The organism is Advenella incenata, assembly GCF_004217095.1.
GTDB classification, from domain to species: Bacteria; Pseudomonadota; Gammaproteobacteria; order Burkholderiales; family Burkholderiaceae_B; genus Advenella; species Advenella incenata.
In genome coordinates this window covers 344,961-402,631 of sequence record NZ_SHKO01000002.1, presented here as the reverse complement: position 1 = coordinate 402,631, position 57,671 = coordinate 344,961, and the positions used below count along the sequence as shown (strand labels likewise).

Annotated in this window: 44 protein-coding genes (1 of these 44 only partly in view); 9 read left to right on the top strand and 35 right to left on the bottom strand. The window is 47.9% G+C overall.

The window, feature by feature from the left end:
- Nucleotides 1-99: 99 nt before the first annotated feature.
- The 5 genes from EV681_RS13065 to EV681_RS13045 form a co-directional block, all read right to left on the bottom strand.
- On the bottom strand, nt 100-2,685 hold the full coding sequence (locus EV681_RS13065; protein WP_130304235.1) for a glycosyltransferase family protein: 2,586 nt from the start codon (nt 2,683-2,685) through the stop codon (nt 100-102).
- A gap of 12 nt (nt 2,686-2,697) precedes the next feature.
- Nucleotides 2,698-3,867, bottom strand: a complete 1,170-nt coding sequence (locus EV681_RS13060; protein WP_130304234.1) for a glycosyltransferase — start codon at nt 3,865-3,867, stop codon at nt 2,698-2,700.
- A gap of 360 nt (nt 3,868-4,227) precedes the next feature.
- A complete protein-coding gene (locus EV681_RS13055) occupies nt 4,228-6,141 on the bottom strand; it encodes a heparinase II/III family protein (RefSeq protein WP_130304233.1) in 1,914 nt (637 codons plus the stop codon).
- Nucleotides 6,119-7,723 (bottom strand): hypothetical protein, encoded by a 1,605-nt coding sequence (locus EV681_RS13050; protein ID WP_130304232.1) that lies wholly within the window; start codon nt 7,721-7,723, stop codon nt 6,119-6,121. Before EV681_RS13050 ends, EV681_RS13055 begins: the two co-directional genes overlap by 23 nt.
- A 10-nt stretch (nt 7,724-7,733) precedes the next feature.
- A complete protein-coding gene (locus EV681_RS13045; protein ID WP_130304231.1) occupies nt 7,734-8,933 on the bottom strand; it encodes a hypothetical protein in 1,200 nt (399 codons plus the stop codon).
- Nucleotides 8,934-9,463: 530 nt separating this feature from the next.
- Here EV681_RS13045 and EV681_RS13040 point away from each other — a divergent pair.
- Both EV681_RS13040 and EV681_RS13035 read left to right on the top strand, forming a co-directional pair.
- On the top strand, nt 9,464-10,450 hold the full coding sequence (locus tag EV681_RS13040; RefSeq protein ID WP_130304230.1) for a hypothetical protein: 987 nt from the start codon (nt 9,464-9,466) through the stop codon (nt 10,448-10,450).
- Nucleotides 10,450-10,905 (top strand): hypothetical protein, encoded by a 456-nt coding sequence (locus EV681_RS13035; RefSeq protein ID WP_130304229.1) that lies wholly within the window; start codon nt 10,450-10,452, stop codon nt 10,903-10,905. The genes EV681_RS13040 and EV681_RS13035 overlap by 1 nt, the downstream gene beginning before the upstream one ends.
- Before the next feature lie 162 nt (nt 10,906-11,067).
- Here EV681_RS13035 and EV681_RS13030 read toward each other — a convergent pair whose 3' ends face one another.
- The 10 genes from EV681_RS13030 to EV681_RS12985 all read right to left on the bottom strand — a co-directional run bounded on the left by EV681_RS13030 (nt 11,068) and on the right by EV681_RS12985 (nt 26,301).
- Nucleotides 11,068-12,234, bottom strand: coding sequence for an SGNH/GDSL hydrolase family protein (locus tag EV681_RS13030; protein WP_130304228.1), 1,167 nt, complete (start codon nt 12,232-12,234; stop codon nt 11,068-11,070).
- 249 nt (nt 12,235-12,483) lie between these two features.
- Entirely contained in the window at nt 12,484-13,524 is a 1,041-nt protein-coding gene (locus tag EV681_RS13025) for a glycosyltransferase (RefSeq protein ID WP_130304227.1), read from the bottom strand.
- On the bottom strand, nt 13,508-14,608 hold the full coding sequence (locus EV681_RS13020; protein WP_130304226.1) for a glycosyltransferase family protein: 1,101 nt from the start codon (nt 14,606-14,608) through the stop codon (nt 13,508-13,510). The genes EV681_RS13025 and EV681_RS13020 overlap by 17 nt, the downstream gene beginning before the upstream one ends.
- A gap of 101 nt (nt 14,609-14,709) precedes the next feature.
- Entirely contained in the window at nt 14,710-19,869 is a 5,160-nt protein-coding gene (locus EV681_RS13015) for a glycosyltransferase (protein ID WP_130304225.1), read from the bottom strand.
- A gap of 204 nt (nt 19,870-20,073) precedes the next feature.
- Nucleotides 20,074-21,351: a UDP-N-acetyl-D-mannosamine dehydrogenase gene (gene wecC, locus EV681_RS13010; RefSeq protein ID WP_130304224.1), complete on the bottom strand. Its 1,278-nt coding sequence runs from the start codon at nt 21,349-21,351 to the stop codon at nt 20,074-20,076.
- A 29-nt stretch (nt 21,352-21,380) separates the two neighbouring features.
- Nucleotides 21,381-22,502: a non-hydrolyzing UDP-N-acetylglucosamine 2-epimerase gene (wecB, locus tag EV681_RS13005; RefSeq protein WP_130304223.1), complete on the bottom strand. Its 1,122-nt coding sequence runs from the start codon at nt 22,500-22,502 to the stop codon at nt 21,381-21,383.
- Nucleotides 22,503-22,584: 82 nt separating this feature from the next.
- The gene (locus EV681_RS13000; protein ID WP_130304222.1) at nt 22,585-23,244 is read right to left on the bottom strand and encodes an ABC transporter ATP-binding protein; all 660 of its coding nucleotides are present in this window, start codon (nt 23,242-23,244) and stop codon (nt 22,585-22,587) included.
- Nucleotides 23,241-24,032, bottom strand: a complete 792-nt coding sequence (locus tag EV681_RS12995) for an ABC transporter permease (RefSeq protein WP_130304221.1) — start codon at nt 24,030-24,032, stop codon at nt 23,241-23,243. The genes EV681_RS13000 and EV681_RS12995 overlap by 4 nt, the downstream gene beginning before the upstream one ends.
- Nucleotides 24,033-24,046: 14 nt before the next feature.
- On the bottom strand, nt 24,047-25,183 hold the full coding sequence (locus tag EV681_RS12990) for a polysaccharide biosynthesis/export family protein (protein ID WP_242612247.1): 1,137 nt from the start codon (nt 25,181-25,183) through the stop codon (nt 24,047-24,049).
- Between the two features lie 44 nt (nt 25,184-25,227).
- Nucleotides 25,228-26,301: a KpsE/RkpR family capsule polysaccharide export protein gene (locus tag EV681_RS12985; RefSeq protein ID WP_242612246.1), complete on the bottom strand. Its 1,074-nt coding sequence runs from the start codon at nt 26,299-26,301 to the stop codon at nt 25,228-25,230.
- Nucleotides 26,302-26,619: 318 nt separating this feature from the next.
- Between EV681_RS12985 and EV681_RS12980 the strand changes: the two genes are divergently transcribed.
- Entirely contained in the window at nt 26,620-27,897 is a 1,278-nt protein-coding gene (locus tag EV681_RS12980) for a capsule biosynthesis protein (protein WP_130304218.1), read from the top strand.
- A 48-nt stretch (nt 27,898-27,945) separates the two neighbouring features.
- Here EV681_RS12980 and EV681_RS12975 read toward each other — a convergent pair whose 3' ends face one another.
- Nucleotides 27,946-29,091, bottom strand: a complete 1,146-nt coding sequence (locus EV681_RS12975) for an alpha/beta fold hydrolase (protein WP_130304217.1) — start codon at nt 29,089-29,091, stop codon at nt 27,946-27,948.
- A 375-nt stretch (nt 29,092-29,466) separates the two neighbouring features.
- On the opposite strand from EV681_RS12975, the gene EV681_RS12970 reads away from it, so the two are divergent.
- A complete protein-coding gene (locus EV681_RS12970) occupies nt 29,467-30,342 on the top strand; it encodes a hypothetical protein (RefSeq protein WP_130304216.1) in 876 nt (291 codons plus the stop codon).
- Nucleotides 30,343-30,699: 357 nt separating this feature from the next.
- On the top strand, nt 30,700-32,661 hold the full coding sequence (locus EV681_RS12965) for an FUSC family protein (protein ID WP_130304215.1): 1,962 nt from the start codon (nt 30,700-30,702) through the stop codon (nt 32,659-32,661).
- Nucleotides 32,662-32,665: 4 nt separating this feature from the next.
- On the opposite strand, the gene EV681_RS12960 is transcribed toward EV681_RS12965, so the two are convergent.
- The 9 genes from EV681_RS12960 to EV681_RS12920 all read right to left on the bottom strand — a co-directional run bounded on the left by EV681_RS12960 (nt 32,666) and on the right by EV681_RS12920 (nt 43,240).
- Nucleotides 32,666-34,048 carry a GntP family permease gene (locus EV681_RS12960; RefSeq protein ID WP_207227068.1) on the bottom strand — a complete coding sequence of 461 codons (1,383 nt, stop codon included), beginning with the start codon at nt 34,046-34,048 and terminating at the stop codon, nt 32,666-32,668.
- A 504-nt stretch (nt 34,049-34,552) separates the two neighbouring features.
- Complete coding sequence (locus EV681_RS12955) at nt 34,553-36,271, bottom strand: tannase/feruloyl esterase family alpha/beta hydrolase (RefSeq protein ID WP_207227067.1); 1,719 nt, start codon at nt 36,269-36,271, stop codon at nt 34,553-34,555.
- Between the two features lie 301 nt (nt 36,272-36,572).
- Nucleotides 36,573-37,634, bottom strand: coding sequence for an ABC transporter substrate-binding protein (locus tag EV681_RS12950; RefSeq protein WP_130304213.1), 1,062 nt, complete (start codon nt 37,632-37,634; stop codon nt 36,573-36,575).
- 34 nt (nt 37,635-37,668) lie between these two features.
- Nucleotides 37,669-38,793, bottom strand: coding sequence for an NAD(P)/FAD-dependent oxidoreductase (locus tag EV681_RS12945; protein ID WP_130304212.1), 1,125 nt, complete (start codon nt 38,791-38,793; stop codon nt 37,669-37,671).
- A complete protein-coding gene (locus EV681_RS12940) occupies nt 38,781-40,166 on the bottom strand; it encodes an FAD/NAD(P)-dependent oxidoreductase (protein ID WP_130304211.1) in 1,386 nt (461 codons plus the stop codon). The genes EV681_RS12945 and EV681_RS12940 overlap by 13 nt, the downstream gene beginning before the upstream one ends.
- Entirely contained in the window at nt 40,163-40,453 is a 291-nt protein-coding gene (locus tag EV681_RS12935) for a (2Fe-2S)-binding protein (RefSeq protein ID WP_128393088.1), read from the bottom strand. The genes EV681_RS12940 and EV681_RS12935 overlap by 4 nt, the downstream gene beginning before the upstream one ends.
- Before the next feature lie 37 nt (nt 40,454-40,490).
- On the bottom strand, nt 40,491-41,282 hold the full coding sequence (locus tag EV681_RS12930) for an ABC transporter permease (RefSeq protein WP_130304210.1): 792 nt from the start codon (nt 41,280-41,282) through the stop codon (nt 40,491-40,493).
- Nucleotides 41,283-41,285: 3 nt separating this feature from the next.
- Nucleotides 41,286-42,158 carry an ABC transporter permease gene (locus EV681_RS12925; protein WP_207227066.1) on the bottom strand — a complete coding sequence of 291 codons (873 nt, stop codon included), beginning with the start codon at nt 42,156-42,158 and terminating at the stop codon, nt 41,286-41,288.
- Between the two features lie 2 nt (nt 42,159-42,160).
- Nucleotides 42,161-43,240, bottom strand: coding sequence for an ABC transporter ATP-binding protein (locus tag EV681_RS12920; RefSeq protein ID WP_130304209.1), 1,080 nt, complete (start codon nt 43,238-43,240; stop codon nt 42,161-42,163).
- 285 nt (nt 43,241-43,525) lie between these two features.
- Between EV681_RS12920 and EV681_RS12915 the strand changes: the two genes are divergently transcribed.
- Entirely contained in the window at nt 43,526-44,344 is an 819-nt protein-coding gene (locus EV681_RS12915) for an IclR family transcriptional regulator (RefSeq protein ID WP_130304208.1), read from the top strand.
- A 78-nt stretch (nt 44,345-44,422) separates the two neighbouring features.
- On the opposite strand, the gene EV681_RS12910 is transcribed toward EV681_RS12915, so the two are convergent.
- From EV681_RS12910 to EV681_RS12900, 3 genes are all read right to left on the bottom strand, one after another.
- The gene (locus EV681_RS12910; RefSeq protein ID WP_130304207.1) at nt 44,423-45,730 is read right to left on the bottom strand and encodes an NAD(P)/FAD-dependent oxidoreductase; all 1,308 of its coding nucleotides are present in this window, start codon (nt 45,728-45,730) and stop codon (nt 44,423-44,425) included.
- 257 nt (nt 45,731-45,987) lie between these two features.
- On the bottom strand, nt 45,988-46,449 hold the full coding sequence (locus EV681_RS12905; RefSeq protein WP_130304206.1) for a GyrI-like domain-containing protein: 462 nt from the start codon (nt 46,447-46,449) through the stop codon (nt 45,988-45,990).
- A gap of 54 nt (nt 46,450-46,503) precedes the next feature.
- A complete protein-coding gene (locus tag EV681_RS12900; protein WP_130304205.1) occupies nt 46,504-46,692 on the bottom strand; it encodes a YqaE/Pmp3 family membrane protein in 189 nt (62 codons plus the stop codon).
- A 243-nt stretch (nt 46,693-46,935) separates the two neighbouring features.
- Here EV681_RS12900 and EV681_RS12895 point away from each other — a divergent pair, with 243 nt between their 5' ends.
- The 3 genes from EV681_RS12895 to EV681_RS12885 all read left to right on the top strand — a co-directional run bounded on the left by EV681_RS12895 (nt 46,936) and on the right by EV681_RS12885 (nt 50,825).
- On the top strand, nt 46,936-47,475 hold the full coding sequence (locus tag EV681_RS12895; protein WP_128393096.1) for a DUF924 family protein: 540 nt from the start codon (nt 46,936-46,938) through the stop codon (nt 47,473-47,475).
- 445 nt (nt 47,476-47,920) lie between these two features.
- Nucleotides 47,921-49,270, top strand: coding sequence for an HlyD/EmrA/EmrK family protein (locus EV681_RS12890; protein WP_128393097.1), 1,350 nt, complete (start codon nt 47,921-47,923; stop codon nt 49,268-49,270).
- A complete protein-coding gene (locus tag EV681_RS12885) occupies nt 49,263-50,825 on the top strand; it encodes a DHA2 family efflux MFS transporter permease subunit (protein WP_128393098.1) in 1,563 nt (520 codons plus the stop codon). Before EV681_RS12890 ends, EV681_RS12885 begins: the two co-directional genes overlap by 8 nt.
- A 46-nt stretch (nt 50,826-50,871) precedes the next feature.
- Here the strand turns inward: EV681_RS12885 and EV681_RS12880 are convergent, their stop codons facing one another.
- From EV681_RS12880 to tssB, 7 genes are all read right to left on the bottom strand, one after another.
- Nucleotides 50,872-51,522 (bottom strand): DUF3540 domain-containing protein, encoded by a 651-nt coding sequence (locus tag EV681_RS12880; RefSeq protein WP_130304204.1) that lies wholly within the window; start codon nt 51,520-51,522, stop codon nt 50,872-50,874.
- A 39-nt stretch (nt 51,523-51,561) separates the two neighbouring features.
- Nucleotides 51,562-53,487: a type VI secretion system baseplate subunit TssF gene (gene tssF / locus EV681_RS12875; RefSeq protein WP_128393100.1), complete on the bottom strand. Its 1,926-nt coding sequence runs from the start codon at nt 53,485-53,487 to the stop codon at nt 51,562-51,564.
- Nucleotides 53,487-54,041 (bottom strand): type VI secretion system baseplate subunit TssE, encoded by a 555-nt coding sequence (tssE, locus tag EV681_RS12870; protein ID WP_128393101.1) that lies wholly within the window; start codon nt 54,039-54,041, stop codon nt 53,487-53,489. Before tssE ends, tssF begins: the two co-directional genes overlap by 1 nt.
- 63 nt (nt 54,042-54,104) lie before the next feature.
- Nucleotides 54,105-54,926 carry a type VI secretion system accessory protein TagJ gene (locus EV681_RS12865; protein ID WP_130304203.1) on the bottom strand — a complete coding sequence of 274 codons (822 nt, stop codon included), beginning with the start codon at nt 54,924-54,926 and terminating at the stop codon, nt 54,105-54,107.
- Between the two features lie 113 nt (nt 54,927-55,039).
- Nucleotides 55,040-55,525 carry an Hcp family type VI secretion system effector gene (locus tag EV681_RS12860; RefSeq protein ID WP_128393103.1) on the bottom strand — a complete coding sequence of 162 codons (486 nt, stop codon included), beginning with the start codon at nt 55,523-55,525 and terminating at the stop codon, nt 55,040-55,042.
- Between the two features lie 184 nt (nt 55,526-55,709).
- Entirely contained in the window at nt 55,710-57,206 is a 1,497-nt protein-coding gene (gene tssC, locus EV681_RS12855; protein ID WP_130304202.1) for a type VI secretion system contractile sheath large subunit, read from the bottom strand.
- Nucleotides 57,207-57,219: 13 nt separating this feature from the next.
- Nucleotides 57,220-57,671: the 3' portion of a type VI secretion system contractile sheath small subunit gene (tssB, locus tag EV681_RS12850; protein ID WP_128393105.1), read on the bottom strand. The gene runs 115 nt beyond the window's last position; only the last 452 of its 567 coding nucleotides appear in the window; its start codon lies beyond the right edge, outside the window — the gene reads right to left on this strand; the stop codon is at nt 57,220-57,222.

Sequence of the window (57,671 nt, the reverse complement as noted above, 5' to 3'; positions counted from 1 at the left end):
ACCATGTTCTTAAACGGTACAAACTTTTAGTGTAAAGTTGCTTAGGATCGCGAAACTTTCCGATCAGAATTGTTAGCTACGAGTTCTCCCCGACTCCAGTTACAATGCACAGGCAGAGTTTGCCGCGCCCGCCCCCTGTCGTTTTGGCAGTTCGATGAACAAATAGTTATAAGCTTGAAGATATACTTCTTGGTACTCATTCCGTTGGGAGTCAGGAGGCGAGACAGTGGAGCCATTTAATTCAAGAGCCGGAATTACAAAAATTTTCTCAGAGTCAATCTCATTCGATGATAAACAACGCTTCAGTCCCTCAGATTTAGTAATGATCACATCTGCCGCTGCAGCACAAACAAATTGTCGGGTTACGATAGCATCGGCTATCTTGGAGCCGTCATTTTGCTCTGACGCACCATCAGAGATGTAGGTATCTAAAAACTCTAGCACAAGAGGAACCGAGAGACTCCGAGCGACTGCTAGAGCAACGGTTACAGTGCAGTAGTCCTCACCACGAATAACGCAATGGATAACAGTCGGCCTCTCAATTTTCAAAATTTCCCTACAAAGCAACACCGAAAAATCAATCTGATTAACTTTCGTGATGGTGACAAGATCCGTAGATGAAATGCAGTTGAGGAGATAATGCTTAAAGCCGTTAGAACTACGCACTTCCCAAGGATCACCCGTCTCGCCTCTTCCAGGGAAGCCCAATGGCGTTATCACAAGTCCTTTTTTTTGAGATAATACGCGGCTAGGATAGCGCGCAGATAAATAGCTAAACGGGTCTAATGTGGAGCTATCTAATATACCTCCACCGATGAGGAGCGCTATCGTTAAATTATCTGAGTATTCACGGACCAAGTTCTTTTCTTGATAGGTGAAGTTTTCTCGTGCGGATACAAAAGAGTTCCGGAGCAAGTTGACTTCAGACGAAATAAGCCGCGCTTGGTAACGCAGCGCAGCAGGGCTTACGTCGTTCAAAATATGCGATGCCACATTATTAGCGGCTCCGAGATCCCCTAGTTCATAATATTTATTCATAGCGAATCCAAGCATTGATGGATCCTGAGGGAACTCAGCCACTAAGCCCTTGAGAAGGGCTTTAACAGCGTATTCTGGCATATTTTTGTTATGTTCAATCAGACGATAGGAATCAGACACAAGGCGAGGAACAATAAGTTGGTCAAAAGCCGAAATTTTCGCCGAAATTTTTATTTGGGAATCATTGGCTTGAATATTGACATTAATGGTCAAGCGTACAGCTTTTCGCGGCGGGGTAAGTTGAGCAATGAATCTAGTGGTTTTGTCTTTTGTCTTGTTAATGTTGTCTAAGCATAAGAATAATCTACAAGTGCTTTCATTAAATTGACTAATCTGTCCGAAAATTACTTTTTGATCTTCAAACGATACGGGTACGAGTCCGCCGTTACTGTCGTAGAAGGATAAGCTGGCTTCTCCGCAAGAATGCTCAGACGAATTGGTTCCCGATCGAATCGACAACACCAACAATGAACTCCAAAGTTCATTGAGTTCTAAATTTAACGATTGACTTCCTACCGACCTTGCTAATACATACCTATGTGAGGATTTGTCCGTGTTTCTTCGCAGATCCACATCCGAATGTAAATAAAGTACTGAATTGTTTGATACTCTGAAATGCAATTGAACGTACTTTGCCGAAGCTGGCACGAAAAAATTAACCGCATGGGAATTTATCTTATTATCGGTGCTAGATAAGTATTGAAATGATCCACTCACACCAGAGGGACTAGCGTTGATGACCGGCTGTCTACGTTCACACAAGAATCGGCACTCGAAGCCTGTCGCGTTGTCTTTACTATGCGCGATATACGTCAATAGCAGTTTGCAAATTTTTACTTGTTCCTTGTTATACGGAAGCGGAAGTTCGATCATCTCACTATCATGTATGCGACGCCAGCTTACGTCATTGACTGCTCTTTTATATGACAAATACACTTCTAATTTCGGACTTCCAACACAGTCTATAGTACTCCCACCTTTTATCGGATGAACTCTAATTTGTACAAAACGAGTCCGTGCTGGTGCATAAAGACAAATCTCAAAAATATTGGATAAGAAGGTTCGGTGAATATACTTAAAATATCCGTACCTTCGTGAAAATGCAAAGCCTGAATATGGGCCAGCGATTTCACACTCATCCTCGTCTAGATAGCTAACAGATAGCAGCACGGTATCTTTATCCAAGACCTTTTCCGTGAACCGTAAAGTCAACTTCGTTGGTAGTTGCTCCGCAATCGGTAATTTCGACTCCAAAATAGGTAGGTGACCACTAACGCATTGGATGTCCGTTATCTTCTCGATTTCGTCGAGGCGCGCTTCGCCTTCAAGAATAACGAGCCGAACCTTCTCTGCAAGAGGTGGGGCTACGATTGCTCTTTTCGCCCAGTCTCCGCATTTTGAGGTTGCAGTGGAAGCAATATAAATGAATTGGCCATACACCGCAGATGAAAAAGTGCCTTCATAATTACTTCTGATTAATTCTGATTTTTCATCAAAAAAAAGAATGCGACACAAAAGCCCACGCTGACTTGAAATTGCTTTTTTTGAAATAGCGGTCACGCGAATCCTAAGCCTGTCGCCTTGACAGACAGAAAATTCTTTACTTGCTAAAGGATTATCCAAACGCTGTTGAGCTCTAGTATTCATAAGCATATTCTCTTAGACAGAATTTTCTCCATCAGTCTTCAGTACATAAGTCGTGATTGCATCGAAAAACTTTTTTGAAACAACATTCGGATTATGAAGTTTTAATATTTCTGAAAATTTCACAGATGAAATTTTGTAATTAATCGATCTCCTAAGTGAATCTACCAATTGATCACCCGGCTTACCGGTATATAACAACGTAGTATCTGCTGCGTAAGTTTGAGTTATCCCTGGTGAATATGGCGCTACCAACTCTTTCATAAAAGTAGCCGCTAATAACGAGATTCCAGAGTTAAGTGTCTTTGAATAGGGAGCGACCACCACGTCGGCAGCGTTAAACAAGACTTGTATATCCCTATCCTCAAGCGCATTCGGGATAAGATTTATGTTCGAACCGGCTCCAATCGACTCAATGATCTCATTCATATAATTGGCGTCAGCAGGTTTTCCTGAAATTATCAATCGCAGCGAACGATCTCGGTTTTCGCGCTCAAGAATCTTAAAAGCTTCGATTAGTTCCACAATACCTTTGTATCTTTGAATGGAACCAAATGCGAGAAATACGAATTCTTTAAAATTTAGGTCCAAATATTGACGAGCGGTAGCAAGATCTACAATATTTGGATACCAACCTTCATAAGAAGGATGTGGCACGTGAAATGTTTTATGTTCCGGCACATAATATATGTCGTTCGCGAGCTCCACCGAATCCTTGGATAACACATGAATGGCATTAGAATGCCGAATGGTCACTTCGCGCAAACTAATTTCTGCGTCAGTAAAAGAATGATCATGTGGTAGCAAATTATGCATAGTCCATAGTAGTTTATGCCCACGAGAGCGCCATTCCACCAACAACTTTTCAAATTCGCGCACACAAAATTCAGCATGTTCGCTGCTCTTACAATTTTTCAGAACGGAAGCAAGCCAATGCAAATGTATTACCGAACGATTCTTCCAGTTAACAATACCTAAATCATGAAATTTTGCCGTAGGCACAATTGCGTACCCAGCCTCTGTCGCGCTGCAATATAGCAGTTTTTGGAAAGGATTAAGAATCGACACTGGAGAATAGGACAGAACATACGGCAGATTGAGATCCTTCATCCCTTGGGCACACACCGTACCTATAAAAAGATCAGCAGGACTTCGTGCGCCGTTTAGTAGATCTTGATTTTTCATTATTGAAGAAATGCCAGAGACAAACCATGTTTGATATATTGCTCAGTTCCTTAATGAAGGAAGCCTAAGCAGAAAACTTCGGTTGATATAATATCGTGTTTTACCGGGCTCAATTAATTCGGTCGGGCTACTACTTCAATCATTACACATTAGACGCCCCGCGTTAGGCCTACGGCGTACTACTTTGTATCGGATTTGGTCCTTGCAAATCCTGACGGAACAAAGACTAACATATCTAACCCCCTCTATTAACCAGACTGCTTCCTCAGCAAAGTACCCTTAAATTTGAAAGGACCATCTAAGTTCATAAATGATTAGGCCGATCTTTGTGAATTTCATTTTCCCTTTTATATATTTCTTCTATATTCGTCCCAATGTAGAGGCTCTATCATCGAATAAATTATCGTTGAAGAACCGTGATGCCTTGAGATGGATTTTAGTTTGAATTTCGGTTAAATCAGGTGCGAATCGCATAACAAGCGCATTAATTGGCTTTTTTTTCTTATACGCCCTACTACTCCAACCCAGAATTGGATTTTCCGAACCGCTATATATTTCGTATTGCAAAAGCCTCGAGTCAGGCTCGATTGAAGCGATAATTTTATTGTCAAACAAAGCAACCAAACGCGAATTAATTTCTTGCAAAGATATATCAATGCCAAAATGAAGCCTGACCTCAATATCGCCCACACCCTCACATTTATGAATAATGTGATCCACAATATTTAAATATTCGTCGGGTTTGAAACTTAGTATCCGTTTATGTTCGAAAAGCACATCTTTCTTTTTAGTTTCCCCGGAAAGATAATAAGTTCCATTATCGAAGTTGCATTCAAAAATATGAGAATCACCCAAATTGGTATCCGTCGGCATAAATACTTTGTTCGTAAACCCAACGGTGTTGTGCGCACGATCACTAACAAAATATTTCCTCCATTTGTCGTTCTCATAACTATACTTTCCCGAATCAGAAATCAGTTCAATGCCTTTATGTATAAAGACAAAGCTTAATTTATCTGAATGAGCATGAGAATATGAAGCAGACGTCGCGTGAAAGATGAGCGCAGCATTGTCATCCGTCGGAGTATCTGGGTGAGTTCTAACAATCGCGTACCCAGAGCCGAGGTAGGCTTTTGAAATATAACAGATATCATCTTGCACAAAGTCACAAGAGATTTTTGATTTTAACAGCATTCCTTTGTCATCGGAATCGCCGATGAGATAAAAATAACCGCTTGGGCTCGTTAACCAAGCTGAAATTTCGTCCTTTTTGTCTTGAATAGCAGTTATTCTAGCTTGGGTTTGTGCAAATAGCTGTGTCGGTATTTGGCAAATCAAATCTGCAGTATATTTATGATAAAAAGGAGAATTTTCTGAACTAACATTTTCTTCAGTAAAGTTCAAATCAATCAACTTAGACAATTGATACTCACAAAAATCTATTTTTTCCTGAGATGTTTCATTCCGAGACCAATATAGCAATCGGAGGCCTAATATTTGCCATACTCCATGATTATTATATTTTAAATTTTTTTCGTTTTCCAAGTATTCAATATGACGGTTAATGATATCACCAAGAATTCGACTATCTCTTGTGGAAAGCTCAATTTTTTCTTCATTTAACACGTATAAAAATAAAGCCAAATGCATCGCTCGTGTTCCGACTGCCATATCATACCAAGCAAAAGAATTTTTCCCATTACTTATTTCTAAAGACTGATTCCAATCTAGAAAAAAAGTATAAAGCTCCTTGAGATATTTATACTTTTTCGATGAGAAATAAACCTTCCAAATAGGTGCTAAAAATTTCCAAGAGCTTAAGGCGAACTCAATATTTCTGTCGTTACGAGGCCCATAGTTCATTGGGACAAGAAGCGGAATAGGAGCAGCTCCGACTCTCGGAATATATCCTAGTCGTTTCTGAGATTCATAATCTCCAAAAATCACTCGCCTGAAATATATCAACTGTTTGTAGCGACCGATGGCAACAGCTTGAGGAATCTTCCACCTGATCGCGGGCGTGACTGATATACGATTCGAGTTTGCTCTCGATTTTTCTGATCGCTTCACATTGCGGTGGAAACAAAGCACATGATATTGCCCTGCCTTATCCGGCAAAGGGAATTGTATATGCCGATGACTAGAATACCAAAACTCGTTGACCTTCTCATTATGAAGCATCAGATAAAATGCATATTCATCTCCATCATTGCTAATGGGATTATCCACAATAGCGTCTAACACTAAATCGTTATTTATTAACCTGACTTCCATGCTTAATCCATTTCCCTGTGATTTTCTTGTACTTCGACGTATGCGTATTTATCTTAGACCCGCTTTTTGCTTCCACTCGATCCAGGTTTTCGAGATCCACCGACATATCAATTAAAAAATCAGCGGTGCCTATTACGGGCATTTTCGGTTTATTTCTAATTTTCTTCGAAAGATACGCAAATTGCAATTGACTTGCAACATATCCCCCCCGATCCTTAGGTCGCAAAGCAACTACCGCGGCGGTCCCCCCTTCAATCTTGCATCGTTCCATCCTTATGTTAGTAAAAAGTACAGTGTCCGCCTCGAACGAAACAACAGAACTATTTGATGTTTCAGTATTAGTTAAAACAGCATCCGAAATCAATATATTTTCTAAACGAGGTGCAAAATCCTTTTCATTTCCTGTATATATCCGCAAAGCATGTTTTACGCAATCCAGCACCTGAGAATTACCAATGTTAATGTTGCTGGAACTTAATACGGATATTCCATACTGTCCTGAAAACGAATTTTTATCCCTTTTAATTCTCAGTCTATCCACATTGACCTGATCGCATAATGCGATAAACAGCGATGAAAAATTCGCCCCCTTGTCGCGACAGTCATAAATATCTATGCTGGTCAAATTTATATTAGTATGGAGTGTTTTTTTTGGGTTAAACCCCCTTATTTTTATTCCACATCCCCCTCCAGATTGATATCCGACACCTGGGCGATATACTTTAATTCCAGTAAATGTTACAGCATCGATCTGGTATGCTCCACCCAAACGAATACCATGTTCACCAGAATCAGAAATCCGCCAATTAGAAAACCGTAGATCTCGAGCACTCTTGTGGCCAATCACACTTTCTACCAGCAACCCATTATCTCCGGGAGAACCTTTTGAGTTCCGTGATAAGCCTTGCAAAGTTGCATTATCAAACTGACAATTAACACAATCCCGGACATAGACACCACGACGATAATTAAGTATGTCGATCTTCTTGATACTCGAATCCTTCAACAACACGCAGGCGACCGGATAGTCCCAATTTTTAATCAAAACCTCCGCTACAACAATATTTGAACATGTTGCATTTTCGGTACCAACGGTGAGGGCCACGTACTTAGATTTTGATTTACTGCCAGTGATTTCTGAATTCACAGAAACTCTATTTATCGAAATTGAGGAGCCTTGAAGATGGATGCCACGCTGGTTTGTATTGTTTTTTACTAATAACGTAATGTCGTCTATACGAACATCGCTATTTATTTCAATGGCGTATTCATCATTATTTGTGGGAATTTTTTTAAACACCGAACCCTGAGTTTCCACGTTGATTCCCTGGGGAATAATCAATGGCCCTTTAATCGCAAATATTTTTTTAGGATTCAGGCGCACTGTTTCCCCTGCGTTAGCCTTGGAAAAAAGGTAATTTAGTGCTTCCGTGTCATCAGTAGTTCCATCGCCGGCTGGATCAACTATAGTTGCCGCCAAATTGTGAGAACTATTCTGTTTCGAAAGTACTTGGGGCGGAGCCACGTATTCGAAAAGGATCAAAGCGAGTGATCGAGTTATAAATCTTCGTCTGCCGTCCATATTCCTCAACTCAATGGTTCTTTAGCAATATTGATACACGTTTTCTATTCACATCAAATCCATTTGCTTCCCAATAGGAAGCATTTTCCTCCAGCTCATTAATTAAACCAATAATCAACTCTTTTGGGGGAGCCACGTGACCATCACCCCAGTTTGGACTAACTAAAGTGTACAAATTGCTTTCATATAAACCCACCCCTTTTAGATCACACTCATCGGATACGCCGAGCGATCTTAGAAAATACATTAGATGCTCCTCGTAATGCCAATCATTCCGATTTTGCAAATAAAAGGTTTTGGGTAAAAACTTGAGCCTCTTAAAGAGAGGCACTATATTATGTTCAATACCACAAGCTTGCAGTGCAGAGTCCAGAGGCACTTCCAAATTATTATGATTAAAAGCTGCCTTCAAATAATCGCGTACTAAATGCGCGTGAAAACGAGCGATGTCCACCTGAGGATTTACCGAGATACCAATACAATTAATCAATCTATTTGAATAGAATAGCGTCGCAAACCCTCCCCCCGAAGATCCAAAGAGTATCGTGCGACAGGCCCCGATCGCGTAAACAATATGGTTCACGAATCTTGGTAAATCAACTTGTAATCTTAAATTCTTATTTCCAGCATACCAAGCTAGCGTCAAAGTTGGATCAGAATGCAAGCTCGGATCACTGACCAGAATCGAACTCGATTTCATTTTTCGTGACAGCCCAAGGCCGGTAAATATTGGCTCGTTTCCTCCGTCACGCTTTGCTGCAGCGGCAAGTGACACAAAGCATGTATCAGTTTTTTTATTCACCACTTTAAAAGCTAGAGTAGCTGTTTCTCGAGTAACGTAATGCGTACCACTTTCGAAAATCTCTGTAGCGAAAAATTGCTCTTCATTGGAATAGAAAAAAATACCATCCGCTTTCGTATAATCAGAGAAATTTTCTACATGAACAACCTCTGATACCACTCTTTGCTGCCCAGATCTCGCGCTTTCCTTTCTAAAACAAATAATGTAATAGTGTCCTTTCAGCGCCGGAAGTACAAATGTATGAGATATTTTGCACGAATACCAACTGACGGCAACTTTTACTGGTGGTAAGGAGCCTCCCTTTCGCATTAAGTAAAAAGCATACTCATCGTTTTCTGAACCGCTCTCATCATGGACATTTGCCGTAAAATTTGCGGATCCCCGCTTATAATCAATGCTTATTTTCATAAAAAATTGAACGACTTCTCAAAAGTAAATTTAATATAATAAATTTTACATATTTATTCTTGATTTTCCAGAGAAGATCCAAGAAAAAAATGATCGTAACGTTGCTGCCTAGTTAATTTATAGCCCGGATATAAATGAAATAACAAATGCAATTTAACATTTTTATTGCGCCATTGGTTCAAGCTCGAGTTTGAACCAACTATTCGAATTCTACCGTTTATTGCATTGACTTGTTCAAAGAAACGGTGAAATTGTCCCTATTCTCAATATCTGAATTAGTCAACAGTTACCTATAATAAGCTTAGTTTATGAATATAATTAACCTTTTAAACGCGCCAAATATAGACACGGCCAAGCGTAAATATATTCTTGACACTAATTCTCGTATTTCACGAGCTGTAGTCGCTAAAGTGTAAAGGTTCTAGCCCGTGACACGAGCCATATGCCTAAGAGTGTAGAATACGATGTTTATATTGACACACGCGTTTCGCATTAGATGGAATTGAGAAATATTTGGGTAACTGCAGCTTATGACTAACAACAAATGGAACACTACTTCTTCAATATATAATTCACTCAGCGATTTTTGCATTACTCCCGCTCAATCATCGCTCGTCAGTTTTCCGGATCAGAAAGGACAGTATGACTTTCTATTAAAAATAATGGATAACAGGCCATTAATAGTTTTTTTTAACGCTGCATTTACCGGCGCACAAAAACAGAACGGGACGAATCAGAATCCAACTGCCGACTCCTCTGCTTCCAATTCAATACGTAAAGGACTTCGACTACCTTCTTTCAGTGGCTACAATTTGTTGGAGCAAGTAGATGCATCTTATGTTTGCATCAACGATCCCAGTCTTTACCTCTCCGATAAGCTGAACCTCGCATGGTACTTAGGTGCTAACGATATACACGCGCAGACGGTAATTGTTCAGGTGTTGAAAAAAATCATAGATCAACTGAAGCCCAGTCGGCTAATTTTCGTAGGAGGGTCCGGTGGCGGTTATGCCGCAATGTATTACTCCTCTTTTTTCTCGGAATCATTAGCTCTACCTTGGAATCCACAAACTGACATTTTTAAGTTCATTCCTGATTCGGTGACGACTTACCTTCGACATGCTTGGAATTTCGACGGTAGCATCGAGGAAGGGAAAGATTATTTGCAAGGAATAATAGAGACTGATTTGTTCTCAAGGTACACCAAAGAAAATCCGTCCTCTTCTAATTATTTAATTTATCTTCAGAACGCATCTGATCACCACCATATTGATGCGCATTTAAAACCATTCCTCAGCAACTTAGGAATTAGCCAACCTACGGAATTGACGAGGGTGGGGGGAGATTTTAGCCCGAGAAGACATCTAAAAATCATGAATACAGGTAGCGGCCATGCCGCGCCCTCTTTCGCTTCGCTAGTAGAAACACTCAACAATCTTGCAACCACTGATTTGACCTGGCATGAAATGTTTGCTTCAAATAAGATTAACGAGATTATCTCAATAAGAGGAAGATAATGCGAAATTTTTTTATTATTCTCGGCATAGCCTTCGCTCTTTATGTATTTTTAATCGCACGAATTAGTATTCGTAGAAAAATATCTGAGCGCCAAACCGACCCACAGCCGACGCGTTCAGCAGACTTCCATTTAGAGAAAAACAACTTATCTGATTGCCCAATAGATCCTTTACCAGTCATTAACGCACGAACGCTCGATGATAATGGGGAAACGTTGCTAAAATGGAGAAGCCCGCCTGTAAACGGAGTAGACACTGTCAATATATACGGGCGAGTGAGTGATGATCCCATAAACGCAGTCTTACTCGCAACAGTTAGCGCAGAAAGCAATACTGAAGGATTCTATTACCATAATAGACGTGGCAAACCGTGCTGGTACTGGATTAGCGTAGTGTATTCAGACGGTCAAGAATCTGAAAAATTGTTTGCTGGCTCTCAGGGAATGGTAAGATAGTTCAAGCGAGCTTTCTTATCTATACAAACAGCTTAATCGTACTACTATAGATAGGAGTCCCCGGCCGTGGCAGCTTACTTCACAGTTTGCTTACATTGACGTAGCATAAGTCGAGAATCGATGCATGGCGGCGCTAAGCCTTAATGCCCTCTTACAGACAATTCAACTATGAAAGAATAAAGTAAGCTGTACGTCGGATATTTTTATATCCGACCGTCTTTTCCACAAGCCAATCCCAACTCTCAATTCTCTACAAGAGTGCGGAATGGAAAACTGTTGTGCCCCACTTAACGCAAGACCCGCCCCTGTTTGCAGATAGCTAAAGAATCCGACCGTATCCGAATATTTCAACCCGACTTCGGCTCTATCGCATTCGATTCCACCAAAGTCCACACAAAATAAAGCATTATTTTCGATTACATCTGAACCACATTCAACTTGATATTCGATGATCGCATGAGAGAATCCGGCCATATTCTCGGGCATTATCATCGAGCTGGACCACAATACATCGGTACTCAGTCTTTGTGCATGATCAAGGCAACGATATACTTGGATTCTTGCGTTCCCGTCCGTACGTTTGACATATTTTTTTAGTCTGGGAACAATAATATTAGCAACCACGCTAGATCCGATCGCGTTGGTATGAACGTCATCAAAAAATAATTCTTTGTTCTCATTCATTGCTAAATGCAAATCTAGCGAATCAAAATCTTGCCGTTTAAATAAACCAAATAGTGCACCGTAAATCCGTTCCCGCCTAGCAACCATCCTTGCATAGTAGCTATGATCCAGTTTGTAAAAATTGTCGTCAATAATGCTTATATATGGGGTATTTGCTATCAATAAATTAATGTTAAATAATTCACAAAACATCTTCAATGACATATATAGCTTCGTCAGGTCAGCAATATTCTTTTCAGAGATATTTTGACGGGCGCGCTCCAAGTCAGTTGTTTGATCTAGCGTAGAAAATAATCTATATTTATTCCAAAACCCGCTATCAAAACTGAGGGCATGAACGTCATTAATAGAAATTACGAATACAATCGTGCAAGGCGCATAGGGTGCAATTTTATTGATCACCACATTGAACAAATTAAGCGAAGTCGACCCCGATACACCACTATTGAGTACCTCCACGTAGTACCCTTGCGCAATTAACTGCCTTTCTATTTGGCTGTGTATACGATGATTTTGCGAAGTATACATATTCTCAACAAAAGACCCTCCTAACAAGAATATTTTTTGTGGGGCTTTTACATAGTTTCCAGTTATCATAAAACCGTCATCGTTCACGGTAGTCAAATAGGAAAGTTTACGATCCAAGGTAGGTCGGATTTTCCTGTAGTCATCCGACGGTGTGTAGACCCTAACTGTGTCAGGCTCTTGTTCTTTCAATCGAATTATTCGTTTCTTCATATTCTAATAATCAATTTAAGATGAAATACAAATAATTATAACGGACACTATTTAGAAATGTATCCGATTTAAAAAACTCGGAAATTACAGGTGCAATATTAAATTTGCAATTGACCTCAGTTGGAGGTTGTACGAAATTCATGCACTGAGTCAACATCAAAAAAAATAGTCTTGCCGAAATCTTTGGCGATAGTCTGCAATTCCATTTTGGTTTTCTTCATATTCTTTCTCCCAATCACTGTTTATTATGCAATTGGTCATTGTTGCCACCGCCCCAGGCTCAATTAACTGGATACTAAACGCATATTGCATGTGCTCTTCTAGCGCATCGAGCCGGTATGCAATGACAGGAAGTCCAGTTAATGCCGCTTCCAACACGCCATAACCGAAAGATTCCGCAAGAGAAGTACTACAAAAATATCCCCTGCTATTTACCGTAGCACGGTATAACGTTGCCATATCATGTTGGGTTAGATTGAAAAATATCTTGAGCCGTTGTTCGACTTTTTTCTGCCGTACTTGATACATAACTTCGGCTAGCCGCGTTACACTATCTTCCAGACTTACAACCATAATTCCAAAAAAAATGCAAGGTAGCTTGGAAACGAGCTCTATAAAATCTTTAAAATTTTTACTTTTATCAAATCTTCCAACCCAGACTATCGGGCGAGACTCTGAAGGTATATCGCATAACAAGAAGGATTTCCCAAGGGGGGTAAAAATCGAGGTGTCTACTAAATTAGGTACAATTTTTAGGGTCGTCAAGTTAATAAATGGGGATATCAAATCATACGAAAATTTGCTCGGAACCCATACTTCGTCTAATATAGATAGGTCCAAATTGTCTAACTCGTTAAGTATTACTCCAATATCTGAGGAATGAAACTCATAAATTAGCTTGCGAGTCCGATGTGCTGTTATCTTTACTAGCTCCGCCAAAGTAGTAATCCTAACTTCGTCATATTTAGACCTACTTAACTCCCCAGGCAACATTGTCAAGATATCTGCTTTATCAACGATCTTTACCCTTACATTTGGTAGGGCTGCCAGTGCAGACATGCCTCCGAAATTATTAAAAAAAATAAAATCGAAAGCGACGTTTTTCTCTGAAGTTGCCCGGCTTTTATACACAGTAGCCATACCACCACGGCTACAGTTTGGGTAAATCGTCAAAACACGTTTATTCAAAATTTTCATTTACACATTTCATGAACGAGAGTGCGCTAGTTTGCCAATTAAAACGGGTAAGAAAGTCGATAAGACTTGCTCTATCTGAATAGCTCACTCTGCGAGTTAGCACCGTTGTCAAGCACCGACAAAATTCGTCTTCATTGGAATACTCGTATATATACGGGTTATTATGACGACATCCTAAAGGGGAGGTAATTGCCGTGACTCCCATCCATAAGTATGAATGTAATATCAAAGGATTTATCGACAGACTTGCAGGGCTCTTTCTCCATGCTATAAGTCCAATTTGCCATTTACTGATTATTGATTGATAGTCGCCAGCAACTCGATCAATGCACTCTATCGTAAGATTAGCTGGTATTTTCAATCGGCATGGGACGTTATAACCAATGAAGTGAAAATTTAATTTTGGAAATTTATTGATAATTGACAAGACAAGTGGCCAATCGAACCAAGCCGGATCTAGGCTGCCCAAATATCCCACCACGCTGTTAGCAGCATGACTTGCGTGTACTTTCCCTTCGATCTGTTCCATCTCTAACTGGTAGGAACCATTAATGTTTGAGTTTGGAATAAGAGAAAATTTGGATGGATTTACGCCAAAGCAGATTGCTTTATTTAATAGTCTATGACTGGAAGCCGTAACTCTATCCACCAACTTAACAATCATCGATTCCACTTCAAAGTGATATGAGGAAATCAACTTTAATCTATGCATATCTTCTACATCGTATTCGATATCATAGACAGTTTTCCAACCCGATGATTTCAGGCGATGGACAGCGCCAAAGACATCTATATTTGCCGCCGAGCAAGATACAAAAATATTATGAGGACCCTCAAGTCTCGCGAGCATGGTAAGCAAATCTGCGAAATGCGCAAAAGCTGTACTACGACATAATTGTCCATCTGTCAGGCATAACTCAACTTGATTTCTCGCCGCAGGGAAAATCAACGCAACTCGCACTCCGGTCGCAGAGAGCGCAGACGCCAGGAGCATGCCTCTTACACCGAACAGTTTTCTATCAGATGAAGCATCTGGCACATAAAAAACAATAAGCGGCGTCGACGCGGTCCCGGCATATAACATATTTACTCGTAGCTCAAAACTACTATACAACGAGTTACGTTACCCAAAGCTGACATAATCGATCTCCCCAACTCGGCCCGAAAAGCAAAATTACAACTCACTCATTCAAAAACTGCACCAATCAATTTCTGATCTAAAAGATTACGCCTAACCGCTTCAAAAGTAAATGTTTCACTAACACTCAACACTTGCGAAGCAATACGTTCCAATCGCTTTTTATCTTCTGAATAGTAGCTAATTAAATGAATGGCTTCATCAAGAGATTCTACAAATAATGGATATTCTTTACCGAATACTTGTTCGTTGATTTCGTTTCTTGACAGAATAACAGGCACTCCCATGGATGCATATTCAAGTATTTTTGTAGAAAGCTCTCTTGTATTAGCTTCAAGCTCTTGATGCCTATAAGCCCATCCAATATGCATCGCCGGCAACGCCGACAAAAGTGTATCCCGGCTCACCGCTTTATGCCACACGACACCGACGTCATTGGTCAGATGGTTGATCACTTCTGGCTTAAATGACGGGTCGTCTTGCGGATTATGTATTTTGTCCCCAAAAATTTGAAGCTCAACATTCTTCCCTTGAGTACGCAACGCGGAAAACACGTCAAACAATTCTCGAATGCCCCACATTGGGGCGAATTTACCAGCATATACTAACCGTAGCGGCTCCGCGCCACCATCAGATTTGCTTTTTGCGCCGCTAATTACACTCCCCTTTCTATTAGGAATCATCGGAGAAAGAATTGCAGTCTTTCCTATAGATTGTGGAAATAATTCTTCTACATACATTTTAAACTGTTTAGTCTGACACAGCACCCTGTATGAATAATTGAATATTCGATCCATTACCTCAAACTGTGGCTTAGAAAACTGCTCGCGTTGTTGTGGCAAATCGGTAATATATGTCCATAATTTATTTTTCAAAAAAGCAAATTCAGTGGATGTATTACAAAGATCCATACCTCGAAGAATCACACTGTCATAACCGTTATAAGAGTCCTCTCTCTCAATCGCTTCCAAAGCCTCGCTCGGTGTTAATACTTTATTTTCTGGCAACTTAGGCTCGACCAGCCGCACTTTACTGGAAAGATTAAGCAGCGGAGAAATAATATGAATATTCTTGATTCTCGATTTTAAAAATAGAGTCACATAGACATTTTCAATACCAGCTAAAGTTTCTGCGAGAGATACAGCCCAAATGGCAGATCCATCAGTAAGATTTAGATTGACATCACCATAAATTGCCACTCTGTATGTTTTGGAAATTGTATTATCCTCATCCAATGAGGCAGTCGAACCACTTTCAATCAGCTCAATCTCACGCTTGATTGTTTTATCAAATCCTGAAATTGCTCTGACTTTCTCTGAGGCTAATTTCGACATGTTCAAAAATAGATCGGGCTCAAGAAACAATTTTTTTATTCCGTCGGCCAACGTCTTAGCGTTTTCTGGAGGTGCTAAAACGGCGCAACTTTCATCAACGAACTCAGGAATGGCAGCAATCCTGGTCGTGATGGGCACGAGTCCGGAGGACATAGCCTCGTCCCTGGATACGCCTTGTGTGTCCATTCGAGAAGGCACAAGAAATAAACCGTAGTCTTTGTGAAGTGACGCAATGTCACTTTGCGTGATGAAACCCTTATGCACCGAGACATTCGCAAAATCCCGAATCGGTGCCAGCGTGCTATCAAACAATGGACCGTCCCCAACAAATTTAAACGTCAACTCGTTGAAAAACGGCTCATGAGAGAGCATCTGAACTGCTTCAACCGAAAGATCGTTGCCATATATAGCAGAGGCATATGGGCGAACCGACAGGATTTTGGCTCTTGCTTCTGGTTTTTTTTCTGAATAAGCAAAAAAGGTGTTGTCCACGTAATTATGGATCACGGTGTAGTCGGATTTTTCAAACTGGCACCCAAAGTCATTTTGAACTTCGTTTACTAAGTACTCAGAAACAAAAACCAAATGCAACTTATCGCCTAAATGGCCAAAGATGTCTAACCACATTTCCTGCGAAACATCACTCGCCAATTTCGCCTTTTGAAGAGCTCCAGCGTTATCAAATCGCACCGCGCGACGATACCAAGGCTGGATATCGGCTCCATGCACCCAAATGAAAATATTGATTTTTCCAGCATACTTTTTGAGTACGTTCCATATCTTATGATCGATAAAATGAACAATAATCTTTGTGACAGTACCCTGGCGTAACAAATTATCCAAGAATTGATAATCGGAGCTTAGTATATCGATACCTTCAAATTCACGATATTCAATATTCACGTGTTCCGAAACGCGGAATACTTCGAAATCAAGATTTTGCTTTTTGTACTCTTTAATGCGGGAATGTAAAAATCCGTATTTATAAAGATCGCTATAATCAGGATACTGTTTTGTTAATACTAAATTTTTAGAGTTCGATAACAAAACGCTCGGCTTTTCGCGAAGGTCTCCCAAGATCAGGCGTTCGAATCTCGATTCTCCTGGCCCTTGAAAACGAAAGCCTAGTTTTATAGATTTACAGTTTTTGGGAATTGTGATGGAGTAAGCAGCACCCACTTTATTCATTGCGTGCTCTATTTTCTCACCCTTATCATCAAGGAAGACGTAAATTGTTCTTGCATCACCTACAACGTCTCCGTCACATAACAATTGGAACCTATTATTGGCCTCGAAATTTAGCTCTGCCCTAGTAAAAAGCTTGGTGAGATAAATATATTTATGTTGATCCGCCGCCAATGTAGATTTGACCGCCAGCTTTGAGTCAATGAGAGAAAACTTCAACGTATTGGCTATCTTCTTGGGTAAATAAGAGTGGAGCTCTTTTGCTGAAATGCCAGGCAGTTTTTCTGCCGAGTCGACTGATGCCGCTCGAGAACTCGGAGCTATTGTATCCACAATTCGATAAACCGTATTTTCCAGATCCAAGCCCGTATTATCGATGTCTATATCGTCTACGATTGTACTGATACGGGATGGATCTAATGACTCCATACCCATACAATAGTTAAATTCGTCGATACTAAAAAAGCTCCCTTTAATCGTACCATTATTTATATCTGCTTTCGACTGCAAATTCATTGCTTCGAAAGCCGCAACATTGAATAATGAAGACCGCGCGCATAACGAATCAGCGCTTTTATATTGCGCACCATCGTTGGCTAAACTGATAGCTCCTTCCTTGGCACAAATATAGTGTGCCGCCTTCCCCACTACTGCAAACTGGCCGTAAGACTTTGCTAATGTCAAATCTGTTAGATAATTAGGCCCATAATAATCGTTCTCGCTCAATGGCGCTACATACTCTGTTAAGCCGTTCTTAATTGCAGGGACCAACAGCTTAGGGTCGCTCAAGATCACTATCGAGTCGTCGACTCCACTATATGAGACCCCCTTAGAAACTACAATATACAATTTTTTGGATGCATAGGTTTGCCGCCCGTAATTCGATACCAAGATGTCAAGTGAATTAGTATCATCTGCAAATCCCACCATTGCGATATTCGGCTGTGGCAGAGAAAGCTTTTGATCAGTTATCTTTGATATTACAAAAGCTAACCGATGGCTATACGTATGCTCACCTAACACTTTCCTCAGACCCGCCAGCCTGAACTTTCTATAATAGACCTCATCTTCACAAAGTTCTTTTAGACGTTGGAAAAGTTCTGATTTAGCATCTGATGACACAACCAAATCACCGAATAGGGTTCTCAGACCTCTTGAGAAATTACTCACCACGATTGTGTTCGACGCCATTAATTCAAATACTCGCCGAGCAAACATCGTTTGCGAGTACTTAATTGTATTCATGTTAATCCCAAACTTATAGCCTTTATATGCCTTGTCGATCTCCTCAACAGGTAAGCATCCGACGATACTTGCATCATATTTTTCTGGAAATTTCAGATGAGGATGTGGATTATCGAAATTTCGATCGTAAATATCTACGGACTTAAGCTCTTGCCCAACATCATAAATATTGTCGAAATCTCGCTGACGTTCGGGATAACGTAGGTAGAACGAACCAGCAAAGCTGAACGCGTCTTTACGTTCAAAATGCTCTATAGGATTATGACTTGTGGGCTGTGCCGCGAATGGTAAAAGATATACGTTATCGTGCCCGACCTCATATTTATATTTTTCTATACAATCTACATCAGTAGTAAAAACTATATTTACACGTTTGGCGATAGGTAGAAATCGTCCAAAATGAAAAGGATCTTCCTTATTCCAGAAAACAACAGGTATCTCACTATTCTTGCAATAGTCAATCAGCTCAAATACCTCGGATGATGCATCGCTTACTTTCTTAGCCCAAGCCTCATCTGCCCCCTTCCATGCTGATTCCAAAAACAGGATATCTGGCTTCGATTCCAGAATTTGTGCTTTCCATGATTCCGGTTTCAATTGAAACAAATTACATTCGCTTTTAAACGAATGATATGTAAACTCATCCATTATGCAAGCAATGCGGAGTTCTTTTAAGTTTGAAACCAGAGAAGCCAAATCAGAAGGCCGCTGGGATTGCACCGCAGTGTTTTCGGCCATTTCTGAATCATCAAAAAAAACAACTTTTTGATCTGGCCTCATGAAATTATCGCCTACCGCGGTGCTGGCTCCAAGCAGCTCCTGTCGATCCGAAGCTGAAGTTTGAATTGAGGGATTGTCCTGCAAACTATTAGGGCGTGGTTCAATCCTTTTAGCGTCCACTTGGCGCGCCCGAGCAGGAGTAGTCTGCGACTGAAACTCACTAAGTTGATCTTCTGAATCCCCTGCACCAATTGCAGCCTTAGACACCGCCGAAATTTCCAGTTTAGCATCTTGCCTACGAGCTCTTGAATCGCGCCGGATTTCAATTAAAGTACCGGGCAACTTTAAAAACCCGCTCCATGATTTAAAGCCATGAATTAAAGCAAATCCCAATCTAAAGGACAAAGTACCCCTGACAGATTCGACCTGATTTTGAAGGTTAATTGCCTTTTTTTCTAGCGATTCAATCCTGATCTTTTGTTTTCTTAATAACTCTTCGGCCTTGTTACGAGCACTTCGTCTTTCAGCTATTTCCGATTTCAATCGATTAACTTTCCCGCGCACCAAGCGACCATATTCTAACTCTTTCGCCAACTGAGCTTCAACGCCAAGATACCTATCAAGTAGCAATGTATATTGCTCTTTTTCCGATAAGCTTTCATTTTTTTCAATCGCGCTATCGTCGATAGTGCGAGATGTGTGATTCGATTCTGGCGTATTCATGCGCTATCTTTCCCAACGAGCTAAATATTTAATTTCAGCGATACGATCTATCAAACAATAGAAAACTAAACTACTTCCAATACAACTCAGTAGTTAACGTTTCTTCGGATATAGCATATATGTGCTTTATAACCATATCCAATCGAGATCGTTCCGTACTCATCCGCACGGAACGATCTTAATGCACCGATCATTTACATTTTTCTACCAGATCCCTTTGGTGTCGACCAATCGCTGCATTGATTCAAGAACTGGTTTTCTATCTACGAACTCCTTGTGATCGACAAGTATCACCAATATATCGGAGCTTTTTACTACTTCGTCCAAATTATGGCTCAACGCAATCTTGACCGATTGCAATGATGATGGTAACGCCTCAATATTCGGCTCTACTGCAGTAACCTGTCCAGGATACGATTTGCCCAATGCCAAAGTGATTTCGAGAGCAGGGCTCTCACGAAGATCATCAATATTCGGTTTAAAAGCCAGTCCCATGCAGCCTATCTTGATTTCCGCAGTTTTTTTCCCAGCATTCACTAAATCTTGTACCGCCAAATGTACTTTTTCCTGCACCCACTCAGGCTTGTGATCGTTGACCTCTCGAGCCATTCTAACCATCCGAGCTTCGTCAGGGGTTTTATTAACAATAAACCATGGATCTACGGCTATGCAATGCCCCCCCACTCCGCACCCGGGTTGCAATATGTTCACACGCGGATGGTGATTAGCTAATTTGATTAGTTCCCATACGTTAATCCCAAGCTTGTCGCAAATAAGAGAAAGCTCATTCGCAAATGCTATATTGACGTCTCGAAACGAGTTCTCTGTCAATTTACTCATCTCAGCCGTTCGAGCATCAGTTACTAGCAACTCGCCCTCGACGAAAATGCGATATACATCAATTGCCTTTTGAGAACATGCCTTCGTGATCCCACCAATGATACGATCATTTTGAACCAATTCGCGAACGACATGACCTGGTAAAACACGCTCTGGGCAATAAGCCACATGCACATCCATATCTTTACTTTCACCACTGCTTGGAAACTTCAAATCAGGTCTTGCCTCGGCCAGTATTTCGATCATCTTCTCCGTAGTTCCAACCGGCGACGTCGATTCCAATATCACTACATCGCCCTTTTTCAAGACTGGCGCGATCGATTTAGACGCAGCTAAAACATACGATAAATCTGGCTCGTAATTATCTTTAAATGGAGTTGGAACAGCTATTAAAAACGCATCAGCCGGCTCGGGGCTATTTGTCGCTTTTAAATACCCGCCCAAAACCGCAGCTTGAACGATCATATCGAGCTCAGGCTCGACAATATGGATTTTCCCTTGATTTATGGTATCAATCGCATGTTGATTGACGTCCACTCCGATAACTTGCACCTTTCTGGATGCAAACATTGCCGCTGCCGGCAAACCGATGTAACCTAGCCCGATAACAGAAACCACGGTTGATGCTGATTGAATTGTCATTTACTTTCCTATTAATTTTTCGGCTGGATTCACGAACGATTGCGGATTGCATCCACAATCCGTTCACATGCTTTACCATCTCCGTACGGATTATGAGCGAAGCTCATTTGGCGGTACGCATCGTCGTCACATAACAAAATGGCAACTTGACTTTCAATGTGCTCCGCATCCGTCCCAACTAGCTTAACGGTCCCTGCCGATACTGCCTCTGGTCGCTCTGTTGTGTCACGCATTACCAGCACCGGCTTACCTAAAGACGGAGCCTCTTCTTGAATACCACCCGAATCGGTAAGTATTATTGAAGCACGACTCATTAAATACACGAATGGCTGGTAATCTTGAGGTTCGATCAGATGAACATTGAATACCCCCCCAAGAATTCGGTTCACTGGCTCGCGAACGTTCGGATTCAGATGGACCGGATATAAAAAATCAGTCTCTGGAAAACGTACCGCCAGCGATTTTATTGCTGTGCAAATATTTATAAATCCACTACCAAAATTTTCCCGCCGATGCCCAGTAATTAAGACTAATTTGCTACTAGCTCGTAAGAACGGGAACTGATTCGCAATACGAGCTGAGAGGGATTCATCAATAGCCAGTTTTTCTTTTACCCACAAGAGCGCGTCTATGACGGTATTCCCTGTCACAAAAACGTTCTTTTTGTCGACACCCTCATTGATCAGATTTTCCTCTGCTTGAGTTGTCGGAGCGAAATGAAATTTCGCAAGTGCACCGGTGAGTTTACGGTTTGCTTCCTCAGGCCACGGCGAATATATATCGCCAGTTCGCAAGCCAGCCTCAATGTGGGCCACCGGGATTTTGTGATAATAAGCAGCTAAACTAGCAGCAAAAGTAGTGGATGTATCTCCATGTACTAGCAAGAGATCCGGCTTACTTTCAGCCAATACAGCTTCAAGCCGATTTAATATTTCAGTCGTAATCCCAGCCAGAGTTTGACCAGGCTTCATAATATTCAGATCGTAATCTGGAACAATATCGAATAAATTTAACACCTGATCCAACATCTGGCGGTGCTGGGCAGTTACACACACCATACTTTCAAAAAAGTCGTCAATTTCGAGCAATTTGACCAATGGAGCCATTTTAATGGCCTCCGGTCGTGTACCAAACACGGTTAGAACTTTCATTTAATCCTCTTAATTTAGATGCCTCTAATTATAATTGTAATTATGGCGAGTGGCATCTTTATGAAACCAACATAGCATTCAATTAACATGTTGTTTCGTACATTCGCACACCTTCCTCTACGTCCTCAAATGGGATTACTTTTCCGTCTTGAATTAATAAGACATAGTCACACATCAGTCTTACTTGAGACATACTGTGCGAGACCATGATAATGTTAGACCGACTTATTCTTTCCTTAAATGCAGCTTGTGCTTTATTTTTGAAATGAGCATCACCCGTCGACATTGCCTCATCAATTAAATAATAATCAAAATCAAAGGCAAGACTGAGCCCAAAAGCTACACGTGAACGCATACCTGAGGAAAAGGTTTTTACAGGCCGATCAAAATAGTCGCCAATTTCTGCAAATTCTTCTACGTACTGTACGACTTGGCGTAGCTTATCTCCATACGCTCCGTACACTCGGGCTACAAATTTAACATTATCTCTAGCTGTCAACGATCCTTGAAATCCACCTGACAAGCCAACTGGCCACGAAATAGAGCCTGTAGTGAGAATTCGACCGCGATCAGGCATATCCAAGCCGGCAATCATGCGCATAAGCGTCGATTTCCCCGCACCATTACGGCCAATCAGTGCAATATTTCTCCCAAACGGAACGCTAAAGGACAAATCACGGAAAATCACCACTCGCCCCGTAGTAGTCATATAGGACTTTGTGATATTACGGACCTCGATCATGAAGCCACCAATTTCAATCGACGTATGCGATAAAGCCCCATTGAAATCAATAACAAGAAAACTGTCACTTTAAATGGGTAGAAAAGATTCACTCCCTCGTGATCCGGGTAATGCGGGAACGTAGCTAGTCGGAGTTCATCAATAATATGCACGTACGGAATCCACAATAACCAGTCCATCGCTGCCTTTGGCAGAAGCCATATCGGATATAAAACTCCAGAGAGGATATATACAGGAAAGAACAATAATCTCACAAAGCTTTTAACATCTGGCAGGGCCTCCACAAGCATACACAATAGCAAACCGAGGGCAAAAGAGAATGTCAAGCCGGTCGCCAACACCGCGACCCAGCGCAAGGGGTCGATCATAGTTACTTCGTACTGGAACACGATACCGAGGACAAGCATGAATATGAGGTACACGGTAAGATAAATAATAATCTCTATCATAGCGCGAGCAATCAAAGTATCGAGAGGCTTAATTTGTTTATAAGCAAACAAAGCTTTATTTGCGTCTACCGCGGACATCGATTGAAGCGCAATATTCCTCATCATGAAGAATGGAATCATTCCCGTCACCAAAAACAATGGAAAATCTATCCCACTTCTAACCGTCACATTCTTGAAAGAGAACACCATCATATACAACGCTATTTGTGCTGCGGGCTCAAAAAAAACCCAAAACACGCCGAACCGTCTCGCACCAAATCGCCCGCGCAATTCGCGAAGTGTTAGCGCAAACAATACCGATTTTACGATTTGAAAGGAAGACCGTTTTTCAAGTGTCATAATTCTGCGTGTGATTACAATCTAGACAAGGTTCTACCTAAAACCAATGTTTGAACTATCGGAGAAATAATTTTTTGCCACTCGTATATCGGAGCGTTTGTTACGTAAATGGCATCTTCAGGTAAGACCCGGAATGCTCGAGCAAGAAAGATTGCCTCTGGTTTACGCATATCCAACCGAAATACTTCTGCTGCGGGCTCACCTTCGACTGGCGATTCGTTAATTCTAAATACAAATACGCCTTGAGGGTCTGCTGACCGCTCATCTAAACCGCCCACAGCCCCCAATACCTCGAGCAAACTTGGGTTGCGGCTCGGTAAATCCTTTAATCCTGGCTCTTTCACGGCACCCATAGCAACGAAACGCTGCCGCGCTCTCTCGAGAATAATTTCAGATCGAGGTGAGACTTGACGATTTTTCCCACTCAGCACTTCGTCGTAATTTATAGTGTAAGCCTTCTTCCCGTTTCGAACGATAACGTTAATCAGGTGCGGCTCAAGAATAGGACCACCAGCCATATTAACGGCATCGAGAATTGTTAATGGGCCCTGTAAACTTGAAAAACGACCCGGCGTTTTTACTGCTCCAGCAACAAGAATAGAGCCCGATAAATCCCCAACCAACTCACTATGAACCTGGGGATCGGTGGCGGCAGCACCTTTTAGTTTTTTGCGAACGGCATTGTCTAATTGAGTTAACGTATAACCGTTAACATTAATTGCTCCAGCATATGGTAACGAGATTGTGCCGTCAGTCCCCACTCGAACATTATTGAATACTGTACCGCCTGCAGATAAAGGCGCAAAAACACCTCCCTCCGCGGAGTCGGAAATCATTATTTTAATCACGTCGCCAGGAACCAACTGAATTTTAGTCGAGCCAGTTTTTGAAACATTCGCAGACGCCGGCGGGGTGGACTGTCTTGCATACTCCGACAGATTACTTGGTGATAAATCCACTAATTTATATGGCAGATCTTTGTCCTTCCCCGATGAGGTCGAAGTTATCGAGCTACTATATGGTCCAGCACCAGACAAAATGGAACCGCATCCCGATAGAACTAGGAGAATACTCAACACTCCTAACAATTTACCGGCGGAACTCCAGGGAGCACGAACAAGACTGAAAGGTTGTATTTGCATGTTATTCATTTGTGAAAAATCTGATTGTTAATAATATTCGCCAATCAACCAACCTAATCAACGTGATCTTCTATCGTGGCGATCGTAAATCTTACGACTCCCAATAGCGCCAACAGCCCCATGAAAATAATAAGCAAATTGTAAAGCCGTTCCGGATATACTGCGCTATCAGGCAAATTCGGACTCACGACCACTGCGAGACTACGGAATTTTTTATTTATTTCAATTTTAGTATTTTCAAGTGACGCTAAACTAATCTTGTACGCCTCTTCTGCAATTGTAGACTGGATCGCCAAATCCCGATATTTCGCTGCAACCGTGTTGAGCTTCGACCCCCCTTCCTGTGCAATCAATCGCTGTGTTTCATTGTTTAATTGCTTTTCTATTGCCGCTATTTTTCGCCGCTGCTGTTGAACTTGCGGGGCGTCAGAATTCAACGAAGACATCAATGCTATCAAATTCGCCTTTTCCGTAACCAGCTGACCTTCCATCGTCGAAATCATCGTCGACCGCGAGGTAATGGTTGCTTCGGCATCTACCAGATTATTTTTCGCTTGAAATCTAAGTAAATCGTCTTTTCTCTTTTCATAATTGGCACGAGCAGTCACTAACTCCCGCTCAACAAAAGCCAATTGATCACGAGTGAGTTTGTGTGATAATTCATTAACAAAACGCTCGCTTTCGGATAAAATAATTTTTAAAACCGCTTGCGAAAATTCTGGGTCGAATGCACTTACCTCTACTTCCAATAGCCCAGTTTCGTCATCAAAGTGCACTTGGACGACTCTTTGATAAAATGCGAGCGTGTCGGCCTGGCTTGCGTCACTATTCAACCAATAAACTGGATCGCTATAAATTGCCGAATAGTGCTCTTTCCATTTTAATTTTTCTTGCAACACTTGTAACATATCATTTGACAAGATGTATTGCCGTAGAAATAGCGTTTCTTCGCGAGAAGTCGGGTTAGTTGCTCCTAGTAATAATGCTAGTCCGGGGGCGTTACTGATCGCAGGGTTAGCATTATCTGTCTGTCGAACAGCAATTTCGGCCGTACTCACATACCTATTAGTTGCGAACGCGACATAATAGACAACTGCAATTATCATAGGAATGAGAACAATTCCCATGAACAAGAACCGGCTTTTATTTGACGAATTTGACATCTAATGCCCACGCGTAGGTTGAAACGTGAAAGAATTGTAGATTAAAAAGTTGAGGTAGGCCGCGTTTTTGCATAGAACTCATAGTTTTTTACTTGATATGATGTTTTTATATCACATCTATACTAATGATATTTAAGAGTTTTTTAAAACCAACCGAAACATACGATAATGTCTATTACCAAAAGATACAATACAATTGCCTGAAATTTGAGATATTCTGGGCGCATATCGCGGCATTCCGCCGAGGACATGTTTTACTTTAATTTGGAATCGTAAGTCGTCGTGATAATTGACGGAATAGAAGCCTTCAACGGCAAGAACGTTCTTCTTTTACAAGGGCCTGTCGGTCCTTTTTTTCGACGCTTTGCGTTGGATCTGAAGCAACAGGGCGCAACAGTACATGCCATCAATTTCAATGGTGGCGATTGGCTTTTCAACAAGAAACATGCGATTAATTTTAGAAGCCATCCACGAGAATGGCGTAGTACATTTGAAAACCTTTTGAATGATTTAGATATTGATTTGGTCTTCTTATTTGGAGATTGCCGCCCCATTCATATCGTAGCCCACCAAATCGCAGTGCAATATGGCGTGCAAATCGGCGTTTTTGAAGAAGGCTACATAAGGCCTAATTTTATTACCTTAGAGAAAAACGGAGTTAATGATCATTCAAGTGCAGCCAGAGAGGCTCAATTTTATTTTAATCAAGACATCGTTGCGCCACGCGTAGAAAAACAAGTAGGGTATGCCTTTCTGCACATGATGTTTTGGGCGATCCTATACTATAGTTTCAGTCTTTTACTCAAACCTTTTTTCTGGCATTACCGACATCATCGAAGAATGCACATAGTAGAAGGATATGTTTGGATCCGTAGTTTTGTACGAAAGGCGTACTATCGCATCACCGAACGGAGTATGGAAAAAACACTATCCACAACTCTGTCAAAACGGTATTTTTTGCTACCACTGCAAGTGTACAATGACGCACAGATTCATACACATTCTGACTTCGCAACAGTCGAGACATTTATTCGCCATGTTGTCACATCGTTTTCGAAATATGCTCCTGCTGGGACTCATTTAGTGATCAAACATCACCCCATGGATCGGGGCTATAACGACTATTCGAACTGGCTTCAGCAATTAGAGTTTCTTTATGATCTTTCAGGGCGGGTACATTACATACACGACCAACATTTACCAACCTTGTTGGATCACGCAATAGGCACCGTAGTGGTCAACAGCACAGTAGGTCTTTCTGCTTTGCTACATGGCTCGCCTTTGAAAGTTTGTGGACGCGCAATGTATGACTTCAAAGGCCTAACGTTCCAGGGAGATCTAGACGAATTTTGGATGGAGGCCGCAGATCAAATTGTTGATAAGAAACTGTTCAGCGCTTTTCGCAGTTATCTAATTGCTACAACGCAGATTAATGGCAACTTCTACAAACGTATCCGCGGTGAAAAATCAGCAACAGGACTAGCCTGGCAGGGACTCGACAAAGAGACTACATTGGTTCCACTAAAGAAATTCCGTAACGATAGTCATATACATGGCTAATGTCATATTTAAGTACAAAACCAAAAGAGACGTTGTAGGGGAATAATCCTATTCATCAGAATCTATCAATTGTGCTCGTCGCTTTAATACCCCTAGTGTAGCAAACGCTTGCTCATTTATATCGCCTCGACTAAAAGCTCGTTCGATGAATTCAATAGCCATTGTTTTGTTCTTTTGCGCAATATAATACCTAGCTCTTCCAATATCGGTAAATTCGGTTTCTGTTGAGGTATCAATTGTTATCCTACCCTGCATATTGACAATCCGAGTAATAATGCTATGTAGTTGTCCAGCGCCTTTAACATGCATTAATACTTCGTGACCAGCAAATGGAAACTCCAGTCTCTGCGCTTTACGATAGGTAGGAGCAATAAATCTTTTGTAGAAAAACACATCTGAGTTATAGGTTGGATCAATAAATATATATACGGGATTTATCGTACGTTTATTTTCCGAAATTGCTGGATGCTTAAAATTATCAGCGTTAAATTTTGACCTGCCTCTCGATCGCCGAATCAATTCGGGATGGCCAGAATTTCTCGGAGCCGATGCAATCACGGTTCCATCCACTGCTCCTGCATAATAAACAGCACAATATCCACCCAACGAACTTCCATAAAGGAATGTTTTTTTCCCGCTTACGATTGGCTTAACCAAACGCTCAAAGTCTTCAAAAGAAAGCCCTTGGTATTGGTTTTTATTCTGCAAACACGCAACAACGTTATAGCCGTTTTTCATCAAATAGTTGAGTCCAAACGGCACAGCATGTAATCCGGATCCTGTGCCATTGAACACAATGAATGTTATGTCGGAACCTGCGTCATAATAATCAATCCTATATTCATTGGTTGAAGCGATCTCGGTTTTAACATAGTTTTTTCTTTCTTCGATGATTATATGTTTGTCAGAATCGATCGAAAAAAAAGTTCGTATCGCTTTAATTTCATTATTTTTTTTATAAAAAAAGGACGCAATGTAATCGCCCGCGACGGGTTCTATATCAAATAGTACTGAAGCATCCTCGGTATAGTAGTTTCTATGAACTTCTTTTGCTTTTTTTAAATAAAATGCATACTGAATGTCGGGATCAGGTTGAGTAGATAGAAGTATGCCACCATCTGTTATTTTTATTTCCCGCTTAAAACCATTTACTTCGTCTAGTGTATTATCTGACATAGGTGTATTATTTGACATGGAAGTTTATCAATTTACTAATGAAACCGTCGGCTCCAGTGTCTGGAGGAAAATTCATATATAAGTTTCTCTCAAACTCAAGCTAGGCGTAAACGACAAACAATAAATCCCAAAGAAGCAATTAGGACTATATATTCTCTGCCTTCGGACATAAGTATAAGGGAGAAACTGATCACATTGAAGCGGTTTGGGCAACCTACTCAGGAAAACGGATAGTGATTAATTAGTAATCCCGCTTAGTTGTGGCTTTCTAACCAAACTCCAAACCGCGATAGTCTGCGTTCTGAACGTTTGGAATTACAATACACTTTAGCTGTAATTTTTGCTCGCTGCAACAACGAGACCTTGCTCTCCAATTCAACGGCGCTGAAAGAAATGGATGATAAAAAAAAATCGCACGAGGAATCCCAACTTAGGCGTTTGTGCATATGGGGTAGCAGCAGTGCATACCTTGTTGGCCCATTCATCGAAGCAATAGCTAAAAGCCACCAATATAAGTATATTGGTGGCGGCCAAAATGGCGAATGGGGTAATCATACGATCGCCCGACTTGGAGCACGCCCATTCAATATTAGGATTCCTGCCAAAATCATTCCTGCCGACGCTCAAGAATCAATAATGGTAAAGGTCACGAACTCTTTTCCACGTGCAGCCATGCGGAAATTCAGCGGCGAGTTAAATGGAGTCCACGGGATGTTAACCTCGTCGCCCACCTCTTTCACCTTTACTCGAAGCAAATCTGGGACTGACACCCTGAGCGCAAGCGAATATAATTTTATACCTGATATAGAGCCAATCAGCGAATCAGATATTGTTTTGCTGTGGATCGGAAAGAATGATCTTAATGCAAAAAACCCAGTAATCAATAATCAGGATATCATTGTAAAACTTGCTGTCACGGCTTCTGAGTGGTTATCTACAGCTACCGCTCGAGTAGCAGTACTAGGGCATTTCGCTAATTTTGAGGCCTACAAAACATCGCCTGAATTGTTTGCTAAAATAGAACATATTAACACTGAATATGCCCGTGTTTTCGGCAAACAGTATTTTGACGTCCCCAGCTATTTGTATTCTCCTGAAGTTTGGTTTGATACTGAAATCTCGCCGACACCGGCTGATCTGAGCAATCAATCTCATCGCTGTCTGCCTGTTAGCCTAGCTCGTGATCACGGAGCACATTTAAATGATAAGGCGAACATAGCTCTTGCTTGCTTTCTGGAAAAAAAAATGAAAAACTTGGGCTGGATATAGAAACTATTTTCGCTCCCGATTTCAACAAATAGGTGACGATAGCGCTCGTAATGTCACCAATATAAAAGCAATGAATTTATAACTTCAAAGTGCCTAGAGATCGGAATTACTTTCGCTTCGTTTCGTGTGTGATAGATCTGCCTATCTCCATCAACATAGGGATATAGAGCATGCAGGATCCGAACTCTCTTTACCAGTCCCTATTACTAGCTAATTCGGGAACCTATTAAGGCTATTATTTTGTTCAAGTCACTCTGTTTTTTTGTATATCACAATTGGTGAATATATCAAATCGCTAATATCGATTTGCACTCTATTGAATAGTACTAAAAGGTCCAAATCCAAGGCGAGTTTCCGATGAGAAAAGAAAACCTCCCTCGGCACCTCGCCCAAAAAATCGGGCTGGACAGGCAAGGGGTGGTTTACGGGCTGCAACTGGCATTCAGTGCCTGGCTGGCGTTTGCCATTGCTTCTTTTCTGCATATTCCCAATCCGTTCTGGGCGGCCATGCCGGTGTTCGTTGTCGCCCAGGCGACCCGCGGGCTGGCGTTCGAACGCGGGCTGTATCGGGTCGTAGGCACGGCGCTGGGCGCATTGGCCGGTTTTGGCATGATTCATTTCATTCAGGACACCCCCATTGCTGCGCTGTTGATGCTGGCGCTGTGGGTGGCGGTGTTTGGTGCCCTGACCCACCTGCTTTATGGGGTTCAATCGTATGCGGCGCTGATGGCCGGGATTACAGCTGTGGTTGTGGTCATTCCATGCATGTTCACGCCCGAGAACTATATGCAACTGGCGCTGGCCCGGGTGGAGTGTACGTTTATCGGTGTGCTGATGATCACCCTATCGTCCGCCTTGCTCACGCCCAATGCCGATCGTGATCGGTTCTACCTGTCTGCATGCGAAGTGGCGGCAAGCGCCTGCTATCTTCTGGGAACCACGCTTAACGGAACAACAAAAGACGGCGCCGCACAAGAGGCGGAGATTCTGCAAAAGATCAGTCGGCTGGAAGCATCCGGCATCGCAATCCTGGCCGGGTCGCCCGCTGCCGCACAAAACAAGCGGGTGATCAATGCCATGATCGTCTCTACGATCGGCCTGTTGGCGACATCGCGCCGGTTGCATACGCACAACCGGCCGGGCCGTCCCGTGGCGCCGCAGTTGGGCAATGCGCTGTTGGCTATTGCCACGCTGACCAAAGACAATGCCGATCAAACCCTGAGCACACAACATATAGACGAGGCGCTGGCCTTGGCCCAGGCCACAGACTCAACCCTCGCTCAGCATCTGCAACGTCTGTTAAAGGGCGCCAAATGGCTGTTAACATCGGACCAGGAGTCGGCGCGGTTTGTGTTCAGGCCGGATACGCCCATGCTGGCCCCCGCCACCAACTGGGGGCTGGCCCGTCAGACCGGCCTGTTGTGTGGCCTGATCACACTGGTGTCTGCGTCGCTCGCCTATGTGGGCGGTTCTTTTATTGGCGAAATGACCGCACTGGCAACGGCCATGTTCTCATTGGTGCTCGGCTCCATGGTCAAACCGCAAATCGTGGCGCCTTTCCTGCTCAAGGGTATTATCGTGGGGTCCATAATCGCAATTGGCTACCGGCTTGCGATTTTTCCGCATATCCACAGCACAGGGCTGGTTGTGGCCTCTATCCTGCCGTTCCTGCTTGTAGGCGGTATGGCGCGGGCCAGCACGATGTTCGGGTTTCCTGCACTGGATGCCACGATGGCGTTTTTGCTGGGCAGCCAGGCCATGTTGCCCGCCCGTGTGGTCACGCCAATGGATGTTATGGCCGAGTCCGGCTCAATGATTGTGGCGGCATGTATTGTGGCCGGCGGCTTCATTCTGTTGCCCCGGCGCAGCGACCGTCATGTGCATGAGGCCACCCGTACCATCAACCGCGATTTGTTCAGGCTGATCAATAACGGCGATAAACTGGGGGCCGGTCAATGGATGGCACGGTCGGTTCGCCAGACGCTGCGCCTGACCGCCCATCTGGCGCAATCGGGCCAGCGACATAGCCTGGCGCCGGCCCATCTGATATCAGCACTGAATTTCGGGCACAGTATTGCGCAATTGCACAGCTTGCAAGATAGTTGGACGCCGCAGACCCGTGCAATCCTGCAGGATCTGAACGCACAGTTGAATACGTTTACCGACGAACCCAGTACGCTGGCTGCCACACTTATGCAATACGCCAGGGATGTTCAGCAGCAAGACGTAACAGCCGCGCTGTGGTCAGCTTCCGAGGCACTGGTGGCCGGACAGGACTTTTTCGCGTACCGCCCGGGCATCAGCCGCAATCACGAGTGACTGGTCAGAACGAACCGAACATGGTGCCCAGCGTAATCACCGTAGCCACAGCGATCAGCGGTATCACAATTGTCACGGCGGCAATATTCAGGTAAGACTGGCGATGAGTCAGTCCGCAGATGGCCAGCAGCGTGATAATCGCGCCGCAATGCGGCAGCGTATCAAACCCGCCGGCCGACATCACCGCTACGCGATGCAGCAGTTCGGGGCTGATATTGTTTTCCTGGGCCAGACGCAGGTAGTCCGCTCCCAGTGTTTGCAGGGCAATACTCAGGCCGCCCGATGAGGAACCGGTAATGCCGGCCAGCGAGGTCATGGCAATACTCTCGGAAATAAGCGGATTGCCGGGTGCAACGCCCAGTACGAATTCCTTGATAATGGCAAAGCCGGCCAGACTGGCGATCACGGCACCATAACCCACTTCGGAGGCGGTATTGAAAATGGGCAGCATAGAGCCGTAGGCGCCCTTGTTGATGGTGTCCTGCAGATTTGTCCAGTGACGCAGCCGGGTAATAATGAGCCACAGGCACGCAATAACAAGCGAAATAATGATGGCCCACAGGCCCAGCGCGCCTTTCACATTCAATGCCGGGAATTTTTCCTTAAGGAAGGTCAGATCCATGCCCTCGAAAATGCCATAGGTAAACAGGGCATTAATGCCGATCACCAGGATCAGCGGAATGATGCTGCTGACAAAAGAAATATTGTGGTCCGTGCTGATGACCTCGTTGGCAACGCCATCGTTATGGTCCCCATAGCCTTCACCGGCGGCTTTTGCCTTGCGGGCGCGACTCATGAGCCACAACATGCCCAGGCCGAACATGATCACACCACCAATAATGCCCAGTCCAGGCGCAGCAAAAGCGTTGGTGCCATAGTAGGGAATGGGGATGGTGTTCTGGATGGCCGGCGTGCCGGGCAGCGCCGTCATGGTAAAGGTAAAGGCGCCCAGGGCGATGGCGGCCGGCACCAGGCGCTTGGGGATATCTGCCATGTAGAACATGACTTTTGAAATAGGGTAGATGGCAAACGCAACCACGAACAGCGAGACGCCGCCGTAAGTCAGAATACCGCAAGCCAGAACAACAGTAAGAATGGCATGGCGGGGCCCAAGCACGCGCATGATCCAGTTGGCGATAGATGCAGCCGCGCCTGAGTCTGCCATAAGCTGGCCAAACAGCGCGCCCAGCAGAAAGACGGGAAAGAACTGCAGCAGGTATTTACCCAGCGCCGGCATGAAGGTTTCTGTGTATATCGGCAAAAGCTGGGCAACATCACCAGAGAGCAGAACGGCCAGCGCGGCCATCAGCGGCGCCAGGATCAGAACGGAATATCCGCGGTACGCCAGATACATCAGCAGAACCAGAGATATCACAATAGATATCATGCTTAACAAAATAATCCCCTTGATTACAGGATAAAGCGACAGTTTTTTGGAAACGGGAAAAAGGCCAGCAGGTGCTGTTTCCCAGTACCAAGTCAGCCATAAATAGTTGATTTTTCCAGCTTATTGGAATATTGGCTGCCATTATAGGGATTTAATGTTGCAGGACTGGGCAAGGGTTAACTATATTAGCGTTATCCCTTAGTTAATATGCGAGGAATGCAGGTGTCAGTTGGTCAGATCGCCAACTGCGAGATGGATGGCGGCGCGCCTTTGAATATAAACGGATTAAGAAATACCCTGCGCCAATGTTCTAAACAGGGCGTATATGCAAGATATGCATCATTAATGGAACGAAACGACATCATAACGGCGGCACATAGCGACAACCAGACTCCGAACCAGCCAATCCGGAAAAGCCACGTTGTCTGACTACAAGCGATTAATGATCATTAGGGGCGGCGAGCCCCACCCGCTTATTGCGCCAGAAGCGTCATGGGTGGCCCGTTACTGGCGCGCACACTCAAATGAAGCTGCCTGGTTAACATCGCCACTACCCGTGTATCTTGGCCAGGCCGGATATTCACAAAGCGGACGGGTTCTGCCGGGTACGCCGGCAGTGTCTGCCACCACCTGCGGCCCAGGTTCAGCGCCCTTCTCCACCCAATTTTCCAATACGCCCAGGGAATCCCAACCGGCATTAAATACCGTGCTAACCGCATGGCCATAGCCGGGAATTTCGTAGTATCGAAGGAACTGATCGGCTTTCTGTTTACCCATGGTTGCCCGCACCCTCCGTACATAATTTTCGGTCGCCCGTGTTGGCACCAGGCCGTCGGCAACCCCATGGGCAATAAGCAGTTTGCCGCCATGATCGGCAAAGGCAGACAAGTCGGTCTGGTTGATATCCTGTAACCGGGTGAGCTCATTAATGCGCTTGCGCCATTTGCCGGGTCGGGTCGGATCCAGCGACAAACTATTGAAAGCAGGGTCCTGCGTGATGAAATACTTGGCCCATTGATCCCAGAACCCGGCATGGTAGGGCACGCTCTGACTGCCCGCCGGGTTGGGCGGCATGGGATACGCCGGCGCAATCGAGCCCAGGTTCAGGTAATTGACGGTGGCCTGCAGTTTACTGTCGCCCGCCGGGCGCCCCAGATCTACTCCCCAGGTGTTGAATCCGGCATGGCGCACTTCGCCACTACCGAGCGGCGGATTAAACACGATGTCCGACGCAAATACTTTCATTGCCCTGATCTGCGCATCCGACAGGCATTGGTTGCCCGTGTCCGCACCGCCCTCGCAGCGCAGGGGACGTCCATCCACGGTTGCCCTGGCAGGATCAAAAGTCCGGTTGCATTGGCGCTGGTTGCTGATCAATCCGTCGCGCACGCCATCCAGCTCATCGCATGCCTGCATACCGGCCTTGTACAGCACTTCCCGTTTTTGCTGATTGGGGTAGGCGCCGGGCTGAGCGAGTGCACGCGTAATCCGGCCAAACTGCAAATCCAGCGCGGCTGCCGCAAAAGCCGGGTAAAGGGCAATGACACCATTAAAGTCGCGTGGCCACTTCTGGATCACGGCAAGCGCCTCGCGACCGCCGGTAGAGCCGCCAGCAAAATATTTCAATTGTGCACTCTTGCCATAATGGCCGGCAATCAGGTACTGGGCTGTGTCATGGGTTTTCTTGAGCGCTTCATAGGCAAAGTTTCTCAGCGCTTCCTGGTTGAGCGCAAACTTGCCGGGATTGGCAGGATCGTCTGCCAATTGATGGCCAGAATCACTGCCGTAGGTGGCGTAACCCAGCCCGATAGGATCCGGTTTGTCCACCGGACCTGCGGGCAGCAGATCTGTGGTTTTTGCAGGCACACCGTTGTAACCGCCGCCACCAATCATGAGCGACTTGCCGTTCCAGTGCGCAGGCAGATTCAGTTGAAATTTGATGGCAGGCGCCTGGGGATCCACCGGAGCAATGTCGCCCAGCACCTTGCAATAACCCTGATGGGATTTGGGCGAGGCAGAGACCGGTGGCTGGTATTGCGTTGCCGTGACCGTCGCACCGCGCGTGGCCAGGCCAATGGAAGCAGCAGGCACGGTGGTGCCGTTGAGCTCGCTGCAGGACCGGGCGGCCTGACCATCCTGGCCTGTTGCGGCGCAACCGGCGACCATAGCCAGACCGCAAACGACACCCAACGTAGTGACAAACCGCGATGACACAACAGGCATGGCCTCTCCTCGTTCTTCAATTGCATTTGTGTAAGTTTTTATCAGATACTAAATGCTTTTGATGAAAATGGAAAGGACCGCGCCAGACGTGATCAGTGGCGCTGGGACTGCAACGGGAAAGACAGGCACGCCGCGCATCGCTTTATCTTATCCGGCGAACCTCATCTGGTCCGCCTTGATCGATGTGCCTTGTCCAGTGAACTTTATCCAGCGCACTTTTCCTGACGTGCTGTCCTCAGGTCACGCTGGCCACCGCAGCTTATGCCATGTGCCCTGCCCGGCCTGCCTTGTCTCGGCTGTCTTATCGTTCGATCTGTTCTTTCCAGTCGCGATTCAGTTTCGGGCGAACTTTATTGATGCTGTCCCAATCGACCACGACCACGTGCTTCATATATTTCTCAAAGTCGCCCAGCAGTTCCTTGTGCTCGGTTTTGGCGGCCACATTTTTGTTGGATGGATACTGTCCGAATTTGAGCGCACCTTCCTGAGCTGGCACCGACAGCAGATAAGAGGCCAGCTTTTGCGCCAGTTCAGGCTCGCTGTTGTTGGCGATGACGCATTGGGCGACCGCCAGCAGCACAGAGCCTTCTTTCGGATCCACATATTCCACCGGCAGGTTCTTCTCTTTCAGCGAATAGATGGCGGTGGGCGTAAGCGGAAACAGGGCCGCCTCGCCGGTTTGCGTCATCTCTGAAATCTTGGCAGAACTCGGAATATAGGCAACCACGTTTTTGGCAACGGTGTCTTTGAACTTGGTCAGCGCATCCTGATAATTGCTGTCGTCGCCACCATCAATGCGGTTGAGCATCATGAAGGCATGCAGACCATAGGTGCTGCTGGCCACAGACTGAAATACCACTTTGCCCTTGTACTTGGGATCGGCCAGGTCTTTCCAGGAGGTCGGCGGTGCCCAGTTGTTTTCCTTGAACAGTTTGGTGTTGTATGACAGGCCGGTCATGGTCGTGACCACGCCGGCTGCCATGTTTTTGCCGATTAACGTTTCCGGATACAACTCGGACAGGGCCTTGTCATCCTTGATGGGCTCACACAGCCCCATCTTGGTGGCGCGATTCATGATGCCATCATCCAGAAACATGATATGCATTTGCGGCTTGTCCTTGAATGCCTGCGCCTTGGCCAGAACATCTGTTGATGTGCCTGGCACCACCACAATCTTCACATTGTTGGCTTTTTCGAAAGCGGGAAAAACATGTTCCTCAAACCCGCGCTGCATATCGCCGCCATTCATGCCAAGATAAAGCGTTTTGGGTTCCGCATTCGCGTTTGCGCCCGTCAGCATTCCGGCCACAGCCAGCATGCAAGCCGCAACGACCGGACGTTTTTTTACTGATACTGATTTCATCTGTGTTCCTTTTGCCGGCATTGCATGAAGAGACCTACAGCTTGCCGGAATCAGCTGTAAATCTGTCAATTCGAAAGTCATCTATCGGGATATGGCTGGTGCCGGTCGCAATAAGCTGCGCCAGCACTTCTCCCGATGCAAGGCCAACCTGGAACCCCGCGCCGCTGTAGCCAAAGCCATGGAAAAGTCCTGGCGTCTTGCTGCTAGGGCCAAGATAAGGGTTCAGGTCTGGCGTAGCGCCTTCGACGCCGCTCCAGAACCTGATGACATGTGCATTTGCAATGCCGGGAATCAGCCCTGCCAGTCGCGCAAGCAACATGCTCACACTATGATGCGACGGACGGGCATAACCGGCCGCCAACGAGAGCGCCCGGCTGCCGCCGAAAACAATATTGCCGCGGGCAACCTGCCTGGCATAGATGCCGCCACCCTGTACGCCAAGCACCACATTCATGGTGGGCGGCAGCGGTTCGGTTACGCCCATCTGCGGATAAATCTCGGTCAGCGGCACCGGTTCACCGAACATGGCTGCGATGTTCCCCGCCCAGGCGCCTGCCGTATTGACAACAAAGCGAGACTGGATACGCTGGTGGTCTGCTGTTTCCGACTGAAAATGACGACCGTCATAATGGCTATCGATTATCCGGCAATGCTCCATAAGCCTTGTCCCGGCCTGCTGCGCCGCCCAGGACAGGGCCGGCGACACCAGTCGCGGGTTGGCGTGGCCGTCTGCCGGACACAGCGATGCTCCGGCAATATCCGTGCTTAACCATGGGTAACGGCTATGCACCTGCCCGGCATCCAGCCATTGCAGATCCAGACCGCAGGATGCCACGCTATGGTTATATGCCTGCAGACGATCCAGATCCTGCTGGGTAAATGCGACTTTAAGATGACCGCAGCGAATATATTCGCCGTCTATGCCAATCAACTCGGACAGTTGCCCCCATAGTTGGTGCGATCGTGCCGCCAGCGGCATTTGCGACAACGGCCGACCCTGGCGCCTGACGCCGCCGAAGTTGACGCCACTGGCCTTGGTGCCGCTTTGTCCGGCATCGCACAGCAAGACCTGCAAGCCCTGTTTTGACAGGAAATAAGCCGTGCTTGCGCCAATGATGCCCGCGCCGATAATCAGGACATCGGCATTTACGGTTTGCATGCGGCTCCGCCTATCGGAATCGGCTTGACCGGCGGTTGATTGCGCAATCGCTCTACGCCGGACAGGGCAATCCCCTGTTCATGCGCCAACAGCATTGAGGCGCCCGCCACACACATTCTGCCCTGGCAACGTCCCATACCCACGCGAGACAGGGCTTTCATTCTGTTCAGGCCTGAATGTGGATCGTCACGCAGCATCTGTCGGATTTCGCCCACGCAAATTTCCTCGCAACGACACACCATCAGCGTATCGTCCGCCGCATCCAGCCAGTGAGCCGGCGGCGCAAACATGCGATCAATACACTGCCGCGTTTTCCGGCCACGGACAATACGGCGGGCCAGTTGCGCCACCTGCTTTTTATCGCAATGGATACCCAAATCCTGCAACACGCTATAGGCACACTGCTGGCCGGTCAGTTCGGCCATATCGGCACCGCCAATGCGCATGCCATCGCCGGCCAAATACACATTTGCGAGGCTGCTCTGCCCGCCAGGCTGCACCTGCGGTTGCCAGCTGCAATCCTGTTCGTCAAACACAAAATCGCAGCCCAGCAGACTGGCCAACTGGTTTTCGGAACGCAAGCCAAAGCCGCAGGCCAGAGCATCGCAGGGCAAGGTCTGCATTGCCGACGCGGCGTTTATTCGCCAGCGGACCGATTCGACCCTGCCCACACCATCTGCTTCAAAACCTGCGACCCCATGCACCATCGCCACACCGCGGGCCCGCAGCCAGGCCATGTAATAGACCCCCTTTGCCATCAGCGCTGCGTCGGCGGCAAAGGCCTGCACACCCTGGCGCAACGAGGGAAAAGGACTGGTATCGAGCACCGCCGACACCCGCACGCCCGCCTTGCAATATTGATAGGCAACCAGATACAACAGCGGCCCGGTACCGGCAAGCACGACTCGCTTGCCGATCGCGCAACCTTGATACTTCAGGGCGATTTGCGCGCCGCCCAGCGTGTAAACGCCGGGCAGTGTCCAGCCGGCAAAAGGAAATACGCGGTCGGTGGCCCCGGTCGCCAGGATGACGCGTTCGTAAGCGATTGCATCATGCTTGCCATCACAGGTGACATACAACTGCCGGGCATCCGCGTCCCACACCAGGGTGTTAGGGCGATAATCAATCTGCCCAGACGCGATCATTTGCCTTGCCGTCTCGTGCAGTGCAGTGGCTTTGCTGTGTTCGAAACCATAAAGCTGGCGGGCGCCCCGGGTAAACCCGTCAGGTTGCTGGCGGTAAATTTGTCCGCCGGGTTTGGGGGCTTCGTCAATCACAATGGGCCGCAGCCCGGCCTGCACCAGCACCTGGGCCGCACGCACGCCTGCCGGGCCCGCACCCACGATAACCGGCACCGGCGCCTGCGCCCTCACCGGTTTTGCTCCGGTATTACAAATCGCATATTTTCCTGCAGCAGCGTAGAACAGGCGCGCACGCGCTCGCCGTTTTCCTGCAACACCAGACAATCCTGGCACGCCCCCATCAAACAGAAACCCGCACGCGGCGAACCGGTGAACTCGGTCAGACGCAGATGCCCATTGAGGGTCAGCAGCGCCGTCATGACCGTGTCGCCCATGCGTGCCGTACACGCCGTACCATTCACAAAAAACTGACATGGCTTGCGCTGCTGATCAACCAGTCGCGTAAAGAGCCCGGACATCAGCTTGCCTTTTTCTGCATGATTGCATTTGCCATGATCACTGCTTTCCGATCAGGATTTTATCCAGTCCGTACACGCGATCCAGTACGAACATGGTGATCGCAGTCAGCACAATGATGAGCGCCGATACGGCAGACAGCATCGGGTTGATCGATTCGGTCGCATACATGTACATTTTTACGGGCAACGTAATGGTGGTGGGCGAGGTCAGAAAGACGGACATGGTCAGCTCATCAAAACTGTTGATGAAGGCCAGGATCCACCCGCCGAAAATACCCGGCATGATCAGGGGAAAGGTAATGCGCCTGAACACCGTCCACTTGCCCGCGCCCAGCGACTCGGCCGCATGCTCAATACTTTTGTCAAAACCCACCAGGGACCCGAGCACCAGCCGTATCACATACGGGGTCACGATGATGACATGGCCGAGTATGAGCCATAACAGGCTGCCACGAACACCCAGCATCGCAAACAGGCGCAACAGAGCAACGCCCATGACCAGGCTGGGAATCATCAAGGGCGATAGAAACAGGCCATTGACCACATGCCGGAAACGAAATTGTCCGCGGGCAATGGCAAATGCGGCGGGCAGCGCCAATGCTGCGCTGATTGAAGCGCTGGCAAAGGCGACCCAAAGGCTGGTCTGGAATGCCGCAATGAAACCTGATTCGTTAAAGACGGCCCGGAACCAGCGCAGTGAAAAACTGGTGGTTGGAATGGACAGCACATCTTGCGGTGTGAAGGCGACCAGGCAAACAATAACCAGCGGCGCAAGAATGAAGATCGTGACAAGCGTGTTAAATAGCAGAGAAAGGGGTCCGTTTTTCATTGTTTACCCCAAACTGCGCTTATAGGAGCGCTCGAGAATTTGATTGTAGGACATCATAATGACCAGATTCATGATCAGCAGCAGCATGGCCAGCGCCGCGCCCATGGGCCAGTTCAAATCAATCATGAATTGCTCATAGATGCTGTTGGACACCATGCGAGACCGACCGCCTCCCAGCAGCACGGGAATTGCAAACGCGCTGGTGGACAGGCCAAAGACAATCAGGCTGCCCGACAGAATGCCTGGCGTGGCCTGCGGCAGAATGACCCGCTTGATGGTCTGCCATTTGGAGGCATTAAGCGAGTATGCTGCCTTGATGGTTTGCGGATCGATTTTGTTGAGTGAAGTCCACACAGGAATGATCATGAACGGCAGCATGACATGCACCAGGCCGATCACCACGGCCGAGGAGGTGTATAGCAGCGACCCCAGGCCCATCATCTGGGTAAGCTTGCCAATGGGCGACATGGGGTTGAGCAGCATGCTCCAGCCGAAAGCCCGTACTACAAGTGAAATAAGCAGAGGCGACAGAATGACCAGCAGGAAAACAGAATTCCACGGCGCTTTCATGCGACTTAGGATATACGATTCGGGCACGCCGATCAGTACGCAGATAATGGTGACCAGGCCCGATATCCAGAGCGTGCGCCAAAATACCGTGAGCGTATAGTTGCTGGTGAATATTTCAATGTACTGTTCGAGCGTCCAGCCCGCTTGCACGCCCAGGTCGTAATCGTAAGGCCTGAATGAGAGCACGATGGTAAGCATCAGCGGCACAATCAGCAGGCCGATAAAAAGCAGGGTCAGCGGCATGGCGCCCAGAAAGCTCAGACGCGACTTACGCGCCGTTACTGCGGTAGGATCCGGACGAGTCATGGTCACAGATCTCCGGCAGGCTCGCCCGCCAGTACCTTGAGTGCATTTTCATGCCAGTCCAGGCTGACGTTCTCGCCGATCTTATAAACCTGCTGGTGGTTATTGATGACTGACACGATGAGCAGCCCGAAAGTCGTCTGCACCTCGTACATCCACAAATTGCCAAGAAAAAAACTGTTTTTGACCGAACCGGCAAAGCGCCCCTGGCCTTGTCGGCCAATCTCGATCTTTTCGGGACGCAATGACATGAGAGCCTCACAGGTGCCTGCATTTGGCGCGATGTCCGACTCGTTTTTCAGGGTAATCCGATGACCATCCAGATCGAACTGGCGGCCCTGCTCTGTCGCCGTAAGCGTGACGGCAAAGGTATTGGTCTTGCCAACAAAGCGGGAAATAAAGGGTGTGGCCGGATTCTCGTACATGACATAAGGCTCATCAATCTGTATGACTTTGCCTTCGCGCATGACGACCACCCGATCGCTGACTGACAGCGCTTCGGCCTGATCGTGCGTCACCATGATAGTGGTGGTGCCGGCCTGTTGCTGAATCCGGCGCAGCTCGAACTGCATCTCTTCACGCAGGTTGGCATCCAGATTCGACAAGGGTTCATCCAGCAACAGCACTGGCGGCTGGATGACCAGAGCGCGCGCCAGAGCCACGCGCTGGCGCTGGCCGCCCGACAGTTCGCGCGGATAACGCTGTGCAAATTTTTCCAGTTGCGCCATGACCAGTGCATCCTTGACGCGCTTGGCAATATCGCTGCCGGATAGCTTGCGCATTTCCAGACCAAAGGCCACGTTCTTTTCCACCGTCATATGCGGAAAAAGCGCATACGTCTGGAAAACAATCCCCAGCCCTCTTTCGTTGGGCTTTGCAAACGTGATGTCCTTGCCATCAAGAATGATGCTGCCAGCGGTCACGTCAACGAATCCGGCAATCATCTGCAGGGTCGTGGTCTTGCCACAGCCAGACGGACCAAGCAGCGAAACGAATTCCCCTTTTGCAACATCAAGAGACAGGTTATCGACTGCGGTGGTGTCCGCAAATTTTTTGGTCAGGCCGTGCAACTTCAAAAAAGACATACGTCCTCACTTCGTTCATTTTGATAGGTTCCGCAGACTGCACTGTTTTTCGTACATGCAGCATCGTATGAGGTGATACGGCAGTAAACAACGTGAATGCATCAGGGGTAATGCACAACTGTCACGCTGTTTATGACAGTTGTATTCAAGCCCGATAATTGTCCCTTGCATGGCTCAATTTATATATTGGTATTTCTACCAATAAAATTATTTTTATTTATATTTCATTTAACGGAAAAATATATATAATATTTAATTATTAATTTCATTTAACAAAATATCATCATGGACCAGCAATCAGCAGGCGCACAAGGGGTGCTTACCAAAGGCTTGGCTATTTTGCGTTTGCTCAGTGACGCAGGGCCGCAAGGGTTGCGCGTGACCGACATTGCCCGCCAGCTTGAACTTTCCCAGGCGACAGTGCACCGGCTGTTGCAAACGCTCATTGCCGAAGGCTTTGTCGTGCAACGCACGGGCAGCAAATCCTATGCGCTGACGCTGGAGCTGTTTTCCCTGGTGGCCCGGGCGCACCATCAGGAATCGTCGCTGCGCGCCATCTGCCGCAGCTCCATTCTCAGAATTGTGGGAACACTGCAGGATTCGGCGTTTGTGCTTTTGCGAGACCGCTATGACGTGGTGTGTATCGATAAAATGGAAGGCAGCTATATTACGCAATCGCTGACCGGCGGCATCGGTGGACGCATTCCCATCGGTCTGGGCCAGGGAAGCATTGCCATTCTGGCTGCCTTGCCGGAAAGCGAGCGCAATGCCATCCTGGCTTTCAACATCCCACGCTTTTACCAGGACGACGGGATCGATGAGCCGCAGTTGCGCGCGAGAATCCAGCAGACGCAGCAGAACGGTTATGTGCTGAACACAGGCCCCGGCAAACTGACCGGGATTGGCGGTATTGCTGTGGCGTTTACCGATACCACAGGCTATCCGGTAGGGGCCATCGGGCTGAGCGTGCTTACCGAGAGGCTGACTCAGGAACGCCTGCCCTTTATTGTCGATATTCTGAAACGTGAAGCAGCAGCGATCAGCAGCAATCTGAATCCCTTTGATCCTGCGCTGGGCAGCCCGCACATGGCGCTGTCGAACTAAGCGACTCGCATTTAATCCACATCTATTACGATCGCAATATGCTGCGCAGTAGCCGGGGCGCAGCATCTACCTGCGTTGTTAACGCTCGGCGCTGGCCCTGATCCCCTGATAAAAGATTGCGCTTTTGACACCCAGCGCCCGTAACGGCTCTGGCGGTAGCCAGGACGGACCGCCCAGCCCCAGTACCGCATCCAGCGCTTCTGACCGATGGTCCAGCATAAGTTCGGCCAACAGGCGCCCGTTTACCGTGCCACGCAGCACTCCCGAGCCATTGCACCCGAGCGAGCCGTAGATACCATCGGCCAGCTTGCCGAAAAAGACACCGCCATTACGCGTAAGCGCGGTGGTTCCTCCCCAGACAAATTCAAACTCATGCGATGCCATTTGCGGAAAGCGCCGTTTGTAATAATGCGTCAGCATGGTGGTATAGGCAGCAACACTACGCTCTGATTCATAGGAATAGGCGCTACGCACCATGAAACGGTTGCCCGACACCTTGCGCAGCGTCGTGCCAAGGCGGTGAGCCGGCAGCAAGCCCCATTGCCTGGCCGGCCCCAGGGCAGCGGCCTGTTCATCCGAGAGCGCCGGGGTCAGCCCGGCATACGTGTAGATCGCAATCAGGCGGTCTTTCAGGAAACCCAGTTTGCGGGCAAAGGCGTTATTGGCAATCACCAACTGACCGGCAGAAAAATCGCCCTTGCTGGTCGATACTGTGTAGCGGCCTGCGCTGCCGGCAATACGATTAGCAAAGGTTTCTTCCAGCAAAGTGACATTTTCCGGCAAGGTATCGGCCAGCCCCCGATGCATGGCCGCAGGCTGGACAAAAACATTATTGCGCGTGTAATAACCAAAATCGTAATAACGCGTGCCCAGTCGCTGTGCCAGTTGGTCCTGGCTCAGCACTTCGCTATCGATGCCCAGCCGATTGTTTTTGTCGATGCCCGACAGCAGGGATGCCTTGCCGGCCGGTGTGGCCGACGCATTGTATTTGCCGCTATTTTCATCCCAGTCGCATTCAATCCTGTGCTCCTGCAAGGTGTGCTTGAGCCACTGCAGCCCCTGTTCATAAACACGGATTTGCATGCGCCCCAGAAGATCATCCTGCGCTGGATCCTTCGCGATGCCCGAACGGGGAAACGTCGACATGAATCCTGAATTGCGGCTGGATGAACCTTCGCCGATGACACTGCCTTCCAGAAGGAGCACTGATTTTTCCGGCGCCAGTTGCGCCAGGCGGCGGGCGGCCGACAGGCCGGTAAAGCCGGCCCCGATAACGATGAAGTCAAAGGCTCGCGGGCCTTGCGGCTCTGTGGCGGCCGTGCGCGCAGGCAGCAGCGCGTTCCAGCCGGAATGGTTGTTATAGTGGGGCAAATAGGGATTTTTCACGCGTATCGACTTCGGGCAGAAAGAACTGAAGAGTTTTCCATCATAAGTGGCCGGCAGTAATTTTCAATCGTTTTGTCATATCCGAATGAAAACCGCGGCAAATGTGTAATCTATCTGCAACATGATGCGCCGATGGCGCCTGATCACTCACGGTATCAACCGTGCTGGAAACAGTCGCAAAACAATTCGTTGAGCACGGACCCTGGCCAGCGGTGAAACCGAGCCAGGCACGCCCGGCTAAACGATAGCATGACGATTTATTTGATGGCGATATGCACGCTGACTTCGATCGCCGTTTCTTCGCGCCCCCGGTATACTTCGAAATCGGCGGTGTAGGCTCGCTGATGAGGCGTATCTTCACGTTTGAAATAATCCCAGATATCCAGCCATACCCGGATGACCGTTTCGGGCATTTTCCCCTTGCCGCTAAAAACCAGATACTGTCCCGGGGGGACGGTGACCTCGACCAGATCCAGATTGCATTTTTTGGGTTTCTGGTCGGCCCCTGCCGTCACGGTATACCGGCCATCCTGATCCGATTCGTAGCCCCCATAGACACCATAGACTGGCGCATCTGCAGGCAACTCAGGAACCAGTTCGGTATACACATCATGCCAGAGCAGGGGAAGCCGTGCCGTCTTCAATGTTTCTTCGTCGGCATTGCAGGTGCGGGTCTGAACGCCAAATATACGGAACGATGGCAGGTTAACAGTGTGCATAGCAGGTCTCTTTCAATACCATGCAACGGTTGCGTAACACGGCGACATTGTGGCTTAAAGCTGGCGCGCCGAGGCGATTTTTTTATCGGTAGTGTATTGGCTTAGGGCGTAGACAGCCCACAAAGCGGCGGGCAGCCAGCCGATGAGCGTGATTTGCAAAATAAGGCAGATGATGCCGGCGATTGGACGTCCAATCGTAAAAAATGCAACAAAAGGCAGAAAAATGGCGAGCAGTAATCTCATGAAAAATCCCGTAATACGATGCAGTTATTGTGAGGTGATATAAAGTCGCAAATGGCGACGAATCACGTAATATCAAGGCTGTATTATAACGGTCGGCCGCACCCTTGACAGGGTACTGACGCCCAGATGCAGTTCAGGCAGCTAACACAGCCCTGTTGTTTACTGTCTGCCGTCGCCGACGCTTTTGATTCATCTTCACCCTTTCGCTTTATTTTGGGCTTTATTTCTATAAAAGGATCGTGTATGTCTCCACAGGATATTCTTGACTTCTGGTTTGAACAAACCCCTTCCGAGCAATGGTTCACCAACGATCCGCAATTTGATGCAACGATTCGCGAGCGCTTTAGCGACGTATGGCAGCAGGCCACGCGCGCCGAGCTAAGCGGCTGGCGCAGCTCTATTCGCGGACGCCTGGCCGAGATCATTGTATTGGATCAGTTCTCGCGCAACATCGGCCGCGGCACGCCCTTAGCCTTTGCTTACGACACGATGGCGCTGGTGCTGTCCCAGGAAGCATCGCGTACCACCGAATTTGCCGACCTGACGCAACAGGAAAACAATTTTTTGCTGATGCCCATGATGCATTCGGAATCGCCAGCGATTCACCAGGCAGCCGAATGCCTGTTTCGCAAATATGGTTCAGATGAATCATATCAATTCGAACTGAAACACAAGGCCATTATTGACGCTTTCGGCCGTTATCCGCATCGCAACGACATTCTGGGGCGCGAATCCACACCCGAGGAAGTTGCCTTCCTGCAGCAACCAGGCTCATCGTTTTGATGCCTACCGTCCTTTTCCGCCTGATCCCGCCCCTTGCCAGGCCCTTGCAGACCCTCGAGCCACGTCTGCCGGGATAACTGCTGCCTGTCAGATTCACTCGTGTTGTTAGTGTCATTAGGTGCCATTGAGTGCGCCCTCTCGCTTGTCTGAGCGTGTCGAAAAACTGCTCATGCTACACGAGGTGCACTCGCGCACCTATACCGCCAAGGCTTACGCAAGACTGAATTTTCCGAACTTTCACAACAGAATCAGGCCGATTGCACGCTCGATTTCAGAAAATATTTGACCGTGATTTTTTCTGTGATTATTATTAATTGACCAAGCAATTATTGCTTACCCAATTAATTGAACCTACATTATTCCAGCCAATCGGGAAACTGGGCGTTGCCGCTGGCATTGCCTGACCCCGCATCTGCCCGGCTGATCATCACGGCTATCATCTTTCATGAGCTCCAATTCAAATACAACGACGGCCACCCCCGACGCACCGTCCGCCGTTCCTGCTTCCTCCGCCCAAGGAGCAAAAGAAAAACAAAAGAAAAAACCTGCCGGCAACAAACGCAGTTTTCTGTTCAAATTGTTGTTCCTGGCGGTTGTGATCATCGCCATTATTGCGGGTGTCATGTATTTCCTGAACGGCCGCTGGTATGAAAGCACCGACGACGCCTATGTACAGGGCAATATCATTCAGATCACCCCGCAGGTTGAAGGCACCGTGGTGGGCATTTTTGCCGACGATGGCGACTTTGTACATGCCGGCGATACGCTGATCCGCCTGGACCAGACCGAGGCCGAAGTGGCCCTGAACCAGGCCAAGGCCACGTTGGCCAAAACTGTAAGAGAAGTGCGCAGCCTGTACAGCCAGGCCAGCGGCGCCAAGGCCACATCGGGCGCGCAACAGGCATTGGTGCAGGCTCAGGAATCTGCCGTCAAGGGAGCCAAAACAGCGCTGGACAAGGCAAAGGCCGACTACAGCCGTAGACAGAAGCTGGTCAAGTCCGGCGCCATTTCCGAAGAGGAAAGCGCACATGCCAGAGATGTATTTCTGCAGGCTCAAAGCCAGTATCAGTCTGCCATCAGCCAGCTTGAAGCCACGCGCAGCCAATTGACGGCATCCGAGCAGAACGCCGAGGTGAGTAACGCGCTGGTAGCCGGCATGCTGATCAACCAGCATCCCGATATCCTGGTTGCCGAATCCAAATTGAAAGCCGCCTATCTGACCTATGTGCGCAGCACGATCACGGCCCCGGCCGATGGCTATGTCGCCAAGCGTGCAGCGCAGGTCGGCCAGCGCGTCGCTGCGGGCAGCGCCATGATGGCCGTAGTCCCACTGAAAAACGCATGGATTTACGCCAACTTCAAAGAAACACAAATGAAAGACATGCGTATCGGCCAGCCGGTAAGCATTACCTCCGACCTGTACGGCGACGATGTGGTCTATGACGGCGTGATCAGCAGCCTGGGCATTGGTACGGGCAGCGCCTTCGCCCTGCTGCCGGCCCAAAACGCCACCGGCAACTGGATCAAAATCGTGCAACGAATCCCGGTACGCGTGGAGTTTGCCAAACCCGAGCAACTGGAAAAACACCCCCTGCGCATTGGCATGTCCATGTTTGTCGAAGCCGATCTGCACAACACCGAGGGCGCCGTGCTTGCCAGCGGAATCAATCCGAACAGCAAGCTGCTGACCACGATTTACGATCAGCAGGTGGCTGCGGCGGACCGATTGATATCTGACATCGTGCAGCAGAACCTGGCGACCAACGCCCCCGATAATACAAGCGCCGATGAGTAACGAAAAATCCAAGGCGACGCCGCCTGGCACGCCCGCGCAGCCGTTCGCCCCGGCCAGCCTGTGGCTGACGACCCTGGGCCTGTGCCTGGCCACCTTCATGCAGGTCCTGGATACCACGATTGCCAATGTGTCGTTGCCGACCATCGCCGGCAACCTGGGCGTCAGTTCCTCGCAGAGCACCTGGATCATTACCTCCTTTGCCGTGAGCAATGCCATCACCCTGCCGCTGACTGGCTTTCTGAGTCGGCGCTTCGGTGAGGTGCGCCTGTTCAATATCTGCACTATCCTGTTTGTGATTACGTCGTTTCTTTGCGGCATATCCACCAATATGACAGAGCTGATTGTGTTTCGTGCCTTGCAGGGTGCGGTGGCAGGCCCGATGTATCCGATCACGCAAAGCCTGCTGATTTCCATTTACCCTGCTGCCCGCCGTGGCATGGCGCTGTCCATCCTGTCCATGGTCACGGTGGTCGCGCCAGTCGCCGGTCCCATCCTGGGCGGCTGGATTACCAGCAGCTACTCGTGGGAATGGATTTTCTTTATCAATATTCCAGTGGGGCTGTTTGCCAGCTTTATTGTCTTTGTCCAGATGCGAGGCCGTCCGGTTTCGATTATTAAATCCGGCGTGGACTATATGGGCCTGATTCTGCTGATTGTGGCGGTAGGTTCGCTGCAGGTGGTGCTGGACCTGGGTAACGAGAAAGACTGGTTCGGTTCGAGCTTTATCGTGGTACTGACGATCGTGGCGGTTATTGGCACGATTGCGTTCCTGATCTGGGAGCTGACCCATCCCAATCCGATTGTGAATCTGACGCTATTTCGGCATCGCAATTTCGCCTTCGGCACCATTTCCCTTGTTTTCGGCTACTCCGCCTTCTTTGCGATCAGCTTGCTAATCCCCTTGTGGTTGCAACGCACCCTGAACTATGACTCGATGTGGTCGGGGATCGTGTCGGCGCCTATCGGTATCCTGCCGATCTTTCTGGCGCCGATCGTGGGAAAATATGCCAATCATATTGATCTGCGCGTGCTGGCGTCCCTGTCGTTCGTTGTGATGTCTTTCACCTCGTTCTGGCGCGCCGACTTCACCACCGATCTGGATTACATGCATATTGCCATGACCCAGCTGGTACTGGGCTTGGGTGTGGCGTTTTTCTTCATGCCGGTGCTGACCATTCTGCTGTCTGATCTGCGCCCCGATGAGATCGCTGCCGGCTCCGGCCTGGCGGCCTTTTTGCGGGTGCTGGGAGGCAGTTTCTCGGCGTCGATTACCACGTTCCTGTGGGACCATCGCGCTGTTATTCATCATGCCCAGCTAAACGAAAATATTAATGTCTATAATCCGACAGCGGTAGAAGCGTTAAAGCAGTATGGCGAGACCACCGAGATTGCCGCCTACAATATCAATAACCTGATTAATCAGCAAGCATTGCAGATATCATTCAACGAAGTCTTCTGGGGACTGGGCTGGCTGTTTGTACTGCTGGTCGGACTGGTCTGGCTGGCTAAACCGCCGTTCATGGCCAAGCCCGGTGCTGCCTCGGGCGCCCATTAAGGCGACCTGGCAACAACGCGGGGCGGCCATCGGCGCGCGCCCCGGATCAGCCCATATGGATCTGTTTGCCATCGACCTTGACCAGGTCCTTGGCCGTGACCACGGTGTATTTGGAATGCAGGCGGGCAGATTGTTCCGCCTGGTAATCGATGGTGCCGGCCCGCAAGTGTTCAACCTCTTCGGTCAGTTTGAATGACGTGCGGCTCATGAATGACAGACGGTCCATGATCGACTCGTAAACCTTGCCGATGACCCGCATCATGCCAACCGTGGTTTTCAGTTCACGACCGACGTATTGCATCTCGTCGATGACACACTGGCCTTTTTCCGCGCTCAGCTTCAATTGCGCCGTGTTGATATCCAGCGCAGTGCCACCGCGCAACTGCATGGCAGCGGCACTGTGGATATTGACCGAGTCGGCCGAGATATTGAGCCTGCCCGGTACACTGACCGTGGATTCATTCTGCTGCGCCTGTTCGATCACCGCAATCAGGTACACGCGCTCCCGTTCCGGGCCGCTGATAAGCACGGTGTCATCCACCTGTGGCTGCAACAGGCAACTGGCCGCGCGGCGGCAGACCCATTCATGGCCATCGCATTCAACAACAAACTCCTGCTCATCCTGCTTTTTTACAACGCCGATCAAATGCACCGGATCATAGACGGGGTAGGTTTTAGGCTGGGCAACTGAAGACATTTTTTTTCCTTTGGCGGTTGATCGTCAACGTACAGCAATTCAGACGGCAGGCCGGGTGCCCATACGGGGCTTCCAGCGGGCCAGCTCGCCGTGCTGCATGGTGGACAGCACGAGCTCGGACATCATATTGATGGAGACATGCCGGGCAAAAAACTGCTCGAGCACGGCCCCGAACAAATAGGGGCTGACACCGGAAAACGCCCCTTCATCCACTTCCAGATGAATGCGCGCACCCCTGCCAAACACAATTGGGCCCGGCACGGGCAGGCGATGATGGACGGCCTCTACCCGTACATGCCGTACGCCATTGATCTGCTTGGCAATGGCCGGATCGGCGATATTTGCATATATTTTTAACATCTCACGCAGGGTTTGTGCGCCTTTTTCTGTATCCAAATCAATCAGACTCAAATAATTGAGGCCCAGATGGCTGATCAGATGCCAGGCATAGGCGCCCTGGGCCAGTGCCGGCCGGGGGCGTGATGGCCCCCGCAGGATCTTAATGCCTTCGATGGGCGCCGACACGCGTAAGGCCAAATCGTTCTTCTGGCCAATCGGCATCAGCATGGGCAAATCGCGATTGGTGCACAGCACATCCATGCTCAGGTGCCGCAAATCCTCGGAAAACGGCGCCTGGTGTTTGTCCACAAGTGAAATAAAGACCTCGCTGCCGATATAACCGGTACGCGCGCCATTGCGTGCGGCGGTGTCTGACAACAAGCGCGGTTCCCGCCGCATGGAGTAGTAAGCACCATAATCGTCGGTATCGCTGCCCAGCGACCCGAAAAAAGGTCGAAATTCTTTTTCTGTCAGGTCGGACACGTTCGAGTAGCCCGCCACCCGCGCCGTGCTGTAAACCTCAAAATCGAGCGGTCGTGTACGATCAACGACCAGATGGTATTCGTGGGTAGTGGGCGAGATCGTGATCCGGTCGGCCTTTTTCTGGAAAAGATTAACGACCGGCGTGCAGTGCAGCGCCAGATTCTCTGCGGTCACATTGCCTTGCAGCTCGGGGATGTCTTTGTCAAACAGGAAAGTCAGCTCAAAGCTGCGGCTTTCCTGGCCGCCCGCTGCGTTGGCACTGCCTGTGGCAATGGCCGTCGGCAGCTTGAGCGCCTTTTGCATATTGTTGACGCTGAAGAACATGAAGCGCGTAGGAAAGGCAAAGTATTCCTGGATAATGCGATAGCCCTGAAAGATCCGGGCCTCGGCAGGCAGCAACGCCTGGTCGCTCTCGAAGCCTTCATGACGCACATCATTGACATTGATGCGGTTGATCCACTTGACCGGCTTTTCGGCATCATGGCACAGCACCGTAATGGTGTGTCCCATAATGAGTTCCAGCAGCCGCTGCATATGAATGTCCTGACCATTCAAATGAAATACCAACTGATCCAGTTTGAACTCGTGCAGCTTGACGCCACCCTTGATTTCCAGCCGGATGCGCAGCGAGCTGCGCACAGGCTGGTTCCGGTTATTCAGATTCATCCGCTTCAGGGGCAGATCGGGGGGAACACCTGAGAGCTCGGCAGCCGTCACCTGCAATGGCCACAGGGTCAGTGCATGACCTGTCACAAATTCGCAGGGTGTCTGCTCCGTTTTGGGAATACGGCCACGCATGACCGTACCCTTGGGCAGGACAAACCCCTTGGCCAGGCTGCCCTCGTTCATGCTGGGAGACACCTGCACCACGGCCATGGATGGAGTCGGCGCCAAATAATTCGGATAGACCACTTCGAGCAGCCGCTGGGAAAACTGCGGGAACTCGGCGTCCATTTTCATATGGATGCGCGCGGTCAGGAAACTGAAGCCTTCAAGCAAGCGTTCGACATACGGGTCTGCGACCTCGATGCCATTCATGCCCAGGCGACCCGCTATCTTGGGGTAATGATCAGCGAACTCCTTGCCCATCTCGCGGATGTAGGCAAGTTCACGGTTGTAATAATCCAGGAAGCGCTGTTCCATCAGGCAGCTCCCTGTTCCTGCAGATCCATATGGCCGCTTTCCAGATCAATATCGGTGCGGAACAGAAATTCGCGCGGATAGGGATTGCACCAAAGTTTGCCGCGAATCTCCAGACTGAGCACATTGTGATGCTCTAGCGAGGTCACTTCGCTGACACAGGCCACTTCCAGCGAGTCGGCCAGAATACGCGGTTCGAAGTGAATAATGGCTGTCTTGATGGACTGCTCCATATCAACCCAGTCGATCTCGGACATGCGTCTGCCGGCCAGCGCTTCAACACCGAAATTGACAGTTGAACTACGCACCTGGGCAAAGGCATCCAGGTCATCTACGGTTTCAATATTGACCGTGTTCAGCACCCAGCGCAAATCCCGCAGCACGGCATGGCGCAGCGTATCGTAAGTGATCATGACGCTGTCGCGGCTTTCCTTTTTCTTCAGCGGTTCGTTGTCCGTGAGGCGATCCAGCAATGCCGGCTGCAAACGGTCTTTGGCAGCGCGACGCTCGCGCATGCCGAATGCCGTCCGTTTACCTGAAATATCTTCCATATCCATATGCGACACACCTGTGACTATCTTGCTTTTGTTCTATTTCTGTTCCCGATACAGGCTGGAGGATCAGTTCAACTGTCCGTGATGAAAGGTGATGCTGCGCATATCCAACAACGCATACTCGCCCGCATCGCTCATCCACATTTTCTGACCCGTTCCGAAATAGATGTCCTGGCCGATCTGCTGCCAGTCTGTGCGACGCGAAAGATTGCTTGCGTCGTCCAGATCGGCATAATTTTTATCGGTGGGCGCCGGGTACCGCGCCGGGATCAGGCCGATCTGAGAGCGGCCACTCACAAGCGTGATTTCGGCCTGGACCCAGATCAGATCAGTCAGGCCTTCCGGTGGGATCAGGCGCAGCGACTGAATCATATCCATGGGAACCCAACCATAGCGGCCATTGGCAATGACCTCGCATACCGGGCCGAGCCGGCTGTCTCCATCGCACAGCCATTCAAATGCCACCCCCTGCTCTTGACCATTGACCACAATCGTGCCAGAGACAGCCGGCGCTACTTCCAGCGCCTGTTCACGCAGGGCCTGCGCCGTCTCGGCGTCACTGCGCAATGCCTCAAGCAACATCGCCATCCACTCAGGTGGCTGTTCAAACACCGCCGGCGTTTTCTCGCCACGAAAGACGGCTTCGCGCTCCTGTTCTGCCGTGATGGCGCCCGTATACAACACGGCCACCGGCTGGGCTTGCGCGTTCATTTCAGAGCTCAGCTTCAATTGCTCAAATGCCTTATCCCACAAACCCTTGACGGCGAGCAACTGGAACAGCCGGGCACGCAGATCGGCATCAGCCGGTTTTTTTCTTATTTGCGCCTTCACCTGATCGAGCTGCTCATCAACGCTCTTGCCATCCAGTGCCTTTATGATGCCTGTCATATCCGTTCCGTATTAAAAAATGCAATGAGCTAACAGATACCCTAGGGGGCATACCTGTTAGCTCCATTGGAGCCTGAGAAAGGCCCCCTTACTGCCAACGCGACAAAAGCGGATTAACCGACGATTTTGTTTTGTTTAACGTCATAAGCAATAACAGACTCAGCACCTTTGCCGCCCTGTTCTGTTTGCTCCCAGTACTGTTTCTTGATCCTTGCTGCCTGGAAGGCATAGTTTACCAACAGCCCTTCACCATCATGCGCACCTGTGTACTGAACAGAAGTGACCAGAACATCTTCAAGCGTAATTCTGGAGTACTCAACTTGAGTACCACCCGCTTTGCAGACGGATACTTGCACACTTGCCAGATGTTTACCGGTAGAGCAATGTTGCATTACTGCAGGTGCAGAACGGTCAACGTGAGCAACAACGTTCAGGTCGTTGAAGCTGGCTTTGCCTGTACCACCACCACCGCCGGTAGACATTGAGCCCGGTTGTGTTGCGCCCCATGCGAAAGAGCGAATGTCGCTCCAGTCTTTGTGATTGGAATCCTTGGATTCACCGGTTGTACCTTCAATTTTCATAAACATATCAACAGCCACAATTTTCTCCTAGTGAGCTAATTAATTTGATTTGCGATCAGGCAAAAAGCCTGTCTTTGCTTCACATACTACTTACTTCAAAGGCATCCTGTAATACCAGGATATCCCTTTTTGCCCGGGGTATCGCTTCGACGCCCCGGCAACCCTTTACCTGGCCATGAAGGGCCAGCGATGTTCGAAAAAATCAATTCTCATTCTGTTTCAAAGATGGCAATTTGGAAACCAGACGCAGTGACACCGTCAGGCCTTCAAGCTGGTAATGCGGGCGCAGGAAAAACTTGGCTGCATAATACCCAGGATTGTCTTCGATTTCGGTGACCTGGACTTCGGCAGCTGCCAGCGGCTTACGGGCCTTGGTTTCCTGGGACGAGTTGGCTGGATCACCATCGACATAATTCATGATCCAGTCATTGAGCCAACGTTCCATATCATCACGCTCATGGAAGGAACCAATTTTGTCGCGCACAATACACTTGAGATAATGCGCAAAGCGGCAGCAAGCAAACAGATACGGCAGGCGGGCCGACAAGCGGGCATTGGCTGTGGCATCCGGATCGTTATACTCATGAGGCTTTTGCAGCGACTGTGCGCCGATGAAGGCAGCAAAGTCAGAGTTCTTGCGATGCACCAGCGGCATGAAACCGTTTTTGGCCAGCTCGGCCTCACGACGGTCACTAATGGCGATTTCCGTCGGACATTTCATATCGACGCCACCATCGTCCGTTGGGAAGGTGTGGCAAGGCAGATCCTCGACGGCACCGCCGGACTCGACCCCGCGAATGGAAGTGCACCAGCCGTATTCCTTGAAGGAACGGTTAATGTTTGAAGCCATGGCGTAGGCCGAATTGGCCCAGGTGTAACGCTCATGCGTTGCACCGTCGGTTTCTTCCTCAAAATCAAATTCGTCGACTGGGTTGGTACGTGACCCATAAGGCAGGCGTGCCAGAAAACGCGGCATGGCCAAGCCGATGTAACGGGAGTCTTCGGACTCGCGCAAACTGCGCCAGGCAGCATATTCGGAGTTGGAGAAAATCTTGGTCAGATCACGTGGGTTGGCCAGTTCCTGCCAGGAGTCCATTTGCATGACTTCGGGCGAGGCGCCGGAGATAAACGGGCAATGTGCCGCAGCAGAGACGCGGGCCATTTCGCCCAGTAGCTCGACATCCGGAGGGCTATGATCAAAGTGATAATCACCAACTATACAACCCATAGGTTCACCACCGAACTGACCGTATTCTTCTTCGTAAATCCGTTTGAAAATCGGACTCTGGTCCCAGCCGACGCCTTTGTAGCGCTTGAGGGTGCGACCCAATTCTTTCTTGGTGATACACATAACCCGGATTTTCAGCAGCTCGTCGGTTTCCGAATTATTCACCAGATAATGCAGACCACGCCAGGCGCCTTCAAGCTTCTGGAACTCCTCATTGTGCATGATCAGGTTGATCTGCTCGGACAGCTTGTGATCAATCTCCGCAATAATCGCCTGGATGGTCGAATAGGCATCGGAAGACATCGTGACAGTGTTGGCCAGTGCCTGTTCGGCCAGCGTGCGCACCGCGTTTTCGACCGCTTCGCGGGCCTGATCAGTCTTGGGCTTGAATTCTCTTTTCAGTAATGAAGCGAGACCATCGGACTGCATTCCTTCCAACTGTACCGCTTCTTTCTGTACGCTCGTGCTCATTTGGCTCTTCCTGTTACTTGCTGGTATCGTCTGCGTCGGATGCAGGCTTGTCGGCCTCAGGGGCAGATGTATCCTTGTTCGGTGCAGCAGCCAGCGTTTTCATCAAGGCAGGATTCTTCAGCACTTTGCTGATAAGTTCTTCTGCACCGGTCTTGCCGTCCATATAGGTCAGCAGGTTGGCCAGCTCAGTACGCGCCTGCAGCAGTTCATTAAGTGCGTCCACCTTGCGCGCCACTTGTGCCGGTGAAAAATCGTCGATGCTGTCAAAGCTCATATCCACACTGAGCACACCGTCGCCCGTCAGGGTGTTGGGCACCTGAAACGTCACGCGCGGCTTGATGCCCTTCATGCGTTCATCGAAATTATCGATGTCTACGTCAAGGAATTTGCGGTCATTGATATCGGCCTGCGGCACTTCGGATTTACCGGCAAGATCAGCCATCACGCCCATGACAAATGGCAACT

Coding starts and splice junctions, on each gene's coding strand:
- EV681_RS13065 (WP_130304235.1), bottom strand. CDS start 2,685: ATGAATACTAGAGCTCAACAGCGTTTGGATAATCCTTTAGCAAGTAAA.
- EV681_RS13060 (WP_130304234.1), bottom strand. CDS start 3,867: ATGAAAAATCAAGATCTACTAAACGGCGCACGAAGTCCTGCTGATCTT.
- EV681_RS13055 (WP_130304233.1), bottom strand. CDS start 6,141: ATGGAAGTCAGGTTAATAAATAACGATTTAGTGTTAGACGCTATTGTG.
- EV681_RS13050 (WP_130304232.1), bottom strand. CDS start 7,723: ATGGACGGCAGACGAAGATTTATAACTCGATCACTCGCTTTGATCCTT.
- EV681_RS13045 (WP_130304231.1), bottom strand. CDS start 8,933: ATGAAAATAAGCATTGATTATAAGCGGGGATCCGCAAATTTTACGGCA.
- EV681_RS13040 (WP_130304230.1), top strand. CDS start 9,464: ATGACTAACAACAAATGGAACACTACTTCTTCAATATATAATTCACTC.
- EV681_RS13035 (WP_130304229.1), top strand. CDS start 10,450: ATGCGAAATTTTTTTATTATTCTCGGCATAGCCTTCGCTCTTTATGTA.
- EV681_RS13025 (WP_130304227.1), bottom strand. CDS start 13,524: ATGAAAATTTTGAATAAACGTGTTTTGACGATTTACCCAAACTGTAGC.
- EV681_RS13020 (WP_130304226.1), bottom strand. CDS start 14,608: ATGTTATATGCCGGGACCGCGTCGACGCCGCTTATTGTTTTTTATGTG.
- EV681_RS13015 (WP_130304225.1), bottom strand. CDS start 19,869: ATGAATACGCCAGAATCGAATCACACATCTCGCACTATCGACGATAGC.
- wecC (WP_130304224.1), bottom strand. CDS start 21,351: ATGACAATTCAATCAGCATCAACCGTGGTTTCTGTTATCGGGCTAGGT.
- wecB (WP_130304223.1), bottom strand. CDS start 22,502: ATGAAAGTTCTAACCGTGTTTGGTACACGACCGGAGGCCATTAAAATG.
- EV681_RS13000 (WP_130304222.1), bottom strand. CDS start 23,244: ATGATCGAGGTCCGTAATATCACAAAGTCCTATATGACTACTACGGGG.
- EV681_RS12995 (WP_130304221.1), bottom strand. CDS start 24,032: ATGACACTTGAAAAACGGTCTTCCTTTCAAATCGTAAAATCGGTATTG.
- EV681_RS12990 (WP_242612247.1), bottom strand. CDS start 25,183: ATGAATAACATGCAAATACAACCTTTCAGTCTTGTTCGTGCTCCCTGG.
- EV681_RS12985 (WP_242612246.1), bottom strand. CDS start 26,301: ATGGGAATTGTTCTCATTCCTATGATAATTGCAGTTGTCTATTATGTC.
- EV681_RS12975 (WP_130304217.1), bottom strand. CDS start 29,091: ATGTCAAATAATACACCTATGTCAGATAATACACTAGACGAAGTAAAT.
- EV681_RS12970 (WP_130304216.1), top strand. CDS start 29,467: ATGGATGATAAAAAAAAATCGCACGAGGAATCCCAACTTAGGCGTTTG.
- EV681_RS12965 (WP_130304215.1), top strand. CDS start 30,700: ATGAGAAAAGAAAACCTCCCTCGGCACCTCGCCCAAAAAATCGGGCTG.
- EV681_RS12960 (WP_207227068.1), bottom strand. CDS start 34,048: ATGATATCTATTGTGATATCTCTGGTTCTGCTGATGTATCTGGCGTAC.
- EV681_RS12955 (WP_207227067.1), bottom strand. CDS start 36,271: ATGCCTGTTGTGTCATCGCGGTTTGTCACTACGTTGGGTGTCGTTTGC.
- EV681_RS12950 (WP_130304213.1), bottom strand. CDS start 37,634: ATGAAATCAGTATCAGTAAAAAAACGTCCGGTCGTTGCGGCTTGCATG.
- EV681_RS12945 (WP_130304212.1), bottom strand. CDS start 38,793: ATGCAAACCGTAAATGCCGATGTCCTGATTATCGGCGCGGGCATCATT.
- EV681_RS12935 (WP_128393088.1), bottom strand. CDS start 40,453: ATGTCCGGGCTCTTTACGCGACTGGTTGATCAGCAGCGCAAGCCATGT.
- EV681_RS12930 (WP_130304210.1), bottom strand. CDS start 41,282: ATGAAAAACGGACCCCTTTCTCTGCTATTTAACACGCTTGTCACGATC.
- EV681_RS12925 (WP_207227066.1), bottom strand. CDS start 42,158: ATGACTCGTCCGGATCCTACCGCAGTAACGGCGCGTAAGTCGCGTCTG.
- EV681_RS12920 (WP_130304209.1), bottom strand. CDS start 43,240: ATGTCTTTTTTGAAGTTGCACGGCCTGACCAAAAAATTTGCGGACACC.
- EV681_RS12915 (WP_130304208.1), top strand. CDS start 43,526: ATGGACCAGCAATCAGCAGGCGCACAAGGGGTGCTTACCAAAGGCTTG.
- EV681_RS12905 (WP_130304206.1), bottom strand. CDS start 46,449: ATGCACACTGTTAACCTGCCATCGTTCCGTATATTTGGCGTTCAGACC.
- EV681_RS12900 (WP_130304205.1), bottom strand. CDS start 46,692: ATGAGATTACTGCTCGCCATTTTTCTGCCTTTTGTTGCATTTTTTACG.
- EV681_RS12895 (WP_128393096.1), top strand. CDS start 46,936: ATGTCTCCACAGGATATTCTTGACTTCTGGTTTGAACAAACCCCTTCC.
- EV681_RS12890 (WP_128393097.1), top strand. CDS start 47,921: ATGAGCTCCAATTCAAATACAACGACGGCCACCCCCGACGCACCGTCC.
- EV681_RS12885 (WP_128393098.1), top strand. CDS start 49,263: ATGAGTAACGAAAAATCCAAGGCGACGCCGCCTGGCACGCCCGCGCAG.
- EV681_RS12880 (WP_130304204.1), bottom strand. CDS start 51,522: ATGTCTTCAGTTGCCCAGCCTAAAACCTACCCCGTCTATGATCCGGTG.
- tssF (WP_128393100.1), bottom strand. CDS start 53,487: ATGGAACAGCGCTTCCTGGATTATTACAACCGTGAACTTGCCTACATC.
- tssE (WP_128393101.1), bottom strand. CDS start 54,041: ATGGATATGGAAGATATTTCAGGTAAACGGACGGCATTCGGCATGCGC.
- EV681_RS12865 (WP_130304203.1), bottom strand. CDS start 54,926: ATGACAGGCATCATAAAGGCACTGGATGGCAAGAGCGTTGATGAGCAG.
- tssC (WP_130304202.1), bottom strand. CDS start 57,206: ATGAGCACGAGCGTACAGAAAGAAGCGGTACAGTTGGAAGGAATGCAG.